The organism is Paracoccus sediminicola, from assembly GCF_027912835.1.
GTDB lineage: Bacteria > Pseudomonadota > Alphaproteobacteria > Rhodobacterales > Rhodobacteraceae > Paracoccus > Paracoccus sediminicola.
In genome coordinates this window covers 674,889-730,171 of record NZ_CP115768.1, presented here as the reverse complement: position 1 = coordinate 730,171, position 55,283 = coordinate 674,889, and the positions used below count along the sequence as shown (strand labels likewise).

The following is a 55,283-nucleotide window of genomic DNA, read 5'->3' as shown; positions in this document are numbered from 1 at the left end:
CCCCGCCGCTATCCGAAAGATCGGTCACCTCCTCGGGCCCGAGCGAGACGTAGACCCCGCCCGGCGCCGCGATGGGCAGCGCATCGAAGACCGCATCGCCGACATGCGCGGCAACGCCCGGATCGCGGCGCAGGCAGTCATAGACGGCGCCCTGCAACGCCGCCGAAGCGCGATAGCTCATGCTCACTCCTCCTGTGCCGTGATTCGCAGATGGCGGCCGGCTTCGTCCGCCTCGGCCACTGCCTCGATGTGAAACAGCCGCCTGCCCATGCGCAGACGCTGGCCGGGCAGCGGGCGGCGCGGATCGCCTGCGGGATGCGCGCGCAGCGTGATCGCCCAGCGCAGCACGCTTTCCGCGCCAGCCTCGGCTGCGCGCAATCGCCCGGCACCGCTTTTCATCGCCGCATGAACCACGCCCAGAGCCCGCCAGGCGACGCGATACCCGCCCATTCCGTCCGGCTGACGCTGCTTTTCCTCCAGCACCAGCGGCACGTTCAGCCGCGCGGCGCTCATCGCGCGCCCCGTCCGGCCAGAACACGCACCGCCCGCCAGCGCTCGATCAAAGCCGCGACTCCCAGCGGCAAAGCCTGCCGCGCGCTCTCATCGCTGCGATCCTCGTAATAGCGCGCCGCAAGCATCATCACCGCCTGCGCCAGATCCGCCGGAACGCCGTCCCATAGATCCGCGAAGCCGGCGCTGAAGCGGATCACCACGCGCCCGCCACGCGGCACCGCGGGCAGAGCCGCGCCACGCGGGCGGATCAGCGGGCGCATCATGTCCTCGACCAGCCGCCAGCCCTGCACCGGCAGATCCCGCGCCTGACCGTCCGCCGTCTCGATAGAAAGCCCCGTCACCGCGCTGACCGGCGCCAGCGGAAGCGCCTGCCCGGACGCGTCTCGCCAGTCTTCCAGCACCATCCGGTAATCGCGGCGCAGCAGCACCTTGCCGGTGCGGCCCTCGACGGCACGCATCGCCGCGCGCAGAAACCCGGCCAGTGCCCGGTCTTCCTCTGATGTCTCCGGCAGCTCGAAACCGGATCCGAGCCGCAGATGCGCCCGCAATCCGGCCACCGGCAGCGCCGCATCCGCCGGTGTTGTCTCTTCGACAAGTATCATCCCGAACCTCCCGTCCGAGCCGGCCCGAAAGGCCGGTTGTTCCAAGGGAAAGAAGCCGCGCCGGCACGCCGCCCGAGGGCGTGCGCGGACAGTTGCTGTGCCGGCTCGACCGGCGCCCGGCGCGGCCCTCGGCAACCCGATCGGGATCAGGCGCCGAACTTCAGGACCTTCAGGGCGCGGCCATCGACCAGCCCGCCGCCGACACGCTTGGTGGCGTAGAACAGCACATGCGGCTTGGCCGAGAACGGATCGCGCAGCACCCGCAGCTCGGGACGCTCGGCGATGGTATAAGCGGCCCGGAAGTCGCCGAACAGCAGCGCAGGCGCATCGGCGGCGATCTCGGGCATCTCCTCGCAGGTCATCACCGGATAGCCCAGCAGCCGCGCCGGCTCGCCCGCCGCCAGGCTGTCGGCCCAGATGAAGCGGCCGTCCCCATCCCTCAGCTTGCGCAGCGCGGCCGCGGTTTTCGAGCTCATGACGAAGCTCGAATTGGCGCGATGCGCGGCGGGCAGCGCATAGACCAGGTCGATCAGCGTCTCGGCACCCTTGCCTTCCGCGAACCCGCCCGACACGCCGGTCTTCATCGCGCCGATCGTGTCGATCGCGCCAACGCCCGTCTCATCGAAGGCGCCGCTCAGCAGCCCCGTAGGCTTGTCCAGACCGTCGCCATGAAGGAAGGCATGGGTCTCGGCGCGCGCGAATTTCTCGGCGATGCGCCCGGCAAGCCAGGCCTCGATATCAAAGGCGGCATCATCCAGAAGACGCTGGCTTGCCTTCGGCATGGCCGAAAGTTCATGCAGCGAGATCGAAACCCGCTCGACGCCCGACGCCGAGCTTTCGATCGTGTCGGACTCGCTCGCCCAGCCCGTCGCCAGATCGTCACGATCGACCAGCACGTCATAGCTCGCCGCCTCGATGCTCACCACATTGCAAAGGCCGCGCAGCGAGACCGATCCGGACAGCGCAGCCTGCACGGTCTCTGCCATCTGAGGCGCAGCGAGGAAGCCGCCATCGCTGGTCGTGTTCATCGCTTTTTCCTCGACCGCCAGCCCGCGCAGCCCGGCATCGTCGCCACGGCGCAGATAGGCGTTGAACGCCTTCTGATGCGGAACCTCCGGAGCGACCTCAGTCGAAAGCGGGCTGCGCGCGCGGAAGGCGGTCTTGCGGTCTAACATGCTCATGCGGTGATCCTGTGCGTCCAGTTTCTTCTCGATATTTTGGCGAAAGCCCTTGAGTTCCTCGACGAAACCCAAAAGCGCATCCTTCATCTCGCCGGGCGCGCCTTGCGCCCCGGTCGTGACCTCTGTCATCAGCCTCTCCTTGATGATGATCGGGCCCGTGGCCCGTTTGTGCGGGCAATGCGCGCGGCACCGCCCGAACCCCTGTCGCGCCGCGCCTGCCTCAGCCGCGCAGCGCCTCCGTCGCGGCAATCAGCGCCGCGGCGATATCCTCGGTCCGCTCGCCCTTCGCGCCCAGCTTGGCTTCGGGCAGCATCGGGAAGGTCACCAGCGAGACCTCCCACAGCTCGACCTCGCGCAGCACCCGGCGGCCGCGCCCGTCCTTCTCGGCACGGATGGTGCGGTAGCCAATCGACAGCCCGTCGATGGCACCCGCCCCGATCAGCGTCGCGGCCTCCTGCGCCAGCGTCACGCCCTCCAGCAGGCGGCCGCGCACGAACAGCCCCGTCGCATCCTCGCGGACCTCTTCCCAGACGCCGATGGGCCGGGCCGGATCGTGCTGCCACAGCATCCGCACCTTGTCGCCCCGTGCCGCCAGCTTCGCCAGCGAGGCAGCAAAGGCGCCGGGCGCGACGATATCCCCGCCCTGATCAGGCAGGCCGAACCGGCTGGCATAGCCCTCGATCACCGCGCCATCGCGCAGCGCGGGCCGCCCACCGGCGAATTTCAGTTCCAGACAGCTCTCCAAATCACCCTCCATTCGATGCAAATTCGATCAGAGACTGCACGGCCTGGGTCAGGATCACGGCCACCACGCCGTAAACCGTCATCCACAGCCGCTTCTCCAGCCCCGAGATCAGCGCCTCGATCCGCTCCAGCCGCTTTTCCACGGCCCCGAATTGCAGCGCCATGACCCGCTCCTGCGCCTCGAAGCGCAGATGATGCGGATCGAGACTTTCGACAAAGCGCGATCCCTCCATCTCAGCCCTCCACCGGCGGCAGACCCAACAAGGCCCGCTTTTCCGGATCGCTCAGGAAAGACACCTCGCCGATCCGCCGCCATTGCTGGTCGCGCTCTTCGGCCAGCGCCGGGATCTGATCCGGATCGGGCCGTAGATCGACCTCGGCCCCCAGATGCTCGGACAGGAACCACGCGACCGAGGCCGCCACGCGGCTGACCAGCGGCAGCACCGTCAGCCGGTAAAACGCCCGATGCGCCTCGGCGTAATTGGCATAGGTCGCATCCCCCGGTATCCCGATCAGCATCGGCGGCACCCCAAAGGCCTGCGCGATCTCGCGCGCCGCCGCCTGCTTGGTCTGGTGAAACTCCATATCCGAGGGCGAGAACCCCATCGGCTTCCAGTCCAGCCCGCCCTCCAGCAGCATCGGCCGGCCGGCATTGCGCGCGCCCTGATGATGGGTCTCCATCTCGACGGTCAGCCGCTCATATTGTTCTGCCGACAGGTTCCCCTGCCCGTCCGGCCCCTTATAGACGATCGCGCCCGAGGGCCTTGCCGCATTGTCCAGCAGCGCCTTCGACCAGGCCGAGGCGCTGTTATGCACATCCACGGCCACCGCCGCCGCCTGTAACGGAGACAGCCCGTAATGGTCGTCGCAGGGGTGGAAACTGCGGATATGGCAGACCGGATCGGGGCTGCCGGTCATGTCGAAGCGATGCTTGCGACCGCCCACCGCATAGTCGAACGCCACCGGCCAGCCATCCGCCCCGGGCACCACGCTCATCCGGTCGGATCGCAGTACATGCAGCTCTGCCGGAAGCCCCTCGCCCGTGCCGACAGCCTCCAGATAGCCGTTGCCGCTCAGCAGGATCTGCCCGAACAGCGCCTCGAACAGCTCGGCCCTTCCCTGCGCCGGATTGGGCCGCCGCAGCAGCTCCAGCACCGGATGGGTGTCATAGCGCCGCTCGGCATCCTGGCAGATCAGCGGCACGGCAGCGGCGGCCTCGGCGATCAGCCGCACCGCACGGAACCCGACCGGATTGCCGATGAACCCGCCCCGGGTCAGCGTGCCGGTATCGCGCGCCGACCAGACCACGCGCCCCGCCGCCGCCACCGAGGCCACCCGCCCCGCCGCACTCGCCTTTTTCTCGATCACCGGCGCGGCCTCTGCCTGCCGGGAAAACAAACGAAACGCCATGCCTCGCCTCCGTGTCGCTCCATGAAAAAGGGCCGCCCCAACCGGACGGCCCCTCACTCCTCATCGCCCGATCAAAGCGACCGGCCGTCTTTCTTCTTCACGCAAATACCCAAACTCCAAACCCAGCCCCGACGAACCCAGCCCGGAATCAAGGGCACAGCCCGCCGTGCCAGCGACCGACCGCCCGTCATGTCATTGACATGCAAAGCATGATGGGCGGACGCTTCTTCTCCGGTCCGTGCCGAACACCCGTTCAGTGGGGATGCCCGATAAAGCGCCCTGAATCACCGCCAGCAGCGTCCCCCCGCGGTCTTCCGCCGACCCTCTGCCACGCTCACAGGCTCCGCATCATCGGCCGCCGATACCCCGCCGCCGGCTCGATCATCAGCGCGTGCACCGCCCAGACCATCGCATCCAGCCGGTCGGGCGAGCCCTTCCCCTCATAGCCGCGCAGGCTCATCCGGCACATCTGATCCTCCAGCGCCCCCAGCGACGGCCCGCGCAGATGCTTCACCCGGCCCTGCTCATACAAAGCCGCCACCGGCTCGGCCCGCAGCGCCTTGCCGCGCCCGGCCCGCAAACCCCGGAACGGCACCAGCGGATCGACCTGGCGCAGCACGCTCTCGATCAGATCGCCGCCCTGATTGACCTCGGCCACCAGCCGCTCGGCCTTGTGCCGGTCCATCGCCGCGATCGCCGCCCGCGCCCAGTCCAGCGGGCTGCCCCGGACCGAGCCATCCTCGATCACATAGGCCCGCCAGGTCTCCGGCGCACCCTGCGCCGCCACCCCGGCGACCACGATCCCGCATTCATCCGAGGCCGCCCCCGAGGACACCGCCGGATCCAGTGCCACCACCACCCGGTCCAGCTTCGGCAGCCGGTCCACCCGGCACGCCTCGACCATTGCCGTCGTCCACAGCGCCCCCTCGACATCCTCCAGCAGCACGCCCTCCAGCTCCTGCCGACCCATCCGCGTGCCGCCATAGCGCGCCTCGACCTCGGCCAGAAAGCTCTCGGCCAGATAGGCCCGGTTTGCATCGGTCGGCGCATGGGTCGTCACCGTCGAGGCGCTGCGCAGGATCCGCTTCAGCACCTCGACATTCTTCGGCGTCGTCGTCACCACCTGCTGCGGATGCGCGCCGAGCCGCAGCGCGAATTGCAGCATGTCCCAGCTGTCCTCGGCCTTCTTCCACTTGGCCAGCTCATCGACCCAGGCCGCGTCGAATTGCGGACCCCGCAGCGCCTCGGGTTCATGGGCCGAGAACGCCGTCGCCACCGCCCCGTTCGGCCAGACCAGCCGCCGCCGCGACGCCTCCCAGACCGGCCGCCGGTCGGGCGGCGAGCAGGCAAGGATGCCGCTGTCGCCGAACACCATCACCTCGCGGACCTGATCGAACGTCTCGCCGACCAGCGCGACCCGGGCGCACTCGCCGGGCGCCTCGGGCACCGCGCCCTCGACCTTGCGGCGCACCCATTCGGCCCCGGCGCGGGTCTTGCCCGCACCGCGCCCGCCCATGATCACCCAGCTTTTCCAGTCGCCCTCGGGCGGCAGCTGATGCGGCAGGGCCCAGAACTCGAACAGCCAGGGCAGGCTGGCCAGCGCATTGTCGCTGAGGCCGCCCAGAAACGCATCAACCTCCTCCGGCGCGGCGGAGGCAAGCCAGGCGGCGCCCGATTTCATCCCGTGCCGCGTCGAGGTCGAACACACCGTCCCCGACGGCTCCGGCAGCTTCCTTGCGTAGTTTTTCAACCTTGTTCCTTTCCTCGAGCATCAGCTGCGTGGCCGAGCGAAGCTCGCGGGCGAGTTTCACCGCGTCCTTCACCTCGCCGGTCTCCCCGTCCCGCAGACGCTGCTGCAACCGGGTCAGATCCTCCGCGCAACCGCGAAACAACTGCCCCGCGATCTCGATGTCCTCCATGGCCGATTGGGGCCGGAACGGCCCCTCTGGCTGTTCCGTCCCCGGATCGAAATTCACTGTCATCCAACATGCCCCGCCTCGTGATCTGTCCGCACGAGCCAAGAAACGAAAAAACCGCCAAAGGTCAGCGACCCGGCGGCTTGCCCATTTCTCCCAGCATGTGAAATTTCTACCCCAGAGCGTTCGCCAAGTCAATTTCGCAATCAGCGGATGCGAGCGTTAACCCGTTTTCAATCAACGATAAAAGGCCGTAAACGCGCGCAACACCCCACGCCCGGAGCCGCGCAACACCCCCCGGAATTGCGCGCAATATCGGCGCGAATCGCCGTTGCGACCGCCCCCCAGTCCCAGCCGGCGCGACATCGTCTCCGATCCCGCCTCCGCAACACGGTTCCCTCAGATCAGAGCTTGCGTTAACCATGCCCGGAACGAGAATGATCGCATCGCAGGAGAGTTTAATGCCGGGCATGGTTTCGCCGCGCAGGATCGGTTTATCCGGGGCATCCAAGTGAAGAAGCCCGCCGAGTCGGTCGCCATCGTACGGCGCAAGACATCCGATGTGCCGCGGCGCTTGCGTAGCGTGCTGGCGCTCGACGATTTCGAGACACGGGCGCGGCGGCATCTGCCGCGCGCGATGTTCGGCTATGTCAGCGGCGGATCGGAAACCGATGCCAGCCTGCGCAACAACCGCGCCGCCTTCCAGGAGATCGGGTTTCAACCCCGGATCATGCGGGATGTCTCGGGCCGCAGCATCGCGACGCGGCTGTTCGGTGAGGATCAGGCCCTGCCCTTCGCCATCGCGCCGATGGGGTTCAGCGCCGTGGTGGCCTATGACGGCGACGTGGCTCTGGCCCGCGCAGCGCGCGAATCGGACGGCTTCGCGATCTGCTCAGCCGCCTCGCTCACCCCCCTCGAACGGGTCGCGCAGGAAGGCGGCAGCCGCTGGTTCCAGGCTTATGTCCCCGGCGACGAGCACCGGATCGGGGCGCTTCTGGAACGGGTCGCGGCGGCGGGTTTCTATCATCTGGTCGTCACCGGCGACGTTCCCGTGGCCAGCAACCGCGAACATAACGCCCGCAACGGGTTCGACGCACCGTTCCGCCTGACGCCGCAACTGATCTGGCAGGGCGCGACCCATCCGCGCTGGACGCTCGGCACGCTCGGCCGCGAGATGATGGCGCGCGGCATGCCGCATTTCGAGAACATGGAATCGGTTCAGGGACCGCCCCTGTTCTCGCGCGATCTGACCCGCTCGACCATCGCCCGAGACCGGCTCAGCTGGGATCATCTGCGCTTTATCCGGCGCAACTGGACGGGGCGGCTGATCCTCAAGGGCGTGCTGCATCCCGACGATGCGCGGCAGGCCCGCGACTGCGGCTGCGAGGCGATCATCCTGTCCAATCACGGCGGCCGCCAGCTTGACGGCTCGGTCGCGCCGATCACGGCACTGCCCGAGATACGCGCGGCAGTGCCTGACCTGACCGTGATCCTCGACAGCGGCATCAGGCGCGGCACCGATGTGCTGAAGGCGTTCATGCGCGGCGCCGATTTTACTCTTGTCGGACGGCCCTTCCTCTATGCCGCCGCCACGGATGGCGAGGCCGGCGTGCGCCACGCGATCCGGCTTCTGGCCGAAGAGGTCGATCGGGACATGGCGCTGCTGGGGATCAACGCGCTGGAAGAGCTTCGCGACATGGGCGGCGCCGCCTAGCGCCGTCCCCGCAACACGCGGCACAGCACGTCGCCGCAGGTGAAACTAAACCCGCAGGCCGGGCGTAACATTCCTGACATCCCATTCAGGAGCACGCCATGCAGATCGTCATCCTCTATATCTCGACCCTGGTCATCTTTCTCGCCATCGACGTGGTCGGGATCAGCAACATCATCCGCCCGGTCTTCGAGCGCCATGTCGGAGATCTGCTGGCCGATCCGTTCCGCATGGTGCCGGCGGCGGCGTTCTATGCCGCCTATATCGTCGGCGTGCTGTATTTCGTCTCGGTCCCGGCGCTGGCCGAGGATCGGCCCGGCAAGGCGTTGCTGGCGGGGGCGCTGATCGGGCTGATGTGCTATGGCACCTATGAATTCACCAACTATGCCACGCTGCGCGACTGGTCGATGCAACAGGTCGTCACCGACACGCTCTGGGGCGGGTTCCTGACCGGGCTTTCGGCCTGGGCGGGGGTGATGGTGACGCGGTGGTTCACGTGAAGGCGCTGCTCATCGGAGACACCGGCGGGATCGGCACGGCCATCGCCGAAACGCTGCGCGCCGAGGGCGCCGATGTGACCGGGCTGTCGCGCCGCGACGGGCTGGAGCTGACCGATCAGGACAGCGTCGCGCGGGCCGCCGAAAAGCTTGGCGATTCACGGTTCGACCTGATCTTCAACGCCACCGGGGCGCTGGTGATCGACGGCCACCAGCCGGAAAAGACCATCCGCGCCATCGACGCCGAGGCAATGGCGGCGCAGTTCCGGTTGAACGCCATCGGGGTGGCGCTGCTGCTGCGCTATTTCTCGCCGCTCCTGGCGGAGGAAGGGCGCGCCGTCTTTGCCTCGCTCTCGGCGCGGGTCGGTTCGATCGGGGATAACGGCTTTGGCGGATGGATCAGCTATCGCGCGGCCAAGGCGGCGCAGAACCAGATCATCCGCACCGCCGCGATCGAGATCGCCCGCAAGAACAAACAGCGCATCGTCGTGGCACTTCATCCCGGCACCGTCGAGACGCCGCTGACCCGCGACTATGCCGACCGCCATCCGACCATCACCCCTGCCAGATCCGCCGAGGCGCTTCTTGGGGTGATTGCGGGGCTCACCCACAAAGATAACGGCACGTTCTGGGACTGGAAGGGCCAGCCTGTCGAATGGTAGGCGCCGTCGTGCCGCGCCGCGCGGCACAGCGCCCATGGCTCAGCCGTAGCGGCGCACCCAGCTATCAACCAGGCGCTGCTGAAGATGCTTTGCGCGATAGGTCCAGGTCACCACGCCCGAGGGCAGCTCCTGGCCCTCGCTCTCGGCGCGCCGCGCCATGTCGTTGACATAGATCGCAAAGACAACCTCTTCATGCCCCGGCAACCGGCCATATCCGGCCAGATTCGACACGAAATTCAGCGTCCCGGTCTTGGCCGTCAGCAGCAGATCGCCGGGCGCGGCGCGTCCGCGCGTATCCTGCAACCCGACCTGGGTCATCAGCCCGCGCAGTGCGCCGCCTTGACCGAGACCGGATACAAGCTCGGCCATCGCCCGCGCGGTCACGCGCGAGCGCGGCGAGATGCCGGAATGGTCGTAAAGCTCCAGTCCCGCAATGCCGCGCGCCTCGGCCCATTGCTGCATGTCGCGGGCCGAGGCGATGAGATCCGGCGCGCCGCTCGCATGAAGACCGACCACCTCGGCGGTGAGATTGGTGGAATATTCCATCATCCCGCCAAGGATCTCGTCGAGCGGCGGGCTTTCGATACGCGCGATCTCGACGGCATTGCCGGGCAGATCCCCGATGATTTCGGGCGTCGGCAGGGCCAGCCCCTCGGCGCGGCACAGCGTCTGGAACACGTCGCCTGCATAGCGCAGCGGGCGACGCACCGGCAGCCAGCGGCTGCCCGCGCGGCGCAGCGCGGCGCGGTTGACCTCCCAGATCTCGCGCCCGGCCTCTTCGCGCCAGGCAAATAGCGGCCCCTGCCCCACCGGCGCGGCACGCACCGTATATGCGGCCGGGCTGTGTGCGCGCGCGCGGGCCTGAAGCGACATTCCGGACCCGCCCGCCTGCCAGCCGAGATGCACGCGGTTGAAGTTCAGCATCAGCCCCGAAACGGCGGGGTTATAGGACAGGTGATCGGCCTGCGCGGGCGAGATTTCCTCGATTTCGGGCAGCGCCCCGCCCCAGACCGCAAGCCGCGCGATCTTGCCCGCGCTGTTTGCCGCGACCTGCTCGGCCAGCATGGCAAGCGCATCGCTGTCCAGCGTCGGATCTCCGCCCCCGGCGAGGATCAGCATATCGCCGCTTTGAAGGACCCGCGTGACGAAACGATGCGCCTTACCCAACCGGTCGCGCGCATAAAGCGCGGTGAGGATCTTCAGCGTGCTGGCCGGTGCGACCGGACGATCCGCCCCGCGCCCCTCGCGCAGCCCGCCTGCCGGGTCCAGCACCGCATAGCTGATCCGAGCGCCCAGCCCGGCCTCGGCGATCAGCCGGCCGGGACGCGGCGGCGGCTTGCGTGGCGGCGGCGTGGACAAGTCGGGCGGCGGCGCGGTCTCGGCCATGGCCGCGCCGGACAGCGCCGTGCCCAAAAGCCCCGCCAGAACCTGCCGCCGCGTCGCTGCCTTCACGCGGCACCGAGCTGGATGAAGCGCGACCTTGCGTCGCGATTGTCGAAGAAGGGCACGCTCTGCGGCGCGACAAGAGGCCCGTCGCCGGATGCCGCGACAATCGCCGCACATTCGGCCAGCACGACCTCGGTGATGAAGGGCAGATGCAGCGCGCGCGCCTCGGCCATGGGCACCCAGTGCAGATGCGAAAGCTCGTCGCAGGCGCGTGAGAAATCATCCGGGTCGACACTCAGCCGGGCCGCGTCGGCCATGAAAAACCGCGCGTCGAAACGGCGCGGACGGCCCGGCGGCGTGATGGCGCGAAAGATGAAATGCAGCGCCGAGGCATCGGGACGCAACCCGGCATCGGCATAGCCGATCATGCTGCTGTCGCCGGGACGGCCGATGAGCAGACCGGTTTCCTCGGCAAGCTCGCGCAGCGCCGCGGCGAGGATCTGCGCCGGTTCGGCCGTGCTTTCTTCGCGCGGCTGGAACCCGAGCCGCGTCATGGTCTCGGGACCGGCCGGGGCGGCCAGTTCCATCCGGGCATCCTCGGGATCGACCGCACCACCCGGAAAGACGAATTTCGACGGCATGAACACCGCCTTGGCGCCGCGCATCCCCATCAGCACCGCAGGCTGATCGCCATCGCGCCGCACCAGAATGATGGTCGCCGCGTCGCGCAGCGCGGATTTGTCGCGCGGGACGGCGCTGGGGTCGGCATGGCTCATGTCGAGGACGGCTCTGCCTCGGGGCCGCCAAATCCATGCATGCGCCGCGCCCATTGCGCACCGACAAAGGCCCCCTTGATGAGCGGAAGGAAGGCCAGCGACAAGGTAACCGCGCCAACCGAGAACCAGATCAGCATCGACACCGGAGAGGGCTGATAGGTCAGAAACACCCAGAGCAGCAGAGGCGCCCCGAGATGCGAGACGATCAGGATCGTCAGATAGGCCGGGCCGTCATCGGCGCGCTGATGATACAGCGCCTCGTTGCAATGATCGCAATGGTCGCGGATCTTCAGATAGCCCGTGAACATATGACCTTCACCGCAGGCCGGGCAGCGTCGGATCGCGCCGCGCCGCATGGCAAGCCCGGTCGGTCGGTCGGCATCGGCTGAATCGTCGGTCATGCTGTCTGCTCCTGCCACGGAAAGGATCGGGATCAGCATAATGGCTCGGCCCGGCCCCGGCCAGAGCCGATTATGTCGCAGCGCAGCGGCCCGCCGCCCCCCTTCACGGCGAAAGCCGGGGCAGCGCGCTGCGCGTGGCCCGATCCGTTGCGCCGGCAGAGGCAGCAGCGCATTTGCGCCCTGCTTCTTCGCAATGTGCCTCTGCCCCTGCCGTGCCTGTTTCCGGAGCTACGCCGCATCCCGAGTGCGCCACAGCATCACCAGGTTTCGCCCGGCCTGCTTGGCCGAGATCAGCGCCGCATCCGCCATACGCATCAATTCGGACGGCGTGCCCGCCGGCTCGTCCTGCTCACCCGATGCGGCCACGCCGATCGAGACCGACACGGCAACGCCCATCTCGCCGCTCAGCCCGCTGACCGGCACCTGCCGGGCCGAAATCCGGTGCCGGATCCGTTCGGCCAGCGACACCGCCACCGTTTCGTCGGCACCCGAGAGCAGCACGACGAATTCCTCGCCCCCATAGCGCGCCACGCGCCCCACCGAGCCGACGGCCTCGCGCAGCTCGGTGCCGACATGGCTCAGCACCATGTCGCCCGCAGCGTGGCCATGAGTGTCATTGATCGCCTTGAAGCGGTCTATATCGATCATCAGCAGCGCGAAGCGGTCGCCGCTGGCGTCGGCGGCGGCGATCTCGGCATTCATCCGGCGGCGATTATCCAGCCCGGTCAAAGGATCGACGCAGGCCAGGTGCCGCGCCATTCGCGCATCCGAGAACCGCCTTTCGCCCTCCATCCCGGTGCGCAGCAACTGCGTCAGCCGGGCCTCCAGCTCTTCGCGAAGCTCAACACGGCTGAGACCGCCGCACATCACATCCGCAGCGCCCATGTCGAGAGCCTGCGCCTCCTGCTCGGCCAGAGGGCGGCGTTGCAACAATGCCAGCGCCGAACCCCGCCCCTCGGCGTTCAACCGCGCGCGCAGATCCGCCAGGTGCTGCAATCCCGACCCGTCCGGACCCGCATCGATCAGCACCGCAGCAAGATCGTCGGGAAGCGCCCCGTTAAGCGCGCGCGGCGGCAACAGAAGAAGGCCGCGACCGGTCGCGCGCGAGACCGCGCAGCGCCATTCCGACGACAGCCCCGCATCAGAGCTGATCAGCGCGATCTGCTGGGGCGGCTGGAAATCGGCCATGGGCTCTGCAAAGCCGGGTTCAGTCGGGGCGCGGCGCGTCATCCAACGGCGCAGACGCGCGCGCAGCACCGAATCGTGACAGTCGCTTTCCAGCACATGCTGCGCCCCGGCCCGGAACGCCGCCTGGCGCTGCGCCGCGTCGCAGATCGCGATGACCGGCACCGCCATGCGCCGCCGCAGCGCCGATATATCCCGCGTCAGCGCCGCCGAATCGGGGTTGCGCAGCAGCACCGCATTGATGCCTGCGCCGCTTTTCACCGCCTCGGTAACATTGGCGGCGGTGCGGACCTGGTGATTGGCCGCACCCAGTCGCGCTTTCATCAGAAAACGCGAGGTCAAATCGTTATCGACAATGAGAAGCCTGCCTAGCATCTATGTCTTGCCCCGAATTTCGTTCGCGGCCAAAGTTTCATCAAATCTTTAACAAAGAATTTCCGGGCCGGCCAAAGTGACGAACTCGATTTCCCATGCGCGGGATCTTGCCGATAGGCTGCTTCTGCATGTGCTTGAAGACCCCGAACTGCTCAGCAGTCTGCTGGGCCGCAGCGGCATGGAGCCATCGCATCTGAGTGCCGTGGTCAACGGACCGGGGGTACATGAATTCATCCTCGATTTCATCGCCGAGAATGACGAGCGGGTGATGAGCTGCGCCGATGCGCTTGGTGTGAGCGCCTCCGAGATCGGAATGGCGGCGCGGCTGCTCGCCCGGCGCGATTGACGATGTCTTAATCATTGCGTGCTAGCCCTCCGCTGAAGGAGGCGAGATGCACGGATTTGTCATTCGCGGAATCGAATCGTTCCTGCGCGCCCGTCATGGCGACGCGGTCTGGCAGACCGTCTGCGCAGCCTCTGGCCTGGACCGCCGCGGGGCGCAGATGATGCGCAGCTACCAGCCGGATATCGCGCTGCGCATGATCCAGTCGGCAAGCGTCACGCTGCGCATGGACCGCGACGAGCTGCTAGAGGATATCGGCGGCTGGATCCCGCGCTTCGACAGCATCCGTCACGTGATGCGGTTCAGCGGCTCGTCCTTCGACGACTTCGTGCTCTCGCTCGACGACCTGCATGATCGCGGCCGGGTGGTGCTGCCCGGGTTGCATCTGCCGCGGATCGACACGCGGGTGGTCGGGCCGAAATCCTATCATCTCAGCCTCACCACCGAGGAGGCGGACTGGTATCCGGTGCTTGCCGGGTTCCTCCGCGGCATGGCCGATGACTATGGCGTGCTCGCCATCGTCGAGCGCGAGGCCGGGTGGCTGGATGTGCGAATCGCCGATGACGCCTTTGCCGAAGCCTCGCATTTTTCATTGAACGAGATTGCCGGGGCGGCGCGGTGAACGGCCCGCTCTCGATCCCGGTGGACCGGCTGGCAATGCTGATGCCGATGCATCTTCTGGTCGATGCCGACGGGTTGATCCTGTCCAGCGGGCCGACGCTGCGAAAGCTGATCGGGCGGGTGCGGACGATCGACGCGGCGCTTGAACTGCGCCGCGCGCCCACCGCCTCACGGCTGATGCCGACACTGGCCGAGGCGGCGCGTAGCGGGCAGCGCCTGTTTCTGGGACTTCGCGACAGCGGCCTGCCGCCGCTGCGGGGCGAGGCGACCTTGCTGCCGCATGACACCGTGCTGATCAATCTCGGCTTCGGGATCGGCGTGATCGAGGCGGTGAGCGCCTTTGCCCTGACCGATGCCGATTTCGCCGCCAACGAGCTCGCCATCGAGATGATGTATCTACACAAGTCGAACCAGGCCATCCGGGCGGAGTTGGCCCGCCACAGCCAGCAGCTGGAACAGGCGCGCGAAGCGGCCGAGATGCAGGCGTTTTCCGACCCGCTCACCGGGTTGCTGAACCGGCGCGGGATCGAGCTGGCCTTCAGCCTCGCCATCGAGGCCCGGCAGAGCCGCGACCGGCGCCAGGAATTCGCCGTGCTCCAGGTCGATCTGGACTGGTTCAAGGAGGTGAATGACCGCCACGGCCACGCCGCGGGCGACGCGGTGCTGCGCCATGTCGCCCAGATGTTGCAGCAGGAGACCCGGGCCGAAGACAGCGTCGCACGGATCGGCGGCGACGAGTTTCTGGTGCTGCTGCCCGATATGTCCTCGGAGACCGCGTTGCATCTGATCGGCCGCCGCATCATCGCCGCGATCCAGCAGCCGGTGCGCCACGAGGATCATTATTGCCGCGTCTCGGCCAGTATCGGCGGCGCGCTGTCCGAGCAATATGACCAGATCAGCAGCGAAAGGATCCTCTCGGATGCGGATGAGGCGCTTTATGCCGCCAAGCGCGCCGGGCGGGGTTGTCTGAAGCTGTTCGGGCAGCATGGGTAGAGAAGGCCCGGATGAACTTTGGTGCGCGCTGCGGTGGCAAGAGGCGCGCCGGCCGCTTGCGGCATCATGCGAACTGGGGCGCGGTGCCGGAAGCCGACGCGGGGCAGCGAACCCGTCAACGATGGGGTTCATCGGCAATTTGGCCAGGAAACCCCTCGACAGCACCTGCCGCCCCTGATTTTCACCAGCCCGGCGGGGCCAGGCTGCGACGCCAAACCCGGCAGCACGGTATGAATGGCCGTCACACCTCCCGGTCATCGCATCGGCAGTCTTCGCCCCGCCACACGATCCGGCCCGGCATCGCCGCGCTCACCCTCCGGCTCTTGAGAACCCCGCCCCGGCGTCATAAGCCCGCGATATGAGACATGATACTCCCATCGCCGCGCCGGGACAGCGAATCGGGCTTCTGGGCGGGTCCTTCGACCCCGCGCATGAGGGCCATGTCCGGCTGACCGAAGAAGCGTTGAAGCGTTTCGGGCTGGACCGGGTCTGGTGGCTGGTGACGCCGGGCAATCCGCTGAAATCGCGCCAGCCCGCGCCGCTGGCCGAGCGTATCAGTTATGCGAGACGGATCATGGACGACCCGCGCGTCGTCGTCAGCGGCATCGAGGCGCGGCTCGGCACGCAGATGACGGTGGACAGCATCGCCGCATTGCAGGACCGCTATCCGCTGGTTCGCTTCACCTGGCTGATGGGCTCGGACAACCTGGTTCAGTTTAGCCAGTGGGATCGCTGGCAGGAGATTGCGGCGCGGGTGCCGATCGGGGTGCTCGCCCGTCCCGGCACCCGGCTGAAGGCCCGGCTGTCGAAAGCGGCGCGGATCATGGCGCCGCATCGCCTGCCCGAAACGGAAAGCAGCCGGCTTGGCAACAGCGCGCCGCCGGCCTGGGTCATGGTCAATATGCCGATGTCGAACGCGTCATCGACCGCGATCCGCGCCGCGCGCCTCTCGCGGCGTCAGGGGTGAGACGCGCGCCGCCCCCGCGCTGCGCCGCCCTTAGCGGCCGGTGAAGTTCGGCGGACGCTTTTCGATGAACGAGGCCACGCCCTCGCGGAAATCGGCGCTGCGCCCGGCTTCGCCCTGCAACCGAGCTTCAACTTCAAGCTGTGTCGCGAAGTCGTTGCCGCCCGATTCGCGCAGCGCGCGGCGCACCGCCACATAGGTCGCACTGGGGCCCTTCGCCAGATGTCCGGCGCGGGCTTGCACCGTCTCGACGAACTCGGCCTCGGGGATGGCTTCCCAGATCATCCCCCAATCGGCGGCCTGGCGCGCGCTGATATCTTCCGCAAAAAGCATCATCCCCGCCGCGCGGGCATGACCGACGAGGCGCGGCAGGATCCAAGTGCCGCCCGCATCCGGGATCAGCCCGATCTTCGTAAAGGCCTGGGTGAAATAGGCGCTTTCCACGGCGATCACCACATCGGCGGCGAGGGCGAGATTGGCCCCGGCCCCGGCGGCAACACCGTTCACCGCCGCGATCACCGGCGCTCGGCATTCCGTCACCGCTTTCAGCATTGGCTCGTATTCGCGGCGCAGCGTGCCTTCGATATCGGCCCCGGCGGCGGCGTCGCGCAGATCCTGACCCGAGCAGAAGCCGGCGCCCGCGCCGGTCATCACCACGCATCGCACGTCGTCGCCGATGCTGCCGAGCGCCTCGGTGATCTCGGCCCGCATCTGCGAATTCAACGCGTTCATGCGGTCGGGCCGGTTCAGCATCAGCGTGGCGATGCCGTTATTCGTCGAAAAGCTGATCGTTTCATATGCCATGATATGCGCTCCCTCCTGCTTGACGTGCAGCATGGCGCGGGCGGGCGGCGGCTGAAAGCCCCGCCGTGGCGTCACCGCCGCATGATCTCGTCGAGCCGCGCCTGTTCGGCTTCGCTGAGCGGCGGCTCAGCGTCCTGCCGCGCGCTGGCCCGGCGGCTGGCGATGAAGCGCCAGCCCATGATTACCCCGATCAGCGCCATGAGCGGCCCGGCCAGATAGAGGATCAGATTGCCCCCTGTCGCCCGGGGCGAGAACAGCACGAATTCACCGAAACGGTCGGTGACGGCGTCGATCACCTCGGCGTCGCTGTCGCCCTCGACCAGACGTTCGCGCACATAGAGCCGCAGGTCGCGGCTGATCGCGGCGTTGGATTCGTCGATATTCTCGCCCTGACAGACCGGGCAGCGCAGATCCTGCGAAATCTCGCGGGCGCGTGTCTCCAGCGCGGGATCGTCGAGCACCTCGTCGGGCTGCACCGCGAAGGCGGCCGGGGCGAGCAGCAGCAGGATCAGGACCAGCCGGGTCATTCTGCGGGCACCTGCGCCCGGCTGCGCTTCGCGGCCCCGGCGGCCACGCGATAGCGGCGGTCGCTGAGACTCACCAGGCCGCCAAGCGCCATGACGATGCAGCCGAGCCAGATCCAGTTGGCGAAGGGCTTGATATAGCTGCGCACCGCCCAGCCTCCGCCCTGTTGCGGATCGCCGATCACCAGATAGATGTCGCGCAGGAAGCCGTTATCGATCGCCGCCTCGGTGGTCGGCATGGCCTGCACCGGATAGATCCGCTTTTCCGGATAGAGCGTCGCCACCATCCGCCCGTCTTTCGCCACCGGCATCGTTGCCGTGGTCGAGACGTAATTCGGCCCCTGAACCTCGTCGACGGCGGCAAGGGTGATGTCGTAACCGCCGAGCTCGAAGCTTTCTCCGATCTGTGCGGTGCGGATATCCTCGACCTGCCAGGCCAGCAACAGGCTGATCCCGATGAAGGTCACGCCCAGACCGGCATGGGCGAGCGCCTTGCCCCAATCGGCGCGCGGCAGACGCGCCAGCCGCGAGAGACCGGATTTGCCGGTGCGGAACCACAGCTCTGCGGCGGCGCCGAAGACCAGCCATGACCCCAGCCCGGCCCCGATCACCGCCAGCGCCGAACGCCCGGTCGAGACGGCAAAGACCAGCACCATCACCGCAACCGTCAGCGCCGCCGCGCCGCGCAGCGGTTTCAGCCCACGCTTCAACTGACCGCGTTTCCACGGGATCAGCGCGCCGATGGGCAGGACCAGAGCCAGCCCGATCATGAACGGGGTGAAGGCCTTTTCGAAGAAGGGCGGGCCGACCGACAGCTTGCGGTCGAAGAACATCTCGGCCAGCAGAGGCCAGACCGTGCCGATAAAGACGACAAAGGCAGCCACGGCGAGCAGGATGTTGTTCAGCACCAGCGCCCCCTCGCGCGAGAGCGGCGAGAAGACGCCCTTCGCCTGCATCACACCCGAGCGCGCGGCAAACAGCGTCAGCGCCCCGCCGGTATAAAGCGCGAGAATGGCGAGGATGAACACACCCCGTGTCGGGTCCGAGGCAAAGCTGTGCACCGAGGTCAGCACGCCCGAGCGCACGATGAAGGTGCCCATCAGCGAAAAGCCGAACCCCATGATCGCCAGCAGGATGGTCCAGCTTTTCAGCACCTCGCGCTTTTCGACCACGACCGCCGAATGCAGCAGCGCCGCCGCCAGCAGCCACGGCATGAAGCTGGCATTCTCGACCGGGTCCCAGAACCAGAACCCGCCCCAGCCAAGCTCGTAATAGGCCCACCACGACCCGAGCGCGATGCCGACGGTCAGGAACATCCAGGCGGCCAGCGTCCAGGGCCGCACCCAGCGCGCCCAGGCGGCATCCACGCGACCTTCGATCAGCGCGGCAACGGCGAAAGAAAACGCCATGCTCAGCCCGACATAGCCGAGATAGAGAAAGGGCGGATGGAAGGCGAGACCGGGATCCTGAAGCAGCGGGTTCAGGTCGCGCCCGTCGAAGGGCGGGATCTCGAAACGCAGGAACGGGTTCGAGGTGAAGATGATGAACGCATAGAACGCCGCCCCGATCGAGCCCTGCACCGCCAGCACCCGCGCCCGCAGGCTGGGCGGCAATTGCGCGCCGAACAGCGCCGCGCAGGCCCCGAACAACGCCAGGATGAGCACCCAGAGCAGCATCGAGCCTTCGTGATTGCCCCAGGTGCCCGAGAATTTATAGATCAGCGGCTTGGCGGAATGCGAATTTTCATAAACCAGCACCAGCGAGAAATCAGAGGTCACGAAGGCCACGGTCAGCGCCGCAAAGGACAGTCCCACAAGCCCGAGCTGTGCGATGGCGGCGGGGCGCGCGGCCTCCATCCAGGCCGGCCAGCCCTTCGCCGCGCCGATCAGCGGCACCGCCGTCTGGAACAGCGACACCGCGAAGGCGAGGATCAGGGCGAAATGTCCGAGCTCGGCGATCATGGAAGGCTCCCTTGCCCGGGCAATCTAACGCCGCCCGGTCGCTCTGGCCAGCGTGGCACGCGCGACGCGGTGCCGCAGCGCCTGTCAGGCGGCGCTGCTTTGCGATTTGCGGTAGGTCTGGATCTCGTCAACGACGAAATCGCGGAACGCCACCACCCGGCGCGAGCCGCGCAGCTCTTCGGGGAAGGCAAGGAACACCGGCACCTCGGCGGATTCCACATCGTCGAACACACGCACCAGTTCCGGAAAATCGGCGGTGAGGTAATCCGGCAGAACGCCGATGCCGACCTCGTTCAGCACGGCCTGCAACACGCCGAAATAATTATTCACCATCAGCAATGAGCGCGGATGGGTTTCCAGAAGCTGCTGCACCAGCGACTTGCCGGCAGAGACCTGCGGCACGTTCGGGTCCTGGCAGATCACCCGGTGCCGCGCCAGATCCGGCACGGTCAGTGGACGCCCGGCCTGGGTCAGGTAATTGCGCGTGGCATAAAGCCGCATCCGGATATTCAGCAGCCGGCGCCGGATCAGATCGGACTGGCTCGGTTCCTTCATGCGGATCGCGACATCGGCTTCGCGCATGGGCAGATCCATCACCCGCTCTTCGAGGATCAGGTTGATCTTGAGATCGGGATAGAGCGAATAAAGCTTGTTCAGCCGCGGCACCAGCCACAGCGTGCCGAAGCCGGTCGCGGTGGTGACCTTCAGCTCGCCCATCACCTCGTCCTCGGTGTCGCGGATGCGGGCCTCGGCCATGTCGAGCTTGCGCGCCATCTCGGCGGTTGCGGCGAACAGAAGCTCGCCCTGCTCGGTCAGGATCAGCCCCCGCGCATGGCGGTGAAACAGGGTGACGCCAAGCTGATCCTCCAGCCCGCGAATTTGCCGGGAGACCGCGGATTGCGAGAGGCGCAGCGAATCACCGGCATGTGTCAGACTGCCTGCGTCGGCCACTGCATGAAATATGCGCAGCTTGTCCCAATCCATGATATGACTTTCTGTCGTAATAGCTATGCAAGCGTTGCAACTCTTACGCGTCCGCGACGATTTCAGCAACATATGTGAAACGACAGTTTTTACTTTGTGGGTCAGCTTTGCTGACGTATAATCGCCGCACCACCACTCGAGCAGGGAGGGCCAGATGGGGGTTCCACAGGATCAGTCATTCTCGCTGGCGGATCGCTTCGATCTGTCGAAATCGCAGGTGCTTCTAAACGGCACGCAGGCGCTCGTGCGGCTCATGCTGATGCAGCACGCGCGCGACACCGCCGCCGGGCTGAACACGGCGGGGCTGGTGACCGGCTATCGCGGCAGCCCCCTGGGCGGGGTCGATTTGCAGATGATGAAAGCCGAAAAGCAGCTATCCGCCGAAAACGTGCTGTTCCAGCCCGGGCTGAACGAGGATCTTGCCGCCACCGCCGTCTGGGGCAGCCAGCAGGCCGAGCTGCGCGGCGAAGGCAAATATGACGGCGTTTTCGCGCTGTGGTACGGCAAGGGGCCCGGGGTGGACCGAACCGGCGACGTGATGCGCCACGGCAATATGGCCGGGTCGTCAGCGCATGGCGGCGTCGTCATGGCGATGGGCGACGACCATACCGGCGAAAGCTCGACCGTGCTGCACCAGTCGGATTGGGCGATGGTGGACGCCTATATCCCGGTGCTGTCGCCCGCCGGGGTGCAGGAAATTCTGGATTACGGGCTGTATGGCTTTGCCCTGTCGCGATTTGCAGGCGTCTGGACCGGCCTCAAGACCATGAAAGACACGGTCGAGGCGACCTCGGTGGTCAATGGCGATCCGTTCCGGCTGGATTTCGCGACCCCGAAATTCGAGATGCCCGAGGGCGGGCTGAACATCCGTCTCGGCGACACGCCGGTGCTGCAAGAGGCCCGGATGATCGACTTCAAGCGCTTCGCCGCCGAGGCGTTTTCGCGGGCCAACAAGATCGACCGCAGGATCTGGGGCAAGCCCGGTGCCAAGATCGGCTTTGTCGCGGCAGGCAAGAACTGGCTGGATCTGGTCCACGCCCTGTCCCTGCTGGGCATCGACGAGGCCGAGGCCGACCGGCTGGGGCTGACCACCTATAAGATCGGGCAGACTTTCCCAATGGACATGAAGACCTTCCAGGAATGGTCCGAACCGCTGGATCTGGTCATCGTGGTCGAGGAAAAGCGCAAGCTGATCGAGGTGCAGGTCAAGGAAGCCATTTTCGACAACCGCCACGGCCGCCGCGTGATCGGCTGGCATCACGACCGCACCGGGGAAGAGATCTTCCCGACGCGCTATGCGCTCGACCCGGTGATGATCGCCGAAAAGCTGGGCGGCATCCTGATCGAGGAAGGCCGCGGCACCGAGGGCATCCGCGCCGGTCTGGACAAGCTGACCGCCGCGCGCCGGGCCGATAACGCGCCCGAGATTGCCGTCAGAACCCCTTGGTATTGCTCGGGTTGTCCGCATAATACCTCGACCCGCGTCCCCGATGGCAGCCGTGCCTATGCCGGGATCGGCTGTCACTATATGGTGCAGTGGATGGACCGCGAGACGACCGGCTTCACGCAGATGGGCGGCGAAGGCGCCAACTGGGTCGGCGAGGCTCCGTTCAGCAACAGAGACCATGTTTTTCAGAACCTTGGCGACGGAACCTATAATCATTCCGGCATTCTCGCCATTCGCCACGCGGTCGCGACCAAGACCAATATCACCTATAAGATCCTGTATAACGACGCCGTCGCCATGACCGGCGGCCAGCCCAATGAGGGCGACCTGACCGCGCCGCAAATCGCGCGGGAACTGGTCGCCATGGGGGTCGATCCGGTGGTGGTCGTCCACGATTCGAAAGAGGAATTCGACGGCAGCCAGTTCTCCGGCCTGCGGATCGAGGAACGCTCCGAGATGATGCGGGTGCAGCGCGAGCTGACCGAGAAGGGCGGCACCTCGGCCATCATCTATGTCCAGACCTGCGCCGCCGAAAAGCGCCGCCGCCGCAAGAAGGGGCTGTTCCCCGATCCCGACCGGCGCATCTGGATCAACCCGGATATATGCGAGGGCTGCGGCGATTGCGGGGTGCAGTCGAACTGCGTCTCGGTCGTGCCCCTGGATACGGAACTGGGCCGCAAGCGGCAGATCGAACAATCGTCGTGCAACAAGGATTACTCATGCGTGAACGGGTTCTGCCCCAGCTTCGTCTCGGTCCGGGGTGGCAAGCTGAAGAAACCGGCGGCGACCTCGCTGGATCTGCCGGACCTTCCCGCCCCGACCCTGCCCGAGATCGACGGGACCCATAACCTTGTGATCACAGGCGTCGGCGGGACCGGCGTCGTGACCATCGGCGCGGTGCTGGCACAGGCCGCCCATATCGACGGCAAGGGCGCGGGCATGATGGAAATGGCCGGGCTCGCCCAGAAAGGCGGCGCGGTGCATATCCATCTGCGGCTGGCCAACGATCCCGGCGATATCAGCGCGATCCGGGTCGCGGTGGGCGAGGCCGACTGCATCATCGGCGGCGATCTGGTGGTGACGGCGGGGGCCAAGACCATCGGGCTGATGACCAAGGACCGGACCGGCGCGGTGGTCAATGATCACGAGATCATTACCGGCGAATTCACCAGGAACCGCGACTTCCAGATCCCCGCCGACCGTCTGAAGATGTCGCTTCAGGCCCGGCTTGGCGACAGCGTGGCGTTTTTCGACGCGAACGAGCTGGCGCGCAAGGCGCTTGGCGATTCGATCTATTCGAACATGCTGGTGCTGGGCGGGGCGTGGCAGCGCGGGCTGATCCCGCTGAGCGAGAAGGCGATCCTGACCGCGATCGAGTTGAACGGTGCGAAGGTCGAGGAAAACAAGCGCGCCTTCCGCATCGGCCGTTGGGCGGTGACCGACCCGGCGGCGGTGGCCGCCTTTACCGCGCCCGCCAAGCCCGCCGAGCGCGAGGACCCCATCGCCTTCCGCGCCAATTGGCTGATGGATTATCAGGACGAGGCCTATGCCCGGCATTTCCGCGATCTGGTCGCGCTCGCCCCGGATCATCTGCGCGAGGATGTCGCCGCGGGGCTGTTCAAGCTGATGGCCTATAAGGACGAATACGAGGTCGCCCGGCTGCATCTGAAAACCGCCGACGGCGTGGCGCGGGAATTCGACGGCGAGACGAAGCTGTCCTTCCATCTCGCCCCGCCGATGCTGCCCGGCCGCGACAGCGAGGGGCGGCCGAAAAAGCGGGAATTCGGCGCATGGATCATGCCCGGATTCCGCCTGCTGGCGAAGATGAAGGGGCTGCGCGGCACCGCCTTCGATCCGTTCGGCTATTTCCCCGAGCGCAAGGCCGAGCGCGCCATGCTGGCACAGCACGAAGCCGATCTGCGCGAGCTGCTGCCGCTGACCACGCCCGAAACCGAAGACATCATGCGCGAATTGGCACGCCTCCCGCTTTCGGTGAAGGGTTACGGTCTGATCAAGGACGCTGCTGCCGAAAAGGCCGCTGCCCGCCGCGAAGAGCTGTTGCAGGCCTTTCGCGACGGCGGCACGCCTCTGGCACAGGCGGCGGAGTGATCTGTCGCATGGACTTTCAGCAAGGCGCGGCTTATGTCGCGCCTTGGGCTGACAGAGGTATGACATGGCGGTTGGGGTGTTCGATTCCGGGCTTGGCGGGCTGACCGTTTTCAAGGCGATTCAGGACCGGCTGCCCGATCTGCCTCTGGTTTATTTCGGCGATAATGCCCACGCGCCCTATGGTGTGCGCACGGCGGACGACATCTTCGATCTGACCTGCGCCGCGACCGAGCGTCTGTGGCAGGAGGGTTGCGATCTCGTGATTCTCGCCTGCAATACCGCTTCGGCCGCGGCGCTGCGCCGGATGCAGGAAAAATTCGTCCCGGAAAACAAGCGGGTGCTCGGCGTTTTTGTCCCGCTGATCGAAGCGCTGACAGAACGGCAATGGGGCGACAACTCTCCCCCGCGAGAGGTCGCCGTCAAGCATGTGGCGTTGTTCGCCACCCCGGCCACCGTCGCCAGCCGCGCCTTTCAGCGTGAGCTGGCCTTCCGCGCGATCGGCGTCGATGTCGAGGCGCAGCCCTGCGGCGGCGTGGTCGATGCCATCGAGGACGGCGACGAGATCCTGGCCGAGGCGCTCGTCGCCTCTCATGTCGAGGCGCTGAAGCGGCGCATGCCCCGGCCCGAGGCTGCGATCCTTGGCTGCACCCATTATCCATTCATGCAAGAGGCGTTCCAGCGCGCGCTCGGCCCCGATGTGCAGGTCTTCAGCCAGGCGCATCTGGTGGCGGACAGCCTTGCCGATTATCTCGACCGCCACAGCGCGCTGCGCGGCACGGGGACGGAGACGAAATTTCTGACCACCGGCGACCCGCAGCGCGTCTCGTCCAAGGCGGTGCAGTTCCTGCGCCGTGGCATCGCCTTTGAAGCTGCCTGAGATATTGCCATGAAGTCATTGAAAAAACAGCGTCGTATTCAGGTTCTGATCGCCGCATCGGTGGCGCTGCTCTTGGCGGCGGTGCTGATCGGATACGGGTTCCGGGATGGGATCAACCTGTATCGCGCACCGACCCAGGTGGTCGAGGAACCGCCTTCCGAGGCCGAGACATTCCGCCTTGGCGGTCTGGTCGAGACGGGCACGCTCAGCCGGGGTCAGGGCGAAACGATCCGGTTCAGCGTCACTGACGGGGCCTATTCCATCCCGGTCCGATTCACCGGCGTGCTGCCCGATCTGTTCGAAGAAGGTCAGGGCATGATCGGCACCGGGCAAATGCAGGGTGACATCTTCGTCGCCAGCGAGATCCTCGCCAAGCATGACGAGAATTACATGCCCAAGGAGGTCGCGGATTCGCTGAAGGAAACCGGCGTCTATCGCGCACCGGACAGCTAAGGCAACGCGCGCGAGGTTAACCGAAGCTTAACCGGGGCAGCGCAGTCTCTCTCGCATCGTGATCAGCGAGGGGGACGTGATGAAATCCGTTGATGAGATCGCCGCAGATATCGTTGCGCGCGAGGGGGGCTATGTGAACGATCCCGACGATCCGGGCGGGGCGACGAAATACGGCGTCACCATCGGGACGATGCGCCGGCTCGGGCTGGATCTGACCGGCGACGGCAGCGTCGACACGGCAGATGTCCGGGCACTGCGCCGGGATCAGGCGGCGGCGATCTTCAAGCGGCATTATTTCGAGCGCCCCGGTATCGCGCGCCTGCCCGCGCCGCTTCAGGCCTCGGTCTTCGACATGTATGTGAATGCGGGGGCAAACGCGGTGAAGATCCTGCAACGCATGGTCTCTCGCATGGGATATCCGGCGCGCGATGATGGGGTGATCGGGCCAAAGACGCTTGCCGCGGTAACCGCCGCTGCGGAAGCCGCGCCGGATCATATCGCGGATGGCTATGGGATCGAGCGGCGCAACTATTATTATGCGCTCGCCGATCGCCGCCGGGCCAGCCGCAAATACGCCCGCACGAAAAGCGGTGACAAGGGCGGATGGATCCGCCGCGCCGAGGAATTCATCGCGCCACGCTATCATCTTTCGGACAGCGCGCATCGGGAAAGGACCGCGTCATGGGGATGATCGACCGGCTGATCGGCATCGGGCCGGCCGCGCAGCATATCTCGGAGGCCGCCACCGGCGTGGCAGAGGTGTTCCGCGAAAACGCCACGCGCAGGATGGAGCTTGACGAGGCCGCCTATCGCGCCGCGATGAGTCAGCTGGGCGCTGAATTCGCGACGCCGCGCAGGGGCTGGTTCGACGGCTTCGTGAATGGGCTGAACCGTCTGCCGCGCCCGTTGATGACCTTCGGAACGCTGGGTCTGTTCGTTTACGCGATGGCCGAGCCGGTGGGGTTTGCACAGCGGATGAGCGGGCTTCAGACCGTGCCGGAACCGCTCTGGTGGCTGCTTGGCGCCATCGTCTCGTTCTATTTCGGCGCCAGGGAAGCGCATTACTTCCGCAACCGGAATCTCTCGCCGGCGACGCGAAACCCGCTGATTCATCGGCTAAATTTCGCCGACGCGACGGCTGTTGCGGCGACGGTGCCGGACCCGGAGCGCTTCCCGCAAAACGCCGCTTTGCGGGCCTGGGCTGCGGAAAAACAGGGGTCCGCAGGGTAATGTCACGTGTTTGCCATGTTCCAGACGCATGGGTGCTATGCTGCACCGGCAGCATTTTAGAGCTTGTCTCGTGGGCATCCTGCGCCTAAATCGGTCGGTGAAGGCAATGATAGAGGCAACTCTCATCGTCTTCACCTCCCTGTTGGACTGAGGCCGGGCTTTCCGCCCGGTCTTTTTTTGCCCGATCACGGACACTTGCCCCCCTTCCCCTTGCGGCGCGCTGCGCCTAAAAGGCGGGCCATCCAGTCAGACAGGGGATAGCCATGACCGAACCGGAGATCACCGACGACCTGATCGCGGCGCATGGGCTGAAGCCCGATGAATATCAGCGCATTCTGGAGATCATGGGGCGCGAGCCGAGCTTTACCGAGCTGGGCATCTTCTCGGCCATGTGGAACGAGCATTGTTCCTATAAATCGTCGAAGAAATGGCTGCGCACCCTGCCCACGACCGGCCCGCAGGTGATCTGCGGCCCCGGTGAGAATGCGGGCGTGGTCGATATCGGCGACGGTCAGGCGGTGGTTTTCAAGATGGAGAGCCACAACCACCCGTCCTATATCGAGCCGCATCAGGGTGCCGCGACCGGCGTGGGCGGCATTCTGCGCGACGTGTTCACAATGGGGGCGCGGCCCATCGCGGCGATGGATTCGCTGAGCTTCGGGCGGCCCGAGCATCCCAAGACCGCGCATCTGGTCAAGGGTGTGGTCGAGGGGATCGGGTCTTACGGCAATTGCTTCGGCGTGCCGAATATCGGCGGCGAGGTGCGTTTCCACCGCGCCTATGACGGCAACTGCCTCGTGAACGCCTTTGCGGCGGGGCTGGCCGATGCGGATGGGATTTTCTACTCCGCCGCCTCGGGGATCGGGATGCCGGTGGTGTATCTGGGCGCCAAGACGGGCCGCGACGGGGTTGGCGGCGCGACGATGGCCTCGGCCGAGTTCGATGACACGATCGAGGAAAAGCGCCCCACCGTGCAGGTTGGCGATCCGTTCACCGAGAAATGCCTGATGGAAGCCTGTCTGGAGTTGATGGCTTCGGGCAGCGTGATCTCGATTCAGGATATGGGGGCCGCGGGCCTGACCTGTTCCGCAGTCGAGATGGGTGACAAGGGCGGGCTGGGCATCCGGCTCAACCTCGACCATGTGCCGCAGCGCGAGACCAATATGACAGCCTATGAGATGATGCTGTCGGAATCGCAGGAACGCATGCTGATGGTGCTCAAGCCCGAAAAAGAGGCCGAGGCACGGGCGATCTTTGAAAAATGGGATCTGGATTTCGCCGTTGTGGGCGAGACGATTGCCGAGGATCGATTCCTGATCCTGCATGGCAATGAGGTGATGGCGGATCTGCCGCTGTCGAAGCTGTCGTCGAGCGCGCCGGAATATGACCGCCCCTGGGTCGAGACCCCGGCGGCAAAGCCCCTGCCCGCCTTGCCCGAGATCACGCCGCTCAAGGCGCTGCGGGCGCTGATCGGCAGCCCGAACTATGCGCATAAGGGCTGGGTCTGGGAACAATATGACACCCAGGTCGGTGCCGACACGGTGCGCCGCCCCGGCATGGGCGCGGGGGTGGTGCGGGTGCACGGCACGGACAAGGCGCTCGCCTTCACCAGCGACGTGACGCCGCGCTATGTCAGGGCCAACCCGTTCGAAGGTGGCAAACAGGCCGTGGCCGAAGCCTATCGCAACCTTTGCGCGGTGGGCGCGAAGCCGCTGGCGACGACCGACAACCTGAATTTCGGCAATCCCGAAAAGCCAGAGATCATGGGCCAGTTCGTCGGCGCGATCAAAGGCATCGGAGAGGCTGTCGCGGCGCTCGATATGCCCATCGTGTCGGGCAATGTCTCGCTTTACAATGAAACCGACGGTCAGGGCATCCTGCCGACGCCGACCATCGGTGCGGTCGGGCTTCTGGCCTCGCTTGACGATCTCATCGCCGGTGTGGCGCAGGAGGGCGATGTGGCGATTCTGATCGGCGCGACCGAAGGCCATCTGGGCCAGTCGGCGCTTGCCGCCGAGGCTTTCGGGATCGAGGCGGGCGATGCACCGCCGGTCGATCTGGCGGCTGAACGGAAACATGGCGCGTTCCTGCGCGACAATCGCGGCCATATTCGCGCGGCCACCGATCTGTCGGATGGCGGGCTGGCGCTCGCAGCCTTTGAGATGGCCGAGGCGGCGGGGATCGGGGTGCGGCTGCATTCCGGGGATATCGCGCGGCTTTATGGCGAGGATCAGGCCCGTTATCTGGTCGCCTGCGACGCGGCAGGCGCGAAGGCCCTGCTGAGCGCGGCAGAGGCGGCCGGGATTCCGGCGGAAGAGGTCGGCCAGTTCGGCGGCATGGCCGTACAGATGGGCGAGGATGCGGGCGATCTGGCCGAGCTGTCGCAGCTGTATCGTCAGGCGTTTTCGGATGCGATTCACGGCGAGACCGCGCTGGGGTGACCCCCGTGACGGATCACGATGCCCCGTCGCCTCCCCGCCCCGCTCGTCGTGGTGGTCAGCCCGGCGGGCCAGCACTTGAGAATTCGGCGCGCCCTCCTTACCTTTGGGATAAGGCAACCAAAGGCTGACACCATGTTTTCGATCCCCGGACAGGCCCCGGTCACCATCACCCCGGCGGCGGAGCGCCAGATTTCCCGGCTTATGGCCGGCAAGGATGCGTATGGCCTGCGGATCGGGCTGAAGAAGGGCGGCTGCGCGGGGATGGAATACACGATGGACATGGTGGCCGAGGCCGATAAGACCGATGAGATCATCGAACAGAACGGTGCCCGCGTGCTGATCGCGCCGACGGCGCAGATGTTCCTGTTCGGCACCGAGATCCATTATGAAACCGGCCTGCTGGAATCCGGCTTCAAGTTCCGCAATCCGAACGTCACGGATGCCTGCGGCTGCGGCGAGTCGGTGTCCTTCAAGCTGGATCACGAGACCGGCGAAACCATTCCCGAGGCTTGAAGCCAGCGCCGCGCGCGCCTATCCCTCCTGAGACACAAAGGAGGACCACATGGCCCCGAAGAAACTCGCCGCCGGAAACTGGAAGATGAACGGGCTGACTGCCTCGCTGGCCGAGCTGGATGCGCTCGCCGCGCGTGATAATGGCTGCGACGTGCTGATCTGCCCGCCCGCCACGCTGATCACCCCCGCCGTCGCCCATGCCGGAGAGATCGCCATTGGCGGGCAGGATTGCCACGCGAAGGATAGCGGCGCGCATACCGGCGATATTTCCGCCGCGATGCTCAAGGATGCAGGTGCCAGCCATGTGATCCTCGGCCATTCCGAGCGCCGCGCCGATCATGGCGAGACCGATGCGCAGGTCTCGGCCAAGGCCGTCGCCGCGCATCAGGCCGGGCTGGTCACGGTGATCTGCGTCGGCGAGACCGAGGCGCAGCGCGATGCGGGCGAGACGCTGGATGTGATCGCCAGTCAGCTTGCCGGATCGGTGCCCGATTGCGCCACCGCCGCCAATACGGTGATCGCCTATGAACCCGTCTGGGCCATCGGCACGGGCCGGACCCCGACCAATGACCAGATCGCCGAGGCGCATGCGCTGATGCGCGATACGCTCTCGGCGCGGTTCGGTGACGGGGCGGATGTTGGCCTGCTCTATGGCGGCTCGGTCAAGCCGGGCAACGCGGCCGAGATCTTCGACATCGCCCATGTGAACGGCGCGCTTGTTGGCGGGGCGAGCCTGAAGGCCAGCGATTTCGGGGCGATCATCGATGCTCTGGCGAAAGCGTAAGCCGGCCATGACCCTCAGCAAGGAAAGCGTGACCGAGGCGCTGCGTGGCGTTGCCGACCCGGTTTCGGGCGGCAATCTGATCGACAGCGGCATCGCGCGGGCGATCACGCTGGACCCCGGTGGCGAGGTGCGCTTCGTGATGGAGATCGACCCCGCCCATGCCGAACAGATGGAGACGGCCCTTGCGCAGGCCGAAGCGGCGGTGAAGGCGCTGCCCGGCGTCAGCAAGGTCAGCGGCGTGCTGACCGCGCATAGCGACGCCGCCCCGCCCGATCTGAAGCCCAAGGCGAAAAGCGCCACCGCCGCGCCCGACCGGGTGCCGGGGGTGAAACATGTCATCGCCATCGCCTCGGGCAAAGGCGGGGTCGGCAAGTCCACTGTCGCCGCCAATCTCGCCGCCGCGCTGGCCGCCGAGGGGCGGCGCGTCGGGTTGCTGGATGCGGATGTCTATGGCCCGAGCCAGCCGCGCATGATGGGCGTCACCGGACGGCCCGCCAGCCCCGACGGCAAGACCATCATCCCAATGGAAGGGCATGGCGTGAAGCTCATGTCGCTCGGCCTGCTGACCAAGGAGGACGAAGCGGTGATCTGGCGCGGCCCGATGCTGATGGGCGCGTTGCAGCAGATGCTGTTTCAGGTGCAATGGGGCGAGCTGGACATTCTTCTGGTCGATCTGCCGCCGGGCACGGGCGATGTGCAGCTTTCGCTGTCGCAGCGCGCGGCGGTGGACGGGGCGATCGTGGTCTCGACCCCGCAGGACGTGGCCTTGCTGGATGCGCGCAAGGGGATCAACATGTTCAACCGGCTGAACGTGCCGATTCTCGGGCTGATCGAGAATATGGCGGTGCATATCTGCACGAATTGCGGTCATGAAGAACATATCTTCGGACATGGCGGTGTCGCCGCCGAGGCCGCGAAGATGGGCGTGCCTCTTCTGGGCGAGCTGCCGCTGGAACTGGGCGTGCGGGTGGCGGGCGATGCGGGAACACCGGCAGTCGTTTCCCAGCCGGACAGCGCGGCGGGCCGCGCCTTCACCAAGCTGGCGCGCGGGCTGGTGACGGCCGGGGTGGCGTGATCGCGCCGCCGCCCGCGGTGATCCTTGCCGGCGGGCGGGCGCGGCGCATGGGGGGCGGCGACAAACTGCTGCTCGAGATGGGCGGGGCGCCGATTCTGGACCATATCCTCGCCCGGCTGCGTCCGCAGGCCGGCCCCATCGCGATCAGCGCCAATGGCGATCCGGCGCGTTTCGCGCGCTTCGGCCTGCCGGTGCTGCCCGATCCCCTGCCCGATTTCCCCGGCCCGCTGGCGGGTATTCTTGCCGCGATGATCTGGGCCGAGGGGCTGGGCGCCGATGCGGTGGTCTCGGTCGCGGGGGACACGCCGTTCCTGCCGGAGGGGCTGGTCGCGGGGTTGAATGACAGCGCCGCGGATTCGGGCATCGCGCTGGCCGCCGATCACGATGCGGGCGGCGCATTGCGGTTGCATCCGACCTTCGGGCTGTGGCCGGTGGCGCTGCGCGGGGCGCTGAAAGCCGCGCTTGCGGATGGGGTGAGACGCATCCGTCAATTCGCAGTGCCGCAGGGTTTCGGGACGGCGCTGTTCGAGGCCGCGCCGGAGGCATCGTTTTTCAACATCAACACGCCCGAGGATCTCGCAGCCGCGCGTGCACGCGCCCCGGCGTTGCGCAAGTGACACCACGGGCGCATCTTGGCGATGCGGCCTTGCACAATGGCGCAGAATCGCTATGTTCCGGCCTTCACGAGCCGCGCGCTCGGGCCCAGCCAACCGACAGGTTTTGACTTGCCTCCGGTCCGGTTGTGACCTATTGCCGCGGCTCTGATCGTTTTTCTGACACCGGCCCCGCATGGAATGCGCGGCCCCTGACCCGAGGTTGAGACATGGCTGTCCCTCAGAACCGAGTGACCCGTTCCAAGCGTAACATGCGCCGCGCGCATGACGCCCTGTCGGCGGCGAACCCCAATGAATGCCCGTCCTGCGGCGAGCTGAAGCGCCCGCATCACGTCTGCCCGTCCTGCGGCCATTATGCCGACCGCGAAGTCGTGGCCCAGACGACCGAGATCGACCTGGACGACGACGCGGCCTGATCGGCGTTTAGCTGAACCATGGCCCAGTCCGCGGAACATGATGCACCACGCCGCCCCTCGACCGGGGGCAGCGTGGTCATTTCCGTTGACGCAATGGGTGGCGACCAGGGCCCGGCGGTGATCCTCGACGGGATCGCCAAAAGCGCCGACAAGAACCCTGATATCAGTTTCATCGTGCACGGCCCCAGGGCCGAGCTGGAACGCCTGCTCGCCAAGCGCAGCGATCTGACCGGGCGATGCGAGATCCGCGATGCCGAAGGCGTCGTGACCATGGATGACAAGCCCGGCCAGGTGATCCGCAACGCCAGGGGCACATCGATGTGGTCCGCCATCGAATCGGTGCGCGCGGGCGAGGCGACGGTCGCCGTTTCCTGCGGCAACACCGGCGCGCTGATGGCGCTGTCCACGATCCGCCTGCGCAAGCTGCCCGGCGTCAACCGCCCGGCGATTGCCTGTCTCTGGCCCTCGCGCAATCCGCAGGGCTTCAATGTCATGCTGGATGTCGGCGCCGATATTCGCGCCGATGCGCCCGACCTGCTGCAATATGCGCTGATGGGTTCGGCCTATGCCCGCAACGGGCTCGGGGTCGAGCGTCCGCGTGTCGGGCTGCTGAATGTCGGCACCGAGGAACATAAGGGCCGGGCCGAGATGAAAGAGGCTCATGAACTGATCCTCGGCGCTCAGGAAGATGGCAATTTCGACTATGTCGGTTTTGTCGAGGGGGGCGACCTGCCCTCGGATCGCACCGATGTGATCGTGACCGACGGCTTCACCGGCAATGTCGCGCTGAAGACCGGCGAGGGCACGGCAAAGCTGGTCGGCGATTTCCTGAAAGAAGCCTTCGCCAACTCCATCATGTCGAAATTCGCCGCGCTTCTGGCGCTGAGTTCGCTGAAACGGTTGCAAAAGAGAATAGACCCGCGCAGGGTCAACGGAGGCGTGTTCCTCGGGTTGAACGGTATGGTGGTGAAATCTCATGGATCGGCCGATGCGACCGGCGTGTCGGCGGCGATCAAGCTGGCCTTCCGGCTTGCGCAATCGGGCTTTCAGGACCGTCTGGCAGAGCGCGTCGCCCGCGCCGCCGCCGAAGTCGAAGAGGCCGCCACGCCCCGAACCGATCCCCGCCGAGAGGACCAGATTTCGTGACCATCCGCTCTGTGATTCGGGCCACCGGGCAATATCTTCCGGAACGCATCGTCGAAAACAGCTGGTTCGAGGACAAGGTCGATACCAGCGACGAATGGATCCGCAGCCGCACCGGGATCGAGCGCCGCCATTTCGCCGCCGAGGGGGAGACCACCTCGCAAATGGCCATCCGCGCCGCCGAGGATGCGCTGAACCGGGCCGGGATGAGCGCCGACCAGATCGACGCGCTGATCGTGGCCACCTCGACACCCGATCTGACCTTTCCCTCGGTCGCAACGATGGTGCAGGCCGGGCTGTCGCTGAAAACCGGCTTTGCCTTCGACGTTCAGGCGGTCTGCGCCGGGTTCGTCTTTGCGCTGGCCAATGCGGACGGGATGATCCGTTCCGGTCAGGCGCAACGGGTTCTGGTCATCGGGGCCGAGACGTTCAGCCGCATTCTCGACTGGGAGGATCGCGGCACCTGCGTGCTGTTCGGCGACGGTGCCGGGGCGGTGGTGCTGGAAGCCGCCGAGGGCGAGCGCGGCATTCTCGCCAGCGATCTGAACAGCGACGGCTCTTACCGCGAGATCCTTTACGTGGATGGCGGCGTCTCGACCACCGGCAATGCCGGCAAGCTGCGGATGCAGGGCAATGTGCTGTTCCGCCACGCCGTCGAGAAGCTGGCCGAGACCGCCCATGCGGCGATCGACAAGGCCGGGCTGACGCCACAGGATGTCGATTGGCTGGTGCCCCATCAGGCCAACGCCCGGATCATCGCCGCGACCGCGCAGCGCATGCATCTGCCGATGGAAAAGGTGATCCTGACCGTCGCCGATCATGGCAACACCTCTGCCGCCTCGATCCCGCTGGCGCTCGCCGTGGCAGATGCTGCCGGCCGCTTTTCCAAGGGCGATGTGATCGTGACCGAAGCGATTGGCGGCGGGCTAAGCTGGGGCAGCGTCGTGCTCCGCTGGTAGCGCCGGATCAGACGCCGCCGCGCTCCATCACCCAGCCCGCACCCGGCGCGCGCCGCCCCGCCGACAGGAACAGATCGTCGCGGGTGACTTGGAAGCCCGATTTTTCCAACACCCGGCGCGAGGCGGGATTATCAGCGAATACCTCTGCCCCGAGCCGGGCCAGGCCGAACCATTCCTGCACCGCGTCGCAGAAGGCCGGGACGATTTCGGTGGCGATCCCCTGCCCGGCCATCTCGGGCGACAGGAAATAGAAGATCGGCGGCACCGCGCCCTTGTCGAGCCCGATCGAGCCGATGCAGCGTCCCTCGAAGCGGACCGCCAGCCGCATCGGGCGGCGCAACGGGTCGGTTTCCGGGCGCAGCAGGCATCGCAGATCCGACAGGCTCTGGCCGGGATGAAACCGCATCAGCATCCGCGCGATCTCTGGCCGTGTGACGATGTCGTGCAGAGCGCCCAGATCCGCGTCGCGCATCATCCCGATCCGGCAGCGCGGGGTGCGGATTTCGAGCGCCAGAAGAAAGGCCTCGCGGGTGATGCGCATCACCTGCTGTTCCAGCCGGGCACCGTCGGCCCGCCGCGTTTCCATCCGTGTCCCGTCGGGGCGGAACCCCGCCCGCCGCAGCACCGCGGCCGAGGCGTGATTGTCGTTGAAATAGCAAGCCGTGACGGTTTGGGCTCCGGCGGCGAATCCCTGATGCAGCGCCATGCAGACGGCGCGGCTGGCGATGCCGCGGCGGCGATATCCGGGCGCGATCCAATAGCCCAGATCGCCCCCGACCCGGATCATTCCGACGAAGCGCCCGTTGACGGTAATCGCCCGATCCTCCGGCCCGGCCAGATGAAGGACGAATTCCACCGCATCCTCACGGCGATAGGGCTGCGGCAGCGAGCTCAGCCAGCGCGCCGCGTCCGGATCCTGCAAGGCTGCGGTGATGGCGTCGACATCCTCCAGCATTGGCGGACGCAGCGCCAGCATCACGGCAGCTCGACCACCTGCACCGCGCCGCCCGCCGCGGAAAGCGCGATCTGCCCCTCGGCCAGCCGCAGCGCATCGCGGCCGAACACCTCGGCCCGCCAGCCCTGAAGCGCCGGGACGTCGCGCGCGCCCTGTGCAATCGCATCGAGGTCGGACGTGGTCGCGATCAGCTTCGGCGCCACGCGCGCGGCTTCGGCCTTGGCCTTCAGCAGCACGCGCAAAAGCTCTCCCAGCGCGCCATTGCCGGGCGGGCCGGGCTGTTCCTTGGGCACGCGGGGCGGGTCCGGATCTTCCAGCCCGGCCTTCACCGCGGCCAGGATTCCCTGCGCAATCTCGGGCTTGCGCCCCTCGCGCAGCAGCAGCCGGGACTTGCCCAGCTCGGCTTCGGTCTTGGGTTTGGTCGAGGCCAGCTCGACCAGAGCATCATCCTTGAACACCCGCGAGCGCGGCACGTTGCGGCTTTGCGCATATTCCTCGCGGAACTCGGCCAGCTTGCGGATAATGGCCATGAAGCGCGGAGAGTTCGAACGCGTGCGCACCCGCTTCCAGGCGTCCTCGGGCCGGGTGATATAGGTTTCGGGATCGACCAGCACCGCGACCTCTTCCGCGACCCAGCTTTCCCGTCCGGATTTCTCGATCTGCGACTTCAGCGATTCATAGATGGCGCGAAGATGCGTGACATCGGCGATGGCATAGCTCTGCTGCGCCTTCGAAAGAGGGCGTTGCGACCAGTCGGTGAAGCGCGAGGATTTGTCCAGATTATCCTTGGCGATCTTGCGCACCAGCGTCTCGTAGCCGACCTGCTCGCCGAAGCCGCAGACCATTGCTGCGACCTGGGTGTCGAAAAGCGGGGTCGGGAAGATCCCGGCATCGTGAAAGAAGATCTCCAGATCCTGCCGCGCGGCGTGGAATACCTTTACCGTCGCCTCGTGGCGGAACAGATCATAGAGCGGCGCCAGCGAGAGGCCGTAGGACAGCGGATCGACCAGAACGGCCGGGCCGTCCGCGGATTTGCCGTCAGAGGCCGGCGGCAGCGCCATCTGGATCAGGCAGAGCCGGGAATAGAAGGTCCGTTCGCGGAGAAACTCGGTGTCGATGGTGACATAGGGCTGGGTCTTTGCCTGCTCGCAGAACTGGGCGAGCGCCTCGGTCGTGGTGAGAGTTGTAAATTCGGTCATGTGGGCCTTTCAGCGGGCATGGGCGGCTCATCCGCCAGCGTCGTCCCGCATAGGCGCTTTGCCATGATATGGAAAGATATTTCGCGGATCGGGCGAAATTAGCCGGTGACAGGCGGGATGTTGCCCGCCCGGCGCAGCCGACGCGCGAGACATGCGAAAAAGCCCGTTCCGTTGCCCGATCCGCCGGGTGCTGTCGTCGCGAAGCCACAGCGCAATGTTACGGCACGTTACTTTACAACATATTTGCCAATTTCGGTTTGTTAAGACTTATTAATGTCCGGAACGGGTGAGAATCGGCGGCGAATAGCCCGCTGTCGAGGCGTAACAGGGGTGCCGGCCGCTCACGGGTCGGGGATGAAGACGGGGAAGACAGGCGATGGCGACGGGTTATCTTGTAAATCTTGGTGCAGACAATTCGGCTTGGGACGGCGACAGCATCGCCACCACACCGACCAATTTCGACCCGGCCGCTGCCGCAGCGGGCAGCGAAACCGCGACCATCGGCGGGGCGAGCTGGAAGATCACCGGGACGCTTGCCGACGGCACCGAGGTGACCGACCAGACCATGGGCGGCGTATTCATGACCGACGCGGCAGGCAAGCTCTACTTCGTGCCCGATGACGAGATCGACAGTATTTCATCCGCAGAGGTCGAAACCTCGCCGGTCTATAACGGACCCGAGACATTCTCGTCCGGGGGCTCTACCCGGCTCAGTTCATCGCCCGATACCTATGACGGCAATAACGGCTCCAACCAGATCACTGGCGGTCCAAGAGACGATATCAATCCCGATGACCGCGACGTCCTGAACGGCGGGGACGGGAATGACACCCTGTATGGCAGGTCAGGCTGGGACAGGCTGATCGGAGGCGCCGGCAACGATTCTTTCAACGGTGGCAACGGGGCGGATATCGTCGATTACAGCAGCGCCACCTCTGGCATTAACCTGGACCTGACCCAGATCAACGGCAAGACGGTCACCAATGCGCAGACCGGAGGATCCGGGAGCGATTATTTCAACGGAAATGACGGCCTCATCGGATCGCGATTCGACGACTACATGCGGGGCTATGCCGGAACCGGTGTCGACCGCGACGACAGCGTCTGGACGAATTATTTCGACGGCGGCGCGGGCAATGACACGATCGACGGCAATAGCGGCGGCGACCTGCTGTTTGGCGGCGCGGGCGATGACAGCATTATCGGCGGCACGTTCAACAGCACGCAGTATGACTATGACGACCAGATCTTCGGCGGCGACGGCAATGACCGGATCTTCGGCGACGATACGGCTGGCACCGCCACCGATGGTGGCAGCGACCTGATTCAGGGCGGAGACGGCAATGACACCATAATCGCGGGCGCCGGCAATGACGAGGTGTTCGGCGGCGCCGATGACGACAGCATCAGCGGCAATACCGGCGACGACACGGTCTATGGCGGCTCCGGGAATGACTTTGTCGATGGCGATTCCGGAAACGATTCGATTGACGGCGGCACCGGGGATGATCGCGCCATCGGTGGCTCGGGCAATGACACGATCAAGGGCGGCGACGGCAATGACGAGCTGTCCGGCGGTTCGAGCAACGACCGGATCGAAGGCGGCGATGGCGACGATCTGCTGCATGGAGACAGCGGCAACGATGTCGTCGAGGGCGGTGCAGGCAACGACCAGATCTACGGTGATACCGGCTCGGATACCCTGTCGGGCGGCGATGGGGATGACGTTCTTTATGTCGGTTCGGGCGACAACGCCTCGGGCGGCAATGACAGCGACAGTTTCGATGTCGATCTGAGCCGCCTGACCCCGGGCGAGACGATCACCATCGATGGCGGCAGCGGGCAGACGACCGGGGTCGATTTCGACAAGATCGTGCTCGGGCCGGGGCTGGAAAGCGTGTCGGGCAGTGTCGATGCGACGCTGGATGCGGATGGCGATTCCTATTCCGGCAGCTATCTGGTCACCGATGGCACCAATAATTATCGTATCGTGTTTCGCGAGATCGAGCATCCGGTCTGCTTCACCCGCGGCACGATGATCGAGACCGAGACCGGCCTCGCCCCGATCGAGGAGATCCGCGTGGGCGACATGGTGCGCACCAAGGATCACGGGCTGAAACCGGTCCTGTGGATCGGCTGCCGCGAGATGTCGCCGCAGACGCTAGAACAGCATCCCGAGATGCGGCCGATCCGGATCACGGCGGGTGCGCTGGGGCCGGGATATCCTGCCCGCGATCTTTGCGTGTCTCCGCAGCATCGCATCCTGGTGAAATCGCGCATTGCGATCCGGATGTTCGGAGAGGAAGAGGTTCTCATCGCCGCGAAGAAGCTGCTTGGCGTTGCCGGTATACAGCCTGCGGAACATGCCGGCGCGGTTGAATATTATCACATGCTCTTCGACCGCCACGAGATCGTCTTTGCCAATGGCGCCGAGGCGGAGTCGCTGTTTACCGGACCCGAGGCGCTGAAGAACCTGTCTCCCGAGGCACGCGACGAAATCCTGACGATTTTCCCCGAGCTGAGCGATCTCGATTATCGCGCCCAGCTCGCGCGGAGCTGCCCCGGCGGGCGGCGCGTGGCTCAGGCCGTCGCGCGCCATGTGAAGAACGGCAAGCCGCTTTTTGACGCGGCGTCGCTCTAGCCGCGCGGCGATATATCAAAGCGGCGCAATGTCGCCCTGCGCCCGCGCCGCGTGGAAACCGGCCACGAAGTCATCCAGTGTGCCGGCCGCGATGGCCGCGCGCAGCCCCTCCATGAGGTCCTGGTAATAATGCAGGTTATGCCAGGTCAGCAGCATCCCCGAGATCATCTCTTTGGCGCGAAAGACATGGTGCAGATAGGCACGGCTATAGCCGGTGCAGGCCGGGCATGTGCAATCTTCATCGAGCGGGCGGGGATCGTCGGCATGGCGCGCGTTCTTGATGTTGATCTGCCCGCGCCGGGTCCAGGCCTGCCCGGTCCGCCCCGAGCGTGAAGGCAGCACGCAATCCATCATGTCCACCCCGCGCTGCACAGCACCGACCACATCGTCGGGCTTGCCGACGCCCATCAGATAACGCGGCTGCGCCTGCGGCAGCAGATCGGTGGCATAGTCCAGCACGCCGAACATCGCCTCTTGCCCCTCGCCTACGGCCAGCCCGCCAATCGCATAGCCGTCGAAGCCGATTGCTTTCAGCGCCTCGGCGCTTTCCTCTCGCAGATGGCGCAGAACACCGCCCTGCATGATGCCGAACAGCGCATGGCCGGGCCGCTCGCCGAAGGCATCGCGCGAACGCTGCGCCCACCGCATCGACAGCCGCATCGCCTCGGCCTGACGCGCCTCGGTCGCGGGCAGGGCCGGGCATTCGTCGAAGGCCATGACGATGTCCGAGCCAAGCTGACGTTGGATCTCCATGCTGGTTTCGGGGGACAGGACATAGCGCGAGCCGTCCACATGGCTGGCGAAGGTCACCCCGTCCTCGGTCAGCTTGCGCAGATCGGCAAGGCTCATCACCTGGAAGCCGCCGGAATCGGTCAGGATCGGGCGGTCCCAGTTCATGAATCGATGCAAACCGCCAAGCCGCTCGATCCGCTCGGCACCGGGGCGCAGCATCAGGTGATAGGTGTTGCCCAGCAGGATATCGGCCCCGGTCGCGCGGACCGAGTCAGGCAGCATCGCCTTGACCGTCGCCGCCGTGCCGACCGGCATGAAGGCGGGCGTGCGGATCTCGCCGCGAGGGGTTTCGATCACGCCGGTCCGGGCGCGCCCATCCGTGGCGTTCAGGGTGAAGGAAAACTTGCTCATGCCCGGCCCTTTCTTGCAGGCCCGCCTTCTAGCGCCCGCCGCCTGCCAGCGAAACCCCCGCCGCATGGGCCGAGGCCCAGGCCCATTGGAAATTATACCCGCCAAGCCAGCCCGTCACATCGACGCATTCGCCGATGAAATACAGACCCGGCACGTCGCGCGCCTGCATGGTCCTGGCGTCGAGATATGTCGTATCGACCCCGCCCACCGTGACCTCGGCGGTGCGGTAACCTTCTGATCCCACGGGTCGGACCTGCCAGCGATGGATGCGCTGCGCGATCCGGTCCAACGTCTTGTTGTTCTGATCGGCCAGCCTTGCGCCGGCGAGGCCCAGATCGGCGGCGATCGCCTCGGCCAGCCGGGCGGGCAGATGCGCGCCCAGCACCGTGGCGATACCCACGCGCCCGCCCTGCCCGCGCCGGTCACGCAGAGCGGCGGCCAGATCGGCTTGCGGGCAGAGGTCGATCTCGATCATGTCGCCCGGTTGCCAGAAGCTGGAAATCTGCAACACCGCCGGCCCCGACAGCCCGCGATGGGTGAACAGCAGCGCGTCGCGGAAGCGGGTCTTGCCGTGCCGGATCTCGGCCTCGACCGAGACGCCCGCCAGAGGCTTGCACAGTGCCAGATCCTGTTCGGCAAAGGTCAGCGGCACGAGGCCGGGGCGGGTCTCGACAATTCCCAGCCCGAATTGCCGCGCAAGATCATAGCCCAGCCCGGTCGCCCCCATCTTCGGGATCGACTTCGCGCCCGAGGCGACGACCACCCGCCCGGCCCGCACGACCCCGCGCGAGCTCTGCGCCGAGAACCCGTCAGGACCGCGTGTCAGGCCGTTCAGCGCGGTGTCGAGCCACAGCTCGGCCCCGTTCATCCGGCGGATCAGCATCTCGGTGATCTGCGTCGCCTTGCCGTCACAGAACAGCTGGCCCAGCGTCTTTTCATGCCAGGCAATGCCGGCCCGATCCACGAGCGCCACGAAGTCCTGCGGGCGGTATCCGGCAAGAGCCGAAGCGCAGAAGCGGGGATTGGCGGACAGGAACCGCTCTCGCGTCGTCGCCAAATTGGTGAAGTTGCAGCGACCGCCGCCCGAGATGCGGATCTTTTCAGCCGGGCGCTTTGCATGGTCCAGCACCACGACCCGCGCGCCCTGCGCCTGCGCACTGCCCGCGCAGAACAGCCCCGCCGCGCCGCCGCCGATGATGAGAATATCGCACTCCATCCCGCCGCCATACGCGCGGCGAAATCCGCCCGCAAGTTTTTCGCGCATCCCCCTTGCACCGCCCCGAAACGGGCGCTAGATACGCCCGCACCGTTGGGGCGTAGCCAAGTGGTAAGGCAGCGGTTTTTGGTACCGTGTACCGTAGGTTCGAATCCTACCGCCCCAGCCAGTTTCCTAAAGTGTCAGGCTGGAACGGGCGTGCGTTGCGATGCGCCGCGTCGTGCTGCGTTCGGTCCGGGGTGGCAGCCAGTCCGGCTTGCGCGAGGGCGATAGAATATCGTTCCTCCCATTTACCTCTGTGCGCAAAATCTGCCTTAAATATTCCAAGGCGATTGCAATATGGCGAACAAATATACCATTTGCAGCGGGAACGACGCCTGAACACAGGAAGATTACCATGCCGAAACGCACCACCCCCCTTTTCATCGCGCGCAGCCTCGGCGCCGCTGCCATCGCTCTGGCCGGTCTCGGCGCGCCCGCTCAGGCGCAGGACCGCGAGATGCTGAACGTGTCCTATGACATCGCGCGCGAGCTTTACGCTGCGCTGAACCCCGTCTTCATCGAAAACTGGGCCGAGGAAAACGACGAGACGCTGACCATCGAGCAGAGCCATGCCGGTTCCTCCAAGCAGGCGCGCGCGATCCTTCAGGGGCTTCAGGCCGATCTGGTGACCTTCAATCAGGTGCTCGATGTGCAGATCCTGGCCGAAAACGGCTTTGTCGATGAGGACTGGCAGCAGGACCTGCCGAACAACGCCTCGCCCTATTACTCGCTCCCCGCCTTCCTCGTGCGGGGCGGCAACCCCAAGGGCATTGAGGATTGGGACGATCTGGCGCGTGAGGACGTGTCCATCGTGTTCCCGAACCCGAAAACCAGCGGCAACGCCCGCTATACCTATCTCGCCGCCTATGCTTATGCGCTCGATAAATTCGAGGGCGACGATGCCGCCGCGCAGGAATTCGTCGGCAAGGTTCTCGACAACGTCGCAGTCTTCGACACCGGCGGGCGCGGCGCGACCACCAGCTTTGTCGAGCGCGGCATCGGCGATGTGCTGATCACCTTCGAGGCCGAGGTGGAAAATATCCGGGCCGCCGAGCCGGAAGGCGAATATGAGCGCGTGGTGCCGGAAGTGTCGCTGCTGGCCGAATTCCCGGTCGCCGTGGTCCGCAAGGTCGCAGAAGAGCGCGGCACGACGGATGTGGCCGAGGCTTATCTGAACTTCCTCTATAGCACCGAAGCGCAGGAGATTATCGCGTCTTTCAACAACCGCGTTCATGACGAAACGGTGGTGGAGGCCACCGCGGACCAGTTCCCCGAAGTGGAGCTGCTGACGGTCGAAGATGTGTTCGGAAGCTGGCAAGAGGCGCAGGAAACGCATTTCAGCGACGGCGGCACGCTTGACCAGATCCAGCGGAACTGATCTTTCGCACGACTGAACCCCGCCCCTTGCGCGCCCTTGCGCCGGGGGCATCTTTGATGGACCGATCCGCATGACCGCCGCCCTCACGCGCCGCAGCCCTCGCACTCTGCCGGGATTTTCCCTGTCTCTGGGGATCACGGTGCTGTTTTTGTGCCTGATCGTGCTGCTCCCGCTGAGCGGCCTTTTGTGGCAACTGGCGCAGCTTGGGCCGGGCGATTATCTGCGCATCATGTCATCGGACCGGGTGCTGGCCGCACTGCGGATCACCATCACCGCCGCGCTGGCCGCGACGGTGCTGAACGGTGTGTTCGGCCTCATCCTCGCCTGGGTGCTGACCCGCTACCGCTTCCCCGGACGCGGCATCATGGACGCCTTGGTCGATCTGCCCTTCGCGCTTCCCACGGCCGTCGCCGGGATCGCCCTCGTCGCGCTTTACGACCGCTCTGGCTGGGTCGGGCAACTCCTCGATCCGCTCGGCATCCAGATCGCCTATACATGGTGGGGTATCGTCATCGCCATGGCGTTCACCTCGATCCCCTTCGCGGTGCGCGCCATCCAGCCCGCCATCGAGGAACTGGACCCGGCGGAGGAAGCCGCCGCGCTCACCCTCGGCGCGACCGGCCCTCAGATGTTTTTTCGCGTCCTGCTCCGCCCGCTTATGCCGTCAATTCTCACGGGCATCGGCCTCTCCTTCGTGCGCTCGCTCGGCGAGTTCGGCGCGGTCATCTTCATCGCGGGCAACCTGCCTTATGAGACTGAGATCGCCTCGCTCCTGATCCTGATCCGCCTCGACGAATTCGACTATCCCGCCGCCGCCGCCGTTGCGGGCACATTGCTGGCGCTCTCGCTCGTGTTGCTCGTAGCGATCAACGTGATGCAGAACCGCCTGCAATCCTATCTGCGGGTGGGGGCGTAACATGGCCAAACCCATCCTCATCACGCTGGCGATCCTCTTTCTCGCGGTCATGGTCCTCATGCCCGTCATCGCGATTTTCGACCGCGCCTTTGCCGAGGGCGCCGGTGCCTATCTCACCGCCATCACCGACCCCGAAACCCTCTCCGCGATCAAGCTGACGGTCATCGCCGCGCTGATCGTCGTGCCGGTCAACATCATCTTCGGCGTGGCCGCCGCGTGGCTCATCGCCCGCTACCGCTTCTGGGGCCGCCGCGTGCTGCTGATCCTGATCGAGCTGCCCTTCGCCATGTCGCCCATCGTGGCGGGCCTCGCCTTCCTGCTGATCTATGGCGCATATGGCCCCGTCGGCGCGGCGTTGGAGCCGTTCGGCATCCAGCTTATGTTCAACCTGATCGGCATCGTGCTGGTCTCGCTCTTTGTCACCTGCCCCTTCGTGATGCGGGAGATCCTGCCCGTGCTTCAAGTCACCGGCGAGGAGGAAGAGAAAGCCGCCCTCACCCTCGGCGCGAATGGCTGGCAGGTGTTTCGCCATGTCGTCCTGCCGAATATCTCATGGGGGCTGGCTTACGGGACGGTGCTGACCATGGCCCGCGCGATGGGCGAGTTCGGCGCGGTCAGCGTGGTCTCCGGCGCGATCCGGGGCCGCACCATGACGCTGCCCCTGCAAATCGAGCTGATGTATAACGATTACAACGCCACCGGCGCATTCGCCGCCGCCACGGTTCTCGCCGCGCTCGCCTTCGTGACGCTGGTGCTGCGCGGCGTGCTGACCCGTTTCGGCCCGAGAAAAGAGGCCCATTCATGACCTTTCAGGCAATCGACATCCACAAATCCTTTGAGAACACCGATGTCCTCAAAGGCGTCTCGCTGAATGTCGAGGCGGGCGAATTCGTGGCTCTGCTGGGCCCTTCCGGCTCGGGCAAGACGACGCTTCTGAACATCATCGCCGGGCTGGCCCATCCCGATCGGGGGCGGCTGCTGCTTGACGGGCAGGACATCACCCGCCTGCCCGCCGGCAAGCGGCATTTCGGCATGGTGTTCCAGAGCTATGCGCTGTTCCGTCACATGACGGTGGCGCAGAATATCGCCTTTGGGCTGCGGGTAATGGATGGCAAGCGCCGACCCGGGCGGGATCGGATCGACCGTCGCGTGCGCGAATTGCTGGAGATGGTCGAGTTGCCGGACCTTGCCGACCGCTATCCGGCGCAGCTTTCGGGCGGGCAGCGGCAGCGCGTCGCCATGGCCCGCGCGCTGGCCATCGATCCGCAATTGCTGCTGATGGACGAGCCGTTCAGCGCGCTCGATGCGCAGGTGCGGCAATCGCTGCGCGGCGAGGTGCGCGATCTCCAGCGCAAGGCCGGGGTGGGTGCAATCATGGTCACGCATGACCGGGCCGAGGCCTGCGCCCTTGCCGACCGCATCGCGGTGATGGATCGCGGCCGTATCGTGCAATATGACGCGCCCGAGGTCATCCGCGACAATCCGGCGAATGATGCGGTGCGGGCGATGTTCGCGCCGGTGGAATAGGCCCGGTCGCGGCCCCGCCGCGGCCCCGACGGGCTTGCCGCCCGGTGCGTCCGGGCTATGCTGGCCCAGGTGACAGTTTCCGGAGCCTCGCATGTTCGGCTTTCGCGATATCGACATCATGCGCAGCGTGGTGCGCGCAGGCGGTTTCCGCGCCGCCGCCGATGAGCTGGGGCTGGCGCAATCGGCGATCTCGCGCCGCATCCGCGATCTGGAACAGCGCATGGGGCTGAGCCTTTTCGCCCGCGAGGGGCGCGGGGTGAGGCTGACCCCTGCCGGGCGGCGCTTTCTGGAACAGGCCGAGGCCCTGCTGACGCAGCGCGACCGCATCGCCTCGGACATGTCCGGCGCCGGACCCGCAGGCACGGTTCGCCTGGGCGTCGCCGAGACGATGACCCACACCATGCTGCCCGGCATGTTGACCCGGCTGCATGAGAGCTTTCCGCAGCTTCGATTCGAGCTTTCGGTGGCGCTGTCGCGCGATATGGCGCAGGCGCTGCGTGAGGATCAGCTAGACGTGGCGATCATGATGCGCGCCTGTCTGCCGCCGCGCGCGGTCGGTCACGCGCTGCCCTCGGTCCCCATCGGCTGGTGGAGCGCGCCCGAGCTTGTCGCACCCGGCCGAGAGGTCGCCGCAGCCGAGCTTGCGGCGCTGCCGATCGTCACCTTCCCGCGCATCGCCCCGCCGCATCAGGACGTGGCCGAGCGGCTGATCTCTCGCGAGGGGCCCGCGCCTGCGATCCATTCCTCGGCCTCGCTGTCGATGACCTATCACCTGACCGCGCGCGGCTTCGGCGTCGGGACGATCCCGGATTCGCTGGTGGCGATGCTTGACCCGGCGCGCAAGGCCATCCACCGGCTGAAGGTTTCCGCCGAGCTGGAACTGCCGGATCTGGAATTCGTCGTCGCCTATATGCCCGAGCGCAATCGTCGCATCGGACAGCTCGTGGCGCGGGCGGCGCGCGACTGATCTCATCAGAAGATCAATTTACCTTCCGACCGATGATTGACCTCGGCGGCTGCGCGGTGAAACCATGGGCATATGTCATCTCATGTTGAAAATTCAGACAGCGCAGCGGCCTCAGATGCTGCGAAACCCGAAGCGCCCGGTCCGGCCGCGCTGCGCGCCGCCATTCGCAGCGGTGCTTTCGCGAACCCGACCACCGGGCAGTGCGATGGGTTCTTGCAAGGCAATCTCGTGATCCTGCCGCAGGCGCAGGCCGATGATTTCGCCCGTTTCTGCGAGCTGAACCCCCGGCCGCTTCCGCTGCTGGCGCAGAGCGCGCCGGGCGATCCGGCGCTGCCGACACTTGGCGCAGGAATAGATATTCGCAGCGATGTGCCGGGATATTGCATCCTGCGCGACGGAGAGCTGGCCGAAACTGTGACCGATATCTCGGCGCATTGGCGCGACGATCTGGTGAGTTTCGTGCTCGGCTGTTCGTTTTCCTTCGAGGCGGCGCTGCTCGCCGCCGGTCTGCCGCTGAGAAACCAGCAGGCGGGGCGTAACGTGTCGATGTATCGCAGCAATATCGACACCGCGCCCTCGGGGCCGTTCGGCGGGCCGATGGTGGTCTCGATGCGGGCCATGCCCTCTGACCGGCTGGACGAGGTGCGCGCGATTTCCGCGCGCTTCCCGCTGGCCCATGGCGCGCCGCTTCATCTGGGAGACCCCGGCGCCATCGGCATTCCCGATCTCGACGCGCCGGACTGGGGCGACGCGCCGGTTCTGGCACCAGGCGACGTGCCGGTGTTCTGGGCCTGCGGCGTCACCGGCCAGCAGGCGCTGCGTCATGCCCGCCTGCCCTTCGCGATGACCCACAGCCCCGGCCATATGCTCGTCACCGACCTGCAAGCCGCAAATGACTGAATGAAGGGGCCGGACCAACCGCCCCGCAACCCGACAAGGAGGAAACATCATGACACGCCAACTCACCGCCGCCCTGCTCTGCGCCTCGGCGCTGGCCAGCCCGGCCCTCGCCCAGGAAGAACTCGCCGTGGTCGGCACCTGGTCGAACCTGCCGCTCTATCAGGATTTCGAGACCGGGTTCTGGAATGACGAGATCGCCGGAATGACCGGCGATGAATTCACCGCCCAGCTGACCAGCTTCGACCAGATGGGTATCGCCGGCGCGGACGTGTATCGCATGCTCGGCGACGGGGTGTTCGATGTGGGCGCGACCGTGGCCGATTATACCGTCGGCGATGCGCCCGAGCTGGAGGGGCTGGACGTTCCGCTTCTGGCCGAGACCGCCGAGGATGCAAGGCGCATGGTCGATGCGGCCAAGCCGATGGTCGCGGACATCATGCAGGAACGTTTCAACGCGCAGATGCTGGGCATCGCGCCCTATCCGCCGCAGGTGGTGTTCTGCAAGGGCGAGATCTCCGGCCTGGCAGATCTGGAAGGCAAGAAGGTGCGCGGCTCTGGCCGGATGACCACCAAGTTTCTTGAGGCGCTTGGCGCCGAGGGCATCAATGTCGCCTTTTCCGAGGTGCCGGGCGCTCTGGAACGCAGCGTGATCGATTGCGCCGTGACCGGGGCCGGTTCGGGCTATTCCGCGGGCTGGTGGGAGGTGTCGGACCATCTCATGACGCTGCCGCTTGGCGGCTGGGACCCGGTGGTGATCGCGATGAACGCGGATCGCTGGGCGGGGCTGTCGGCCGAGCAGCAGGAGGCCCTGCAAAGCGCCGTTTCGGAGGGGCTGGAGGCCCCGGCATGGGAGGCCGCGAGCGGCGGGCTGGAAAACGACATCGCCTGTCTGACCGGCAGCGGCGAATGCGCCTCGGGCGAGGCCGCGTCGATGACGCTGGTCGAGGCATCCGATGACGACACCGCCACCGCGACCGAGATCCTGACGTCGGAAGTTCTGCCCGACTGGGCCAGCCGGGCGGGCGAGGACTGGGTGGCGCGCTGGAATGACAGCGTCGGCGCCGAGATGGGCATCACCGTCGAATGACGCAGTCTGCGGCCCAGCATGGTGCCGTGGCCCGGACCCTATCCGGGCTGCGGCGTGCCAATCGCGCTGTCGGGCTGCTGCTCGGGCTGGTGCTCGCCGCGACGGTGGTCTTTGTGATCCTCGATGTGGTGCTGCGCCAGACCGGCGGCTCGCTTGGCGGCTCGGACGAGATTTCCGGCTATGTCATGGCGGCGCTGGCAAGCTGGGGTCTGGCCGTCGCGCTGACCGAGCGCGCCCATGTCCGCATCGACCTGCTGCGCCAGATGTCGGGCGAGAAGATGCGGGCGGTCTTTGACCTGATCTCGATCGCCTGCCTGACCGGGGTTGCGGTGCTGGTCGCCTATCAGGCCTGGCCGGTGCTGTCGAAGACGCTTGAACGCGGCTCGCGCGCGAACACGCCGCTGGAGACGCCGCTGTGGATTCCGCAAGGGATCTGGTTCGCGGGCTGGCTGTGGTTCGCGATCTGCGCCGTGGCGACGCTGATTCTGGCGCTGATCCTGGCCGCCCGCACCGACTGGGACGCTCTGGAAAGCGCCGTCGGCATGGATCACGAGGGCGAAGAGGCGCTGGCCGAAGCGCGCCGGCAGAAGGGAGAGCGCGCATGATCGCCCAGGTCTTCATCGGGCTTCTGGCTCTGCTGGCGCTCTCGATTCCGGTCGGCGCGGTCCTGTTCATGCTGGGCGTGGGCGTGGCCGAGTTCCATTCGCCCTTCCCGCTGCTGCGCGGGATGGGTCAGGTGGTGTGGTCGGCGTCCAACTCCTCGACGCTGATCGCCATTCCGATGTTCGTCCTGCTGGGCGAGATGCTGGTCAAGGGCGGGGTCGCGGCGCGCACCTATGCCGCGCTCGACCGGTGGTTTTCGTGGCTTCCGGGCGGGCTGGTCCATGCCAATATCGCCACCGCGACGATGTTTTCGGCGACCTCGGGATCGTCGGTCGCCACTGCTGCCACGGTCGCGACCGTGGCCATGCCGCAGGCCTAAAGGCTGGATTACGATCCGCGGCTGTTTTCGGGTGCCATCGCGGCGGGCGGCACGCTGGGCATCCTGATCCCGCCTTCGATCAATCTCATCGTTTACGGCTTCCTCACCGAAACCTCGATCCCGCAGCTTTTCTCGGCCGGGCTGATCCCCGGCCTGCTGATGGCGGTCGGGTTCATGGCCGTCACCGCCGCGATCTGCGCGGTGCGGCCTGCGCTCGGCGGTCCCTCGCGCAGCTATGGCTGGGGCGAGCGCCTGCGCAGCCTGCGCGACCTGATCCCCATCGTGCTGCTTTTCGTGGTCGTCATCGGCTCGATCTATCGAGGATGGGCGACACCCACCGAATCCGCCTCGATCGGGGTGGCGATGGCCGCGGTCATCGCTGCATTCGGAGACGGGCTGAACCTGCGCAAGATCGCCGAGGCGCTGCAAGGCACGATCCGCATCACCGCCGTGCTCATGCTGGTCATCGCCGGGGCCTATTTCCTGAACTTCGCACTGACCTCGGCGGGTCTGGGCCGGGTGCTGACCGATCTGCTGGAACAGGCCGGGCTGTCGCCTTTCGGGACGCTGATGCTGGTGATCGTGCTGTATCTGATCCTCGGCTTCTTCATCGAGACGCTCTCGCTCATGGTCGCCACCATCCCCATCGTGGTGCCGATCATGGCCGAGCTCGGCTACGACAAGGTCTGGTTCGGCGTCCTGCTGATCGTGCTGATTGAAATGGCGCTGATTACCCCGCCGGTCGGGCTGAATCTTTATGTGGTGCAGGGCGCGCGCAAGGGCGGCAGTCTCGGCCAGGTCATGATCGGCGTGATCCCGTTTGTCATCGTGATGTTGCTGATGGTCGCGGCGCTCGTGGCGCTGCCCGGCCTCGCGCTATGGCTGCCGGCCCAGATATAAGGAGAGATCATGCGTTTTACCGTCAACGGCGCGGCGCTGGATTGCGATCCCGCACATCTCGTTGTCGCGGGCTGGACCGGGCGCGACGGCGCCGCCGTTCAGCACCATATCGACGAGCTTGCCGAGCTGGGCGTGGCACCGCCCTCGCAGGTGCCGCTTTATTACCGGTGCGCTCCGTCGCTGCTGACCCAGTCGCCGCGGATCACGGTTCTGGGCCCGGACAGTTCGGGCGAGGCCGAACCGCTGGTGCTGATCGCGGGCGGCAAGCGGTTTCTCGGGCTGGGATCGGATCATACCGACCGCAAGCTGGAAGCGGTCTCGGTCGCGGCGTCGAAACAGCTCTGCGCCAAGCCGGTCGCGCCACTGCTCTGGCCGTGGGACGAGGTCGCGCCGCATCTGGAGCGGATCGAGATCACCTCGGACATCCATGAGCGCGGCGCTTGGGTGGCCTATCAGCAAGGGACGCTCGACGCGATCCGGCCACTGGATTCGCTGATCGAGGGATCGGGGCTGGCCGGGCTGGCGGCAGAGGGCGCGGCCGCGATGCTGTGCGGCACGTTCGGGGCGAAGGGCGGCGTGCGCCCTGCCGAGCGGATGCGGATGACCATGCGCGACAAGGTGTTGGGGCGCGTGATTTCGCTGGAATACGAGACCAGCACGCTGCCGGTGGTTGCCTAGGGCCCTTGATCGAAGCGCCGCGCCAGGCGGACAAGCGGTCGGGCCAGCGGCATGAGCAGGAAAATCCGCACGACATGGGCGGCAGTCACCAGCGACACGTCCTGATCGAGATATTGCGCCGTCAGCGCCATTTCCGTGACCCCGCCCGGCGCGGTGGCGAGGATCACCGTCTCCCATGACAGGCCGGACAGCCGCGCGATCAGCACCGCGCCCGCGCAGACAAGCGCCAGCAGCAGGACGGTGCCGAAGGTCGAGGCAATCAGCTCGCGCCGCGCCCCCTCGAAAAGATGCGCTTGGAAGGTCGAGCCGAGCCAGGCCCCGAGCGTGATCTGCGCGGCACCGAGGATCACCGGCGGATAGGGCGACAGATCGGCCCCGAAGGCAGTGGCGATGCCAACCGCTGCAAGCGGGCCGAGAAAGAACGGGTTGGCCCAGCCGAAACGGTGAAACACTGCGCCACCGGCCAGCACCGCAAGCACCATCAGCGCCAGTCCGGGCGCATCCCAGTCGCCATTGGGCGACAGCGCCGAGACGGTTTCCGGCCGCCCGTCAATTGCATAGAGGAGCAGCGGCACGGCGACCACCACCGCCGCGATCCGCAGCGTCTGCGCCATCACCACCGGGGCGGCGGCGATGCCGCTATTCTCGGCGATGATCGCGGCCTCGACCGGCGCGACCGGGAAGGTCGCCAGCACCATGCGCGACAGCTTCGCCCCCGACAGACGCGCCTGGATCAGCGACATGGCCAGAGCCAGACCGGCCGTCATCGCCGACATGCCGATCAGCAGAGGCATCAGCTCGATGACCACGCGCAGCGCCTCGGCCGTGAAGGACAGCCCGACCGTCGAGGCCACCACCGCCTGCCCGAACGGCCGCGTGCGCACCGGCATCGCCTCGCGCAGCACCCCGCTCAGCGCCAGCGCCGCCGTCGCCAAGAGCGGCCCGATCATCCACGGCAATGGCAGACCCAGACGCGCAAACAGCCACCCGGACAAGACGCATAGCAGATAGGTCGCGCCAAATTTCAGCAGTTTAGCCACGGCCTCTCCATCCTCTCCGACGGCTCGCACCCGCTCTGTCGGAACCCGTCAGCATCTTGCCAGCCTGCCGATCGCCCGCGATATCGGATCAGTAACGCCCCGGCGCGCAACAGGCCAGCCTCGACAGAGAATCCCGGTTTTTTGCCCTGATGCGGAAACAGGGCGTGAACTATCCCGGCCTTATCGCCTAGTATCCGGCAAATTCAGGTGGCCGGATGACAAACACTTCCCTTTCAATCATTTTCATCGTCGATGGCGAGCGGCTGGAAGCGCAGTCGCTGCTGCTCGTGTCGTCCCTGTTTCGACAGCATCGGGCCAATCCGGGCGTTTCGCTGATCGCCTATATGCCTGCGGCCTCCTTCGACCAACTCTCCCCGGCGACGCGAGCGATGTACGATTCCTGTGGCGTATCGGTAAGGGCGCTGCGCGATCCGGCAGGGCTGTGGAAGAAGGACTACCCGCATGGCAACAAACTGCTCGCGCTCGCCGAGCCGCGTGACAGCGATGCGTCGCTTTTTCTTGATACCGACATGGTCTGTCTCGGGCGGCTCGACGATCTGGACTATACCCGGACCGGGACGGTCTTCGCGGTGCCGGAGGGCGTCCCCACATGGGGCCAGGAAAATGACCGATGGGAGCGCGCCTATGCGTTTTTCGACCTTCCGCTGCCCGAGGATCGCGTGCAGCTCATGCGGCGCGGGAAGGTCAGCTATTATCCCTATTTCAACGCCGGCTTCATCGGCGTCAGCGAAGAGCCGCTGCGCGATGGCAAGCGTTTCGGCCAGCTCTGGCTGGAAACGGCAAGCCTGTTCGACTGGAAATGCGCGGTGGCGAAAAAGCGGCCCTGGCTGGATCAGATCACCCTGCCGCTGACCATCAAGCGTTTCGGGCTGCGCTATGAGGCCCTGCCCGAGGAATATAACTATTCGATCTCGAACCGCGCCGATCTCAGCGGGCTCGACGAAATGCGGCTGCTGCATTATCACCGCGCGCGCTTCCTGACGCCTGCCCCGCAATATGCCTCGCTCCGCGAGGATGCGCTGGCGATGATTCCGCCAGCGCTTCACGCCGAGGCAGAGAGGCTGCTGCGGCAGGCGCATTACCTGCCGCCGGGCGAAGGAGAAAGCGAGGGTGACGACAGCGCCGCGTCGCCACCGGCCTAGCTTTCGCGCTCGATCACCTCGCGCAGCGCTGCGACCTGTCGTGCCAAAAGCTTGCGGCTGCCGCGGGATTCCACGTTCAGACGCAAGAGCGGCTCGGTATTCGATGCGCGAAGATTGAAGCGCCAGTTTCCCATATCCAGCGACAAGCCGTCCGTGTCATCGCGCGCCTTCGCCTCTGGCGCATAGATCGCCTCGACCCGTGCCCGCGCGGCATCGGGGTCGATCAGCACGAAATTGATCTCGCCCGAGGACGGGAACGCCGCGCGCCGTTCGCGGATCAGCGTCGAGAGCGGCTGATCCTCGCGCCCCATCAGCTCGGCCACGAGCAGCCACGGCACCATGCCGCTATCGCAATAGACGAAATCCCGGAAATAATGATGCGCCGACATTTCGCCGCCATAAACGGCATCATGCTCGCGCAGCGCGGCCTTCAGGAAGGCATGGCCGGTGCGCGACTGGATGGCCGTGCCGCCCTGCGCCGCGACGATATCCCGCGTGTTCCAGATCACGCGCGGATCATGGACGATGCGCGCGCCGGGCTCTCGCGCCAGAAAGGCGGCGGCGAGAAGCCCGACCATATATTCGCCGTCGATGAAAGCGCCTGTTTCGTCAAAGAAGAAACAGCGGTCGAAATCGCCGTCGAAGGCGATGCCCATATCGGCTTTCGCCTTGCGCACCGCCTGCGCGGTCACCGGCTGGTTTTCGGGAAGAAGCGGGTTGGGAATGCCGTTGGGAAAGCTGCCATCGGCGTCGTGATGCAGCCGGATGAACGCGAGCGGCGCGTCTTTCTCGGCCAGAGCCGCGGCGATGGCATCGAAGCTGGGTCCGGCCGCGCCATTGCCCGAGTTCACCACGATCTTCAACGGGCGCAGCGCCGAGATATCGACGAAGCTCACCACCTTGTCGACATAGGCCGCGCGCGCCTCGGCCGCGACATCGCGCAGCACGCCGCCCGGCTTGGCGGCGCCGAAATCATCGGCCTCGGCCAGCTTGTGGATCGCATCCAGCCCGGTCTCTCCGGCAAGCGGGGCCGAGCCCGCGCCGACCATCTTCATGCCGTTATAATCCATCGGATTATGCGAGGCCGTGACCTCGATCCCGCCATCCGCCCCGAAATGCGAGGTGGCGAAATACATCTCTTCGGTGCCGCAAAGCCCGAGATCGAGCACCTCAACACCCTCCGCGATCAGCGCGTCGCGCACCGCCTGCGACAGCTCTTCGCTGGATTGGCGAATATCGCGCCCGATCACCACGCGGCGCGCGTCGAGCGCCCGCGCGAAGCCACGCCCGATGCGATAGGCGATGCCTGCGTCGAGATTATCGCCAAGCCGCCCGCGAATATCATAGGCCTTGAAACAGGTGAGCGCGGTCATCAGCCCTTGGCCCCCTGCCCGCGTGCATATTTGTCGTCATAGCGGATGATATCGTCCTCACCCAGATAGCTGCCGGTCTGCACCTCGATCAGCACCATCGGCAGCTTGCCGGGATTCTCCATCCGGTGCACCGCGCCGAGCGGGACGTAAACGGACTGATTTTCCGAGACGAGCTGAACCGTGTCGCCCACCGTGACCTTGGCGGTGCCTTCGACGACAATCCAGTGCTCGGCGCGGTGGTGATGGCTTTGAAGGCTCAGCGAGGCGCCGGGATTGACCACGATCCGCTTGACCTGAAAGCGCCCGCCCATCACCAGCGTTTCATACCAGCCCCAGGGTCGGTAATCGCGCGGCAGGGTCTCGGCCTGCGCGATGTCGCGCGATTTCAGCAGATCGACCGCCTTGCGCACATCCTGCGCGCGGTCCTTCGGCGCAACGAGCACAGCGTCGGGCATGGCCACCGCGATCATGTTCTCAAGCCCGATGCCCACCAGCACCTGCCCCTCGGATTCCGAGCGCAGCAGCGTGTCGCGGCAATCGAGCGCATAGGCCTCTCCTGCCA

Annotated in this window: 55 protein-coding genes, 1 tRNA gene and 1 pseudogene (2 of these 57 cut by a window edge); 33 read left to right on the top strand and 24 right to left on the bottom strand. The window is 66.2% G+C overall.

Annotated features, from left to right (window positions below; translation table 11 throughout):
• The 9 genes from PAF18_RS03585 to PAF18_RS03545 form a co-directional block, all read right to left on the bottom strand.
• On the bottom strand, positions 1 to 181 hold the 5' end (the start) of the coding sequence (locus PAF18_RS03585; protein ID WP_271117266.1) for a DUF3168 domain-containing protein. Its footprint begins 239 nt before the window's first position; 181 of the gene's 420 nt are visible here — the first part of the coding sequence; its start codon is at positions 179 to 181; its stop codon lies off the left edge, out of view.
• 2 nt (positions 182 to 183) lie between these two features.
• Positions 184 to 513 carry a head-tail adaptor protein gene (locus PAF18_RS03580; protein ID WP_271117265.1) on the bottom strand — a complete coding sequence of 110 codons (330 nt, stop codon included), beginning with the start codon at positions 511 to 513 and terminating at the stop codon, positions 184 to 186.
• Positions 510 to 1,115 carry a head-tail connector protein gene (locus tag PAF18_RS03575; RefSeq protein WP_271117264.1) on the bottom strand — a complete coding sequence of 202 codons (606 nt, stop codon included), beginning with the start codon at positions 1,113 to 1,115 and terminating at the stop codon, positions 510 to 512. Before PAF18_RS03575 ends, PAF18_RS03580 begins: the two co-directional genes overlap by 4 nt.
• Before the next feature lie 146 nt (positions 1,116 to 1,261).
• Entirely contained in the window at positions 1,262 to 2,425 is a 1,164-nt protein-coding gene (locus PAF18_RS03570) for a phage major capsid protein (RefSeq protein ID WP_271117263.1), read from the bottom strand.
• A 91-nt stretch (positions 2,426 to 2,516) separates the two neighbouring features.
• Positions 2,517 to 3,053 carry an HK97 family phage prohead protease gene (locus tag PAF18_RS03565; protein WP_271117262.1) on the bottom strand — a complete coding sequence of 179 codons (537 nt, stop codon included), beginning with the start codon at positions 3,051 to 3,053 and terminating at the stop codon, positions 2,517 to 2,519.
• Positions 3,043 to 3,273 (bottom strand): GTA head formation protein, RCAP_rcc01685 family, encoded by a 231-nt coding sequence (locus PAF18_RS03560; protein WP_271117261.1) that lies wholly within the window; start codon positions 3,271 to 3,273, stop codon positions 3,043 to 3,045. The genes PAF18_RS03565 and PAF18_RS03560 overlap by 11 nt, the downstream gene beginning before the upstream one ends.
• Position 3,274: 1 nt before the next feature.
• Positions 3,275 to 4,450: a phage portal protein gene (locus tag PAF18_RS03555; protein WP_271117260.1), complete on the bottom strand. Its 1,176-nt coding sequence runs from the start codon at positions 4,448 to 4,450 to the stop codon at positions 3,275 to 3,277.
• Between the two features lie 334 nt (positions 4,451 to 4,784).
• The gene (locus PAF18_RS03550; RefSeq protein WP_271117259.1) at positions 4,785 to 6,131 is read right to left on the bottom strand and encodes a DNA-packaging protein; all 1,347 of its coding nucleotides are present in this window, start codon (positions 6,129 to 6,131) and stop codon (positions 4,785 to 4,787) included.
• A complete protein-coding gene (locus PAF18_RS03545) occupies positions 6,082 to 6,369 on the bottom strand; it encodes a permease (protein ID WP_271117258.1) in 288 nt (95 codons plus the stop codon). The genes PAF18_RS03550 and PAF18_RS03545 overlap by 50 nt, the downstream gene beginning before the upstream one ends.
• Positions 6,370 to 6,877: 508 nt before the next feature.
• Between PAF18_RS03545 and PAF18_RS03540 the strand changes: the two genes are divergently transcribed.
• From PAF18_RS03540 to PAF18_RS03530, 3 genes are all read left to right on the top strand, one after another.
• Positions 6,878 to 8,080, top strand: a complete 1,203-nt coding sequence (locus PAF18_RS03540; RefSeq protein ID WP_271117257.1) for an alpha-hydroxy acid oxidase — start codon at positions 6,878 to 6,880, stop codon at positions 8,078 to 8,080.
• A 98-nt stretch (positions 8,081 to 8,178) separates the two neighbouring features.
• Positions 8,179 to 8,577: a DUF2177 family protein gene (locus PAF18_RS03535; RefSeq protein ID WP_271117256.1), complete on the top strand. Its 399-nt coding sequence runs from the start codon at positions 8,179 to 8,181 to the stop codon at positions 8,575 to 8,577.
• Positions 8,574 to 9,236 carry an SDR family NAD(P)-dependent oxidoreductase gene (locus tag PAF18_RS03530; RefSeq protein ID WP_271117255.1) on the top strand — a complete coding sequence of 221 codons (663 nt, stop codon included), beginning with the start codon at positions 8,574 to 8,576 and terminating at the stop codon, positions 9,234 to 9,236. The genes PAF18_RS03535 and PAF18_RS03530 overlap by 4 nt, the downstream gene beginning before the upstream one ends.
• Before the next feature lie 39 nt (positions 9,237 to 9,275).
• Here PAF18_RS03530 and PAF18_RS03525 read toward each other — a convergent pair whose 3' ends face one another.
• The 4 genes from PAF18_RS03525 to PAF18_RS03510 form a co-directional block, all read right to left on the bottom strand.
• Positions 9,276 to 10,688 (bottom strand): D-alanyl-D-alanine carboxypeptidase, encoded by a 1,413-nt coding sequence (locus PAF18_RS03525; RefSeq protein ID WP_271117254.1) that lies wholly within the window; start codon positions 10,686 to 10,688, stop codon positions 9,276 to 9,278.
• Positions 10,685 to 11,398 (bottom strand): NUDIX hydrolase, encoded by a 714-nt coding sequence (locus tag PAF18_RS03520; protein WP_271117253.1) that lies wholly within the window; start codon positions 11,396 to 11,398, stop codon positions 10,685 to 10,687. The genes PAF18_RS03525 and PAF18_RS03520 overlap by 4 nt, the downstream gene beginning before the upstream one ends.
• Entirely contained in the window at positions 11,395 to 11,799 is a 405-nt protein-coding gene (locus PAF18_RS03515) for a DUF983 domain-containing protein (protein WP_271117252.1), read from the bottom strand. The genes PAF18_RS03520 and PAF18_RS03515 overlap by 4 nt, the downstream gene beginning before the upstream one ends.
• Positions 11,800 to 12,027: 228 nt before the next feature.
• The gene (locus tag PAF18_RS03510) at positions 12,028 to 13,308 is read right to left on the bottom strand and encodes a GGDEF domain-containing protein (protein WP_271117251.1); all 1,281 of its coding nucleotides are present in this window, start codon (positions 13,306 to 13,308) and stop codon (positions 12,028 to 12,030) included.
• Between the two features lie 127 nt (positions 13,309 to 13,435).
• Between PAF18_RS03510 and PAF18_RS03505 the strand changes: the two genes are divergently transcribed.
• The 4 genes from PAF18_RS03505 (at position 13,436) to PAF18_RS03490 (ending at position 16,283) form a co-directional block, all read left to right on the top strand.
• Complete coding sequence (locus tag PAF18_RS03505; protein WP_271117250.1) at positions 13,436 to 13,705, top strand: DUF3572 family protein; 270 nt, start codon at positions 13,436 to 13,438, stop codon at positions 13,703 to 13,705.
• A 46-nt stretch (positions 13,706 to 13,751) separates the two neighbouring features.
• Complete coding sequence (locus PAF18_RS03500; RefSeq protein ID WP_271117249.1) at positions 13,752 to 14,324, top strand: heme NO-binding domain-containing protein; 573 nt, start codon at positions 13,752 to 13,754, stop codon at positions 14,322 to 14,324.
• Positions 14,321 to 15,316, top strand: a complete 996-nt coding sequence (locus PAF18_RS03495) for a GGDEF domain-containing protein (RefSeq protein ID WP_271117248.1) — start codon at positions 14,321 to 14,323, stop codon at positions 15,314 to 15,316. Before PAF18_RS03500 ends, PAF18_RS03495 begins: the two co-directional genes overlap by 4 nt.
• 358 nt (positions 15,317 to 15,674) lie before the next feature.
• Positions 15,675 to 16,283 (top strand): nicotinate-nucleotide adenylyltransferase, encoded by a 609-nt coding sequence (locus PAF18_RS03490; RefSeq protein ID WP_271117247.1) that lies wholly within the window; start codon positions 15,675 to 15,677, stop codon positions 16,281 to 16,283.
• Between the two features lie 30 nt (positions 16,284 to 16,313).
• Here PAF18_RS03490 and PAF18_RS03485 read toward each other — a convergent pair whose 3' ends face one another.
• From PAF18_RS03485 to PAF18_RS03470, 4 genes are all read right to left on the bottom strand, one after another.
• On the bottom strand, positions 16,314 to 17,084 hold the full coding sequence (locus tag PAF18_RS03485) for an enoyl-CoA hydratase-related protein (RefSeq protein ID WP_271117246.1): 771 nt from the start codon (positions 17,082 to 17,084) through the stop codon (positions 16,314 to 16,316).
• Positions 17,085 to 17,155: 71 nt separating this feature from the next.
• Positions 17,156 to 17,611, bottom strand: a complete 456-nt coding sequence (locus PAF18_RS03480) for a cytochrome c-type biogenesis protein (RefSeq protein WP_271117245.1) — start codon at positions 17,609 to 17,611, stop codon at positions 17,156 to 17,158.
• Positions 17,608 to 19,569, bottom strand: a complete 1,962-nt coding sequence (locus PAF18_RS03475) for a heme lyase CcmF/NrfE family subunit (RefSeq protein WP_271117244.1) — start codon at positions 19,567 to 19,569, stop codon at positions 17,608 to 17,610. Before PAF18_RS03475 ends, PAF18_RS03480 begins: the two co-directional genes overlap by 4 nt.
• Positions 19,570 to 19,653: 84 nt before the next feature.
• Entirely contained in the window at positions 19,654 to 20,553 is a 900-nt protein-coding gene (locus tag PAF18_RS03470; RefSeq protein ID WP_271117243.1) for a LysR family transcriptional regulator, read from the bottom strand.
• A gap of 154 nt (positions 20,554 to 20,707) precedes the next feature.
• Between PAF18_RS03470 and PAF18_RS03465 the strand changes: the two genes are divergently transcribed.
• From PAF18_RS03465 to PAF18_RS03405, 13 genes are all read left to right on the top strand, one after another.
• Complete coding sequence (locus PAF18_RS03465) at positions 20,708 to 24,109, top strand: indolepyruvate ferredoxin oxidoreductase family protein (protein WP_271117242.1); 3,402 nt, start codon at positions 20,708 to 20,710, stop codon at positions 24,107 to 24,109.
• A 64-nt stretch (positions 24,110 to 24,173) separates the two neighbouring features.
• Positions 24,174 to 24,986: a glutamate racemase gene (gene murI / locus PAF18_RS03460; RefSeq protein WP_271117241.1), complete on the top strand. Its 813-nt coding sequence runs from the start codon at positions 24,174 to 24,176 to the stop codon at positions 24,984 to 24,986.
• Between the two features lie 9 nt (positions 24,987 to 24,995).
• Positions 24,996 to 25,439 (top strand): cytochrome c maturation protein CcmE, encoded by a 444-nt coding sequence (gene ccmE, locus PAF18_RS03455; RefSeq protein WP_271117240.1) that lies wholly within the window; start codon positions 24,996 to 24,998, stop codon positions 25,437 to 25,439.
• A 79-nt stretch (positions 25,440 to 25,518) separates the two neighbouring features.
• Positions 25,519 to 26,130, top strand: a complete 612-nt coding sequence (locus tag PAF18_RS03450) for a holin-associated N-acetylmuramidase (RefSeq protein ID WP_271117239.1) — start codon at positions 25,519 to 25,521, stop codon at positions 26,128 to 26,130.
• Positions 26,121 to 26,669 (top strand): holin family protein, encoded by a 549-nt coding sequence (locus PAF18_RS03445; RefSeq protein ID WP_271117238.1) that lies wholly within the window; start codon positions 26,121 to 26,123, stop codon positions 26,667 to 26,669. Before PAF18_RS03450 ends, PAF18_RS03445 begins: the two co-directional genes overlap by 10 nt.
• A 263-nt stretch (positions 26,670 to 26,932) precedes the next feature.
• Positions 26,933 to 29,110 (top strand): phosphoribosylformylglycinamidine synthase subunit PurL, encoded by a 2,178-nt coding sequence (purL, locus tag PAF18_RS03440; protein WP_271117237.1) that lies wholly within the window; start codon positions 26,933 to 26,935, stop codon positions 29,108 to 29,110.
• Between the two features lie 132 nt (positions 29,111 to 29,242).
• Complete coding sequence (locus tag PAF18_RS03435) at positions 29,243 to 29,623, top strand: HesB/IscA family protein (RefSeq protein WP_271117236.1); 381 nt, start codon at positions 29,243 to 29,245, stop codon at positions 29,621 to 29,623.
• A 49-nt stretch (positions 29,624 to 29,672) separates the two neighbouring features.
• Positions 29,673 to 30,407, top strand: a complete 735-nt coding sequence (tpiA, locus tag PAF18_RS03430) for a triose-phosphate isomerase (protein ID WP_271117235.1) — start codon at positions 29,673 to 29,675, stop codon at positions 30,405 to 30,407.
• 7 nt (positions 30,408 to 30,414) lie between these two features.
• Entirely contained in the window at positions 30,415 to 31,482 is a 1,068-nt protein-coding gene (locus PAF18_RS03425; protein ID WP_271117234.1) for an Mrp/NBP35 family ATP-binding protein, read from the top strand.
• Positions 31,479 to 32,099, top strand: a complete 621-nt coding sequence (gene mobA, locus PAF18_RS03420; RefSeq protein ID WP_353620674.1) for a molybdenum cofactor guanylyltransferase MobA — start codon at positions 31,479 to 31,481, stop codon at positions 32,097 to 32,099. The genes PAF18_RS03425 and mobA overlap by 4 nt, the downstream gene beginning before the upstream one ends.
• A 206-nt stretch (positions 32,100 to 32,305) precedes the next feature.
• A complete protein-coding gene (gene rpmF / locus PAF18_RS03415; protein WP_271117233.1) occupies positions 32,306 to 32,512 on the top strand; it encodes a 50S ribosomal protein L32 in 207 nt (68 codons plus the stop codon).
• An 18-nt stretch (positions 32,513 to 32,530) separates the two neighbouring features.
• Entirely contained in the window at positions 32,531 to 33,658 is a 1,128-nt protein-coding gene (gene plsX, locus PAF18_RS03410) for a phosphate acyltransferase PlsX (protein WP_271117232.1), read from the top strand.
• Positions 33,655 to 34,614 carry a beta-ketoacyl-ACP synthase III gene (locus tag PAF18_RS03405; RefSeq protein ID WP_271117231.1) on the top strand — a complete coding sequence of 320 codons (960 nt, stop codon included), beginning with the start codon at positions 33,655 to 33,657 and terminating at the stop codon, positions 34,612 to 34,614. Before plsX ends, PAF18_RS03405 begins: the two co-directional genes overlap by 4 nt.
• A gap of 7 nt (positions 34,615 to 34,621) precedes the next feature.
• Here the strand turns inward: PAF18_RS03405 and PAF18_RS03400 are convergent, their stop codons facing one another.
• Entirely contained in the window at positions 34,622 to 35,590 is a 969-nt protein-coding gene (locus PAF18_RS03400) for a GNAT family N-acetyltransferase (RefSeq protein ID WP_271117230.1), read from the bottom strand.
• Entirely contained in the window at positions 35,590 to 36,768 is a 1,179-nt protein-coding gene (rnd, locus tag PAF18_RS03395; protein ID WP_271117229.1) for a ribonuclease D, read from the bottom strand. Before rnd ends, PAF18_RS03400 begins: the two co-directional genes overlap by 1 nt.
• Before the next feature lie 376 nt (positions 36,769 to 37,144).
• Here rnd and PAF18_RS03390 point away from each other — a divergent pair, with 376 nt between their 5' ends.
• Positions 37,145 to 39,409: a Hint domain-containing protein gene (locus PAF18_RS03390; RefSeq protein ID WP_271117228.1), complete on the top strand. Its 2,265-nt coding sequence runs from the start codon at positions 37,145 to 37,147 to the stop codon at positions 39,407 to 39,409.
• 15 nt (positions 39,410 to 39,424) lie between these two features.
• On the opposite strand, the gene tgt is transcribed toward PAF18_RS03390, so the two are convergent.
• Positions 39,425 to 40,552, bottom strand: a complete 1,128-nt coding sequence (tgt, locus tag PAF18_RS03385; RefSeq protein ID WP_271117227.1) for a tRNA guanosine(34) transglycosylase Tgt — start codon at positions 40,550 to 40,552, stop codon at positions 39,425 to 39,427.
• Positions 40,553 to 40,580: 28 nt separating this feature from the next.
• Positions 40,581 to 41,816: a BaiN/RdsA family NAD(P)/FAD-dependent oxidoreductase gene (locus PAF18_RS03380; RefSeq protein WP_434802237.1), complete on the bottom strand. Its 1,236-nt coding sequence runs from the start codon at positions 41,814 to 41,816 to the stop codon at positions 40,581 to 40,583.
• Positions 41,817 to 41,862: 46 nt separating this feature from the next.
• On the opposite strand from PAF18_RS03380, the gene PAF18_RS03375 reads away from it, so the two are divergent.
• From PAF18_RS03375 to PAF18_RS03325, 11 genes and pseudogenes are all read left to right on the top strand, one after another.
• Positions 41,863 to 41,937 (top strand) — tRNA-Gln (locus PAF18_RS03375).
• Positions 41,938 to 42,165: 228 nt separating this feature from the next.
• Positions 42,166 to 43,188 (top strand): thiosulfate ABC transporter substrate-binding protein CysP, encoded by a 1,023-nt coding sequence (gene cysP, locus PAF18_RS03370; protein ID WP_271117226.1) that lies wholly within the window; start codon positions 42,166 to 42,168, stop codon positions 43,186 to 43,188.
• Between the two features lie 70 nt (positions 43,189 to 43,258).
• Complete coding sequence (cysT, locus tag PAF18_RS03365; protein ID WP_271117225.1) at positions 43,259 to 44,104, top strand: sulfate ABC transporter permease subunit CysT; 846 nt, start codon at positions 43,259 to 43,261, stop codon at positions 44,102 to 44,104.
• 1 nt (position 44,105) lies between these two features.
• The gene (gene cysW / locus PAF18_RS03360; protein WP_271117224.1) at positions 44,106 to 44,909 is read left to right on the top strand and encodes a sulfate ABC transporter permease subunit CysW; all 804 of its coding nucleotides are present in this window, start codon (positions 44,106 to 44,108) and stop codon (positions 44,907 to 44,909) included.
• Positions 44,906 to 45,631 (top strand): ABC transporter ATP-binding protein, encoded by a 726-nt coding sequence (locus PAF18_RS03355; protein ID WP_271117223.1) that lies wholly within the window; start codon positions 44,906 to 44,908, stop codon positions 45,629 to 45,631. The genes cysW and PAF18_RS03355 overlap by 4 nt, the downstream gene beginning before the upstream one ends.
• A gap of 91 nt (positions 45,632 to 45,722) precedes the next feature.
• Complete coding sequence (locus tag PAF18_RS03350; protein ID WP_271117222.1) at positions 45,723 to 46,598, top strand: LysR family transcriptional regulator; 876 nt, start codon at positions 45,723 to 45,725, stop codon at positions 46,596 to 46,598.
• Positions 46,599 to 46,670: 72 nt separating this feature from the next.
• On the top strand, positions 46,671 to 47,498 hold the full coding sequence (locus PAF18_RS03345; RefSeq protein WP_271117221.1) for a putative hydro-lyase: 828 nt from the start codon (positions 46,671 to 46,673) through the stop codon (positions 47,496 to 47,498).
• A gap of 49 nt (positions 47,499 to 47,547) precedes the next feature.
• Positions 47,548 to 48,585 carry a TRAP transporter substrate-binding protein gene (locus PAF18_RS03340; RefSeq protein ID WP_271117220.1) on the top strand — a complete coding sequence of 346 codons (1,038 nt, stop codon included), beginning with the start codon at positions 47,548 to 47,550 and terminating at the stop codon, positions 48,583 to 48,585.
• On the top strand, positions 48,582 to 49,190 hold the full coding sequence (locus PAF18_RS03335) for a TRAP transporter small permease subunit (RefSeq protein WP_271117219.1): 609 nt from the start codon (positions 48,582 to 48,584) through the stop codon (positions 49,188 to 49,190). The genes PAF18_RS03340 and PAF18_RS03335 overlap by 4 nt, the downstream gene beginning before the upstream one ends.
• Positions 49,187 to 50,467 (top strand): annotated as a pseudogene (locus tag PAF18_RS03330) (TRAP transporter large permease). Before PAF18_RS03335 ends, PAF18_RS03330 begins: the two are co-directional and overlap by 4 nt.
• Before the next feature lie 9 nt (positions 50,468 to 50,476).
• A complete protein-coding gene (locus PAF18_RS03325) occupies positions 50,477 to 51,145 on the top strand; it encodes a DUF2848 domain-containing protein (protein ID WP_271117218.1) in 669 nt (222 codons plus the stop codon).
• On the opposite strand, the gene PAF18_RS03320 is transcribed toward PAF18_RS03325, so the two are convergent.
• Positions 51,142 to 52,185 (bottom strand): AbrB family transcriptional regulator, encoded by a 1,044-nt coding sequence (locus PAF18_RS03320; RefSeq protein WP_271117217.1) that lies wholly within the window; start codon positions 52,183 to 52,185, stop codon positions 51,142 to 51,144. The two genes, PAF18_RS03325 and PAF18_RS03320, sit on opposite strands and share 4 nt — an antisense overlap.
• A 215-nt stretch (positions 52,186 to 52,400) precedes the next feature.
• On the opposite strand from PAF18_RS03320, the gene PAF18_RS03315 reads away from it, so the two are divergent.
• Positions 52,401 to 53,348 carry a GT-B fold glycosyltransferase domain-containing protein gene (locus tag PAF18_RS03315; protein ID WP_271117216.1) on the top strand — a complete coding sequence of 316 codons (948 nt, stop codon included), beginning with the start codon at positions 52,401 to 52,403 and terminating at the stop codon, positions 53,346 to 53,348.
• Here the strand turns inward: PAF18_RS03315 and PAF18_RS03310 are convergent.
• Together PAF18_RS03310 and PAF18_RS03305 are read right to left on the bottom strand one after the other, a co-directional pair.
• Complete coding sequence (locus PAF18_RS03310; protein ID WP_271117215.1) at positions 53,345 to 54,721, bottom strand: phosphohexomutase domain-containing protein; 1,377 nt, start codon at positions 54,719 to 54,721, stop codon at positions 53,345 to 53,347. The two genes, PAF18_RS03315 and PAF18_RS03310, sit on opposite strands and share 4 nt — an antisense overlap.
• Positions 54,721 to 55,283: the end of a mannose-1-phosphate guanylyltransferase/mannose-6-phosphate isomerase gene (locus PAF18_RS03305; RefSeq protein ID WP_271118043.1), read on the bottom strand. 898 nt of this gene lie beyond the right edge of the window; only the last 563 of its 1,461 coding nucleotides appear in the window; its start codon lies off the right edge, out of view; it ends in the stop codon at positions 54,721 to 54,723. Before PAF18_RS03305 ends, PAF18_RS03310 begins: the two co-directional genes overlap by 1 nt.

What these genes read in the sequence shown, in the direction of transcription:
- PAF18_RS03310 (WP_271117215.1), bottom strand. Translation starts at nt 54,721, where the DNA reads ATGACCGCGCTCACCTGTTTCAAGGCCTATGATATTCGCGGGCGGCTT.
- PAF18_RS03355 (WP_271117223.1), top strand. Translation starts at nt 44,906, where the DNA reads ATGACCTTTCAGGCAATCGACATCCACAAATCCTTTGAGAACACCGAT.
- PAF18_RS03490 (WP_271117247.1), top strand. Translation starts at nt 15,675, where the DNA reads ATGAGACATGATACTCCCATCGCCGCGCCGGGACAGCGAATCGGGCTT.
- murI (WP_271117241.1), top strand. Translation starts at nt 24,174, where the DNA reads ATGGCGGTTGGGGTGTTCGATTCCGGGCTTGGCGGGCTGACCGTTTTC.
- PAF18_RS03390 (WP_271117228.1), top strand. Translation starts at nt 37,145, where the DNA reads ATGGCGACGGGTTATCTTGTAAATCTTGGTGCAGACAATTCGGCTTGG.
- PAF18_RS03545 (WP_271117258.1), bottom strand. Translation starts at nt 6,369, where the DNA reads ATGGAGGACATCGAGATCGCGGGGCAGTTGTTTCGCGGTTGCGCGGAG.
- PAF18_RS03350 (WP_271117222.1), top strand. Translation starts at nt 45,723, where the DNA reads ATGTTCGGCTTTCGCGATATCGACATCATGCGCAGCGTGGTGCGCGCA.
- PAF18_RS03475 (WP_271117244.1), bottom strand. Translation starts at nt 19,569, where the DNA reads ATGATCGCCGAGCTCGGACATTTCGCCCTGATCCTCGCCTTCGCGGTG.
- PAF18_RS03380 (WP_434802237.1), bottom strand. Translation starts at nt 41,816, where the DNA reads ATGCGCGAAAAACTTGCGGGCGGATTTCGCCGCGCGTATGGCGGCGGG.
- ccmE (WP_271117240.1), top strand. Translation starts at nt 24,996, where the DNA reads ATGAAGTCATTGAAAAAACAGCGTCGTATTCAGGTTCTGATCGCCGCA.
- PAF18_RS03485 (WP_271117246.1), bottom strand. Translation starts at nt 17,084, where the DNA reads ATGGCATATGAAACGATCAGCTTTTCGACGAATAACGGCATCGCCACG.
- PAF18_RS03480 (WP_271117245.1), bottom strand. Translation starts at nt 17,611, where the DNA reads ATGACCCGGCTGGTCCTGATCCTGCTGCTGCTCGCCCCGGCCGCCTTC.
- PAF18_RS03510 (WP_271117251.1), bottom strand. Translation starts at nt 13,308, where the DNA reads ATGAAAGCGCGACTGGGTGCGGCCAATCACCAGGTCCGCACCGCCGCC.
- PAF18_RS03565 (WP_271117262.1), bottom strand. Translation starts at nt 3,053, where the DNA reads ATGGAGGGTGATTTGGAGAGCTGTCTGGAACTGAAATTCGCCGGTGGG.
- PAF18_RS03335 (WP_271117219.1), top strand. Translation starts at nt 48,582, where the DNA reads ATGACGCAGTCTGCGGCCCAGCATGGTGCCGTGGCCCGGACCCTATCC.
- PAF18_RS03445 (WP_271117238.1), top strand. Translation starts at nt 26,121, where the DNA reads ATGGGGATGATCGACCGGCTGATCGGCATCGGGCCGGCCGCGCAGCAT.
- PAF18_RS03500 (WP_271117249.1), top strand. Translation starts at nt 13,752, where the DNA reads ATGCACGGATTTGTCATTCGCGGAATCGAATCGTTCCTGCGCGCCCGT.
- PAF18_RS03465 (WP_271117242.1), top strand. Translation starts at nt 20,708, where the DNA reads ATGGGGGTTCCACAGGATCAGTCATTCTCGCTGGCGGATCGCTTCGAT.
- PAF18_RS03515 (WP_271117252.1), bottom strand. Translation starts at nt 11,799, where the DNA reads ATGACCGACGATTCAGCCGATGCCGACCGACCGACCGGGCTTGCCATG.
- PAF18_RS03535 (WP_271117256.1), top strand. Translation starts at nt 8,179, where the DNA reads ATGCAGATCGTCATCCTCTATATCTCGACCCTGGTCATCTTTCTCGCC.
- PAF18_RS03575 (WP_271117264.1), bottom strand. Translation starts at nt 1,115, where the DNA reads ATGATACTTGTCGAAGAGACAACACCGGCGGATGCGGCGCTGCCGGTG.
- cysT (WP_271117225.1), top strand. Translation starts at nt 43,259, where the DNA reads ATGACCGCCGCCCTCACGCGCCGCAGCCCTCGCACTCTGCCGGGATTT.
- PAF18_RS03580 (WP_271117265.1), bottom strand. Translation starts at nt 513, where the DNA reads ATGAGCGCCGCGCGGCTGAACGTGCCGCTGGTGCTGGAGGAAAAGCAG.
- cysP (WP_271117226.1), top strand. Translation starts at nt 42,166, where the DNA reads ATGCCGAAACGCACCACCCCCCTTTTCATCGCGCGCAGCCTCGGCGCC.
- PAF18_RS03340 (WP_271117220.1), top strand. Translation starts at nt 47,548, where the DNA reads ATGACACGCCAACTCACCGCCGCCCTGCTCTGCGCCTCGGCGCTGGCC.
- PAF18_RS03550 (WP_271117259.1), bottom strand. Translation starts at nt 6,131, where the DNA reads ATGAAATCGGGCGCCGCCTGGCTTGCCTCCGCCGCGCCGGAGGAGGTT.
- PAF18_RS03560 (WP_271117261.1), bottom strand. Translation starts at nt 3,273, where the DNA reads ATGGAGGGATCGCGCTTTGTCGAAAGTCTCGATCCGCATCATCTGCGC.
- PAF18_RS03345 (WP_271117221.1), top strand. Translation starts at nt 46,671, where the DNA reads ATGTCATCTCATGTTGAAAATTCAGACAGCGCAGCGGCCTCAGATGCT.
- tgt (WP_271117227.1), bottom strand. Translation starts at nt 40,552, where the DNA reads ATGAGCAAGTTTTCCTTCACCCTGAACGCCACGGATGGGCGCGCCCGG.
- purL (WP_271117237.1), top strand. Translation starts at nt 26,933, where the DNA reads ATGACCGAACCGGAGATCACCGACGACCTGATCGCGGCGCATGGGCTG.
- PAF18_RS03400 (WP_271117230.1), bottom strand. Translation starts at nt 35,590, where the DNA reads ATGCTGGCGCTGCGTCCGCCAATGCTGGAGGATGTCGACGCCATCACC.
- PAF18_RS03315 (WP_271117216.1), top strand. Translation starts at nt 52,401, where the DNA reads ATGACAAACACTTCCCTTTCAATCATTTTCATCGTCGATGGCGAGCGG.
- PAF18_RS03325 (WP_271117218.1), top strand. Translation starts at nt 50,477, where the DNA reads ATGCGTTTTACCGTCAACGGCGCGGCGCTGGATTGCGATCCCGCACAT.
- PAF18_RS03450 (WP_271117239.1), top strand. Translation starts at nt 25,519, where the DNA reads ATGAAATCCGTTGATGAGATCGCCGCAGATATCGTTGCGCGCGAGGGG.
- cysW (WP_271117224.1), top strand. Translation starts at nt 44,106, where the DNA reads ATGGCCAAACCCATCCTCATCACGCTGGCGATCCTCTTTCTCGCGGTC.
- rnd (WP_271117229.1), bottom strand. Translation starts at nt 36,768, where the DNA reads ATGACCGAATTTACAACTCTCACCACGACCGAGGCGCTCGCCCAGTTC.
- PAF18_RS03555 (WP_271117260.1), bottom strand. Translation starts at nt 4,450, where the DNA reads ATGGCGTTTCGTTTGTTTTCCCGGCAGGCAGAGGCCGCGCCGGTGATC.
- PAF18_RS03435 (WP_271117236.1), top strand. Translation starts at nt 29,243, where the DNA reads ATGTTTTCGATCCCCGGACAGGCCCCGGTCACCATCACCCCGGCGGCG.
- PAF18_RS03425 (WP_271117234.1), top strand. Translation starts at nt 30,415, where the DNA reads ATGACCCTCAGCAAGGAAAGCGTGACCGAGGCGCTGCGTGGCGTTGCC.
- PAF18_RS03520 (WP_271117253.1), bottom strand. Translation starts at nt 11,398, where the DNA reads ATGAGCCATGCCGACCCCAGCGCCGTCCCGCGCGACAAATCCGCGCTG.
- PAF18_RS03570 (WP_271117263.1), bottom strand. Translation starts at nt 2,425, where the DNA reads ATGACAGAGGTCACGACCGGGGCGCAAGGCGCGCCCGGCGAGATGAAG.
- plsX (WP_271117232.1), top strand. Translation starts at nt 32,531, where the DNA reads ATGGCCCAGTCCGCGGAACATGATGCACCACGCCGCCCCTCGACCGGG.
- tpiA (WP_271117235.1), top strand. Translation starts at nt 29,673, where the DNA reads ATGGCCCCGAAGAAACTCGCCGCCGGAAACTGGAAGATGAACGGGCTG.
- PAF18_RS03470 (WP_271117243.1), bottom strand. Translation starts at nt 20,553, where the DNA reads ATGGATTGGGACAAGCTGCGCATATTTCATGCAGTGGCCGACGCAGGC.
- rpmF (WP_271117233.1), top strand. Translation starts at nt 32,306, where the DNA reads ATGGCTGTCCCTCAGAACCGAGTGACCCGTTCCAAGCGTAACATGCGC.